The sequence below is a fragment of the Gracilibacillus saliphilus genome (assembly GCF_010994085.1).
In the GTDB taxonomy this organism is placed as follows: domain Bacteria; phylum Bacillota; class Bacilli; order Bacillales; family Amphibacillaceae; genus Gracilibacillus; species Gracilibacillus lacisalsi.
In genome coordinates this window covers 1-55,884 of record NZ_WJEB01000022.1, presented here as the reverse complement: position 1 = coordinate 55,884, position 55,884 = coordinate 1, and the positions used below count along the sequence as shown (strand labels likewise).

Here is a 55,884-nt window from a genome sequence, read left to right as displayed (position 1 = left end):
TAGGTTCGAGTCCTACTCCCTCCACCATTTTATTAATTTTATATTTTATGATAATCGTAGGGGTATAGTTTAACGGTAGAACAGAGGTCTCCAAAACCTCCAGTGTGGGTTCGATTCCTACTACCCCTGTTTTTCTTATCATGGCGATCATGGCGAAGTGGTTAACGCACCGGATTGTGGTTCCGGCACGCGTGGGTTCGATCCCCACTGGTCGCCCCATTTAAAATATTGGGCTATAGCCAAGCGGTAAGGCAACGGTTTTTGGTACCGTCATGCGCTGGTTCGAATCCAGCTAGCCCAGCCATTTATGCGGAAGTAGTTCAGTGGTAGAACACCACCTTGCCAAGGTGGGGGTCGCGGGTTCGAATCCCGTCTTCCGCTCCATTTGTATTTAACATTTTCATTTAAATATCATATACTATTTATATCGAGGCGGCATAGCCAAGTGGTAAGGCAGAGGTCTGCAAAACCTTTATCACCGGTTCAAATCCGGTTGCCGCCTCCATTTCTATTTATGCCGGTGTGGCGGAATTGGCAGACGCGCACGACTCAAAATCGTGTTCCTCACGGAGTGTCGGTTCGAACCCGACCACCGGTATTTGTTAAAACTATTATAACGGCGTTTTAGCGGTTTAATCAATCGTTGAAACGTCGTTTCTTGCGTTCTATCTTCGTTGAACGTTCCTTCTTTCATATGATAGTATTGGCCAGGTAATTTACTGCTCAGATACAATTTCTTGGTAAACCTACCTCCGTAATCCAGTGTAAATCTTTAGTTTCAACGTTATGTGCCCCCTGTTGAGGGGTTAACAAATACCATTATTAATTCTACATATTTTTAACCTATAAAACTTAGCTGAATCAATTGATGTTGCATAATTTTGGGACTCCTATCTGTAACTATCCTTCTATCATGCTTGTTTACTGGCACACTTTCCTCACCTTCATCTATGAAAAAGTTAGCAGACATTTCCCTATCCTTTAAACAAATAGATCGTCCAAAATCTATACAGAACAACTTGTTGGGTTTAAGATAAAGTTTCGCCGTTTGTAATAAATTTCGACTGTTTATAAAAAAGTTGCACCGTTTTACCCCTCTGTATATGCTCGTTTAAAGAGCTGTTTATTACGACCACGTATGGTATTGGTTCGGTCATTCTTGCTATAAGATAAGTAACATGTTAATATTTATAATGAACGTTCTATATGGAGGTAGTTACATGAAAAAATCACAGAAAAAAGAAAATATAATTAACACAGCTGAGACATTATTTTATCAGCATGGTTTTCATGCAATTGGTGTAAAAAATATATTGGAGCAAGCAGGAGTAGCAACAATGACCATGTATTATCATTTCAAGTCGAAGGAAGATGTTATCAAAGAAATATTAATTCAAAGGGAAAAACAATATTTCCAATTGTTAGAAGCTAGAATCGACAGAGAGAATGATATTAATCAGTATGTTGAGTCGCTAATTAATGCGCACTTAGAATGGATAGAAACTGAAGGTTTCAATGGTTGTTTATTCTTAAGAGCGAAACAGGAATACGAAGGTATCAACGAAGAAATTGCTTCAATAAGTAGAGACCATAAGAAAAGACTTTTAAACAAAATTGAAAATGATCTGAAGCTCCTTAATGCTCCCAACTCTCTTAGTATGCAAATATCTATTATACTAGAGGGAATAACATCAATGGTTCAAATACTAGAGTTAGATAAGGTGAAAAAGACGGCACTTGATTTAGCGAAAAGTATTCTGGATTCCGAAAAATGAATATAACAGAAAATAGGTAGAGAATAGTGTCTTAAATTTACATTGTTCTCTCTATTTTTCACTTAATTATTATAATGAACGTTATATATATAAAAGGAGAGAACTATTATGAATCCAAAAAAATTAATAGCAGTGGGCTTACCAATGATTGCCGTGACGTATGGTTTGTCTCGGTTTAGTTATGGTCTAATGCTTCCATATATTAACGAAACAATTAATATGGATCAATCCACTAGTGGCGTCATCTCGTCTTTATCATACATCGCTTACTGTATAGCAATACTATTTGCAATGGTGTTTTCTAATAAAGTTACTCCAAAATCCTTTCTTGTGGTAGCTGGATTATCATCGATTGTTGGTTTGGGTATAATATCTATTTCCTTTAATCCGGTAGTACTAGGTTTAGGGATATTTTTAGCAGGGTTGAGTACAGGGGTATCATCGCCGCCATACGCTAATATTGTTAGCACTAATGTAGAAACAAGGTTTCAGAATCAGACGAATTCATGGATTAATTCCGGTACAAGTATCGGAACAGCTAGTACTGGGGCAATTGCAATCCTTATGACTAATAGCTGGAGAGAGACATATTTGATATTTATGATCATTGCTATTTTTGTGCTTATTGTTAATTATAAAGTACTTCCAAAACATCAGAGTTCAGAAAGGAAGGGAACGGTTGGCTACTCTAAAAAAGAATGGGGACGTTCTTTTCAACTAATTATTGCATCTTTCTTTATAGGAATATCCTGTTCGGCATATTGGACATTCTCAAGAGACTTTATATTAAATTTGGATAGCGTTCCTACATACCTAGGAGAGTGGTTTTGGGTCATTATAGGAGTAGCAGGCTTATTGGGAGGAACTGCTGGTGCATTTATACAAGAGTTTGGGTTAGTGAGTGCGTATAGGCTTTCTGTATTAACAATTTCAACTTCTTCCCTTATCCTTGGAATTCATCCAGGTAACAATATAACAGGATTCCTGTCACCAGTACTGTTTGGAAGCTCTTATATTTTCATAACAGGGGTCTTCATCGTCTGGGGGATTTCCGTGTTTAAAACTAATCCATCATTCGGACTAGGAATACCGTTCTTAATACTTGCACTGGGGCAGGCCATAGGGTCCATTATATCAGGAGTAGTAGCCGATATATCAGGATATTATATACTTTTTATCGGTGCTTCTATAATTGGTTACGTAACCTTAGTATTTAAACCTAAAGTAAATTAGATATTTTGCTTATACAACAAAAAATGATCAATCTTTTTTTCTCTTTGGGGTAAAACCAGCAACTGGTTCTACCCCTTGTTGTCTAATGACCCTTCTTGAAATAGTTAACCCTATAACCCGGCCCCTCCAGTTGAACGAACGTAACAACCATTTTAGAGCAATATGAGAATGATATTGCACTGTTGGGAACAGTAGATTTCAGACGAATTGTTGAAGTATTTAATCAGAAGGTTGAGCAATTTCAGTCAAATGAAGAGCAATAAGATTTAAACATTGCATCTTTAAAATTGATACTATTTTAATAAGCAATAAAGAAAGCGTATACAGTAACGGTAACAGTAACTGCAATTTCAATGTTTAAAAATTTGTGGGGTTTTTCAGGAGCCTCGATAGAGCCACTAGGGATAACAATCGTTATCGAACCATTAAACAAAAAAGAAAGCAATATTATTACTAGTGTGCCAGAAACAGTTGCTCTCGTAGAAAAAGTGAACCGTCCATCTATTCAAGTTCTAGCAGATTTATATCATATGATGGAAGAAAATGAATCCCTTGAAAATATCAAAACAGCAAGGTCTTATTTACAGTATGTGCATGTAGCTGATAGCGGAAGAATGGTGCCAGAAACAGGTACTTACCCGAATGTGCTTTAAAAATCAGCTAGATAAAAGTGGCTACCATAAAAGGAATCTCTATTGAATGCCAGTGGAATGATTTTCTGAATGAGTTAGCACGAACAAATACATGTTTAGATCATATTTTTCGTGATCTATAAGCACGTATAAAACAAGGGGGATTAGGTCATGGAAAACATATATGAGTCAATTGAAAAGTTTAATATTGTTTACCGAATGGTTGATGTTGATTTTCAAAAACAAGATTTTTTTGTCCACTCTCATAATTTTTATGAAATTTATTTTTATCACAATGGGGATTGTAAATTATTGATTAATGATGACATTATTGATTTGCAGAAAAATGACATATTTATTATGAATGGCTCGAGTTTACATGGACCTTCACCAGAGCCTAATAGTCCATATGAACGAAGTGTGATTGAATTTTCTGATGAGTGGATTCGACCGATTCTCGATAAAATGAATGCACCAGAACTCTTATCACCTTTCGATGAATTATCGAATTCATTATTACGAAATGTGGATAAGGGGGTATATGAAAAAATAATGCAACTGGTTAAAAAAATGCAAATTAAACAAATCCAGCAAAGAGATCATCATAAAACGGAGATTCAAAAGCGTTTATTGGAAGCGGAAATTTCGACATTATTGATTGAATTATTATTTATAATATATGAATTAAGCAAAGGAAAATTAAATAGTGTTCCGTCAGACAATAATGAAAAGAGTTGTCATGTTAATCGTATTATTTCATGGATTGACCAGCATTTTCAAGACGATATTTCATTGGATGACATCGCTAGTTCCCTTCATATAAGTAAATACTATATGTCAAGAATATTCAAAGACATCACGGGGATGACCATTATGCAGCATTTAGTGCATCGTCGCTTAGCACGAGCAAAATATTTATTAGAAATGCAATCAAATAAATCGATATTAGAGATAGCAATAGAGGCTGGATTTGATAGCTCATCACATTTTAGTCGAAAGTTTCGAGAATGCTATTTAATTTCACCCTCTGATTATCGTAATAAAATGAGAGAAAGGTCAATGCCGAAAACACGACTGGTTAAGGGAGCAATTTTATGCAACCGCTTTAATAAATAGTGCAACTAGTGACAAGTAATACATTCTCAATCACGATATCCTTGTATTATATAAAATCAGAATATTCAGTAGGACAATAAAAAAGCTGATTTAGAATGGGAGGGAAAGTCTTGAATAAAGACAGAGCAGAAATGGGAACAAATGTATCCGTGTTGTCTAACGAAAATGTAGAATCTATTAAAAAGAAAAAGAGAAAATCCGCTTTTTCATGGTATCTATTTTTGTTGCCAAGTTTTGTAGGTATCTTATTATTTATGGTGTATCCAATATTAGAATCATTTCGATTAAGCTTTTTCCAATCGAATGGTACGATTGAAAATTTCATAGGATTAAAAAACTTTCAACTCGTTTTAACATCTAAAACATTTTGGAATACTGTTTGGAATACTTTCTTTATTGCATTCTTCCAAATTGTAATAACTATTCCATTAGGATTCATTTTTGCTTCTATGATTAATTCGGTTCGAAGAGGTCAGAACTTTTTTAAAGTTGTTTATTTCTTACCGAATGTAACATCAATTGTAGCAGCTGCGATGATATTTCAATTTGTATTACACCCTGAGATGGGAGTTGCAAACTATGCTTTAGATGCTATCGGTTTGCCAACATCTTCATGGTTCTCAGATCCGTCTAGCTCTAAATGGGGTGTAATTCTATTAGCAGTATGGCATTGGATTGGTTTTGTCATCATTATTTGTTTAGCTAATTTGCAAGCGATCTCACCTGAAATGTATGAAGCTGCAAGAATTGATGGTGCTACTCGGATACAACAATGGCTATTTATCACGATTCCTAATATGTCAGGTACTTTCGCTTTCTTATTGATCACAGGTTGGATCGGTGGTTTGCAACGATTTAATGAAGTGTATGTGCTTGGTGGACCGAACGGTAGTCCTGCTCGGTCAATTCAAACCATGGGGGCCTTCATTTATGAACGAGGTTTCACAGGATTTGAATTTGGTATCGCCTCGGCAGCAACTTATATTATGTTTATCATTATTTTAATCTTTACTTTTATTAATTTAAAAGTATCTAAAATGAACCTGTAGAGGTAAGGGAGGTAAGAAAATGTATCAAAAGTCGATGGACAAACTAACTGGAACAGTAAAGTTCGTAATCCTGTTAATATTCGGTGTGCTGTTAATGATGCCTTTTATATGGATGGTGAGTGTAGGATTTGATCGAACTGCAAATATTACGATGCCTTTTCCACCACGACTGATTCCAGAGGAAATCTCATCATTTAACTTCGGAATTGTATTCGAAAATGGTCGTTTGATTCAATCATATATTAATTCTGGAATAGTAACGACAAGTTCTGTTGCCCTTCAGGTAGGTGCTTCCTTATTAGCAGGTTATGCCTTTTCGAAAGGAAGATTTAAATACAAGAGATTACTTTTCATTTTAGTATTGTGTACCTTGATGATTCCTATGGAACCAAGATTGATTCCATTATATACATTATTCAACTCTTTTGGTTTATTAAACTCTTTTTGGCCATTAATCTTGCCAACGGTAATCAATGGGATGCTTATCTTTTTATGTAAGCAATTCTTTGATCAATTGCCGACCACACTTAGAGAGGCCGCACAAATAGATGGAGCTGGTGAATTTCGTATTTTCTTTGCTGTTTATTTACCGTTAGCTGGACCGATTGCGGCAACAATGGTTATTCTTTCTTTTATTTGGAGTTGGAATGATTTTATGTGGCCATTAGTAGTTCTTAACGATCAAGAGCTTCACACTGTACCACTATATCTCGCAAGTTTTTCACTCGAGAATGGTACTAGTTTAGGTGGTTTAACGATGGCATTAGCCACTGTTAGTATAATACCAATCGTAGTATTGTATCTTTTCTTGCAAAGATACATTATTCAAAGTATCGCTTTAAGCGGAGTAAAGGGGGAATAGATAACTCTGCTTTCAGTCATTATTGAACCTACAAATTAACAGGGGGTAAAAAAGTGAAAAAAATCAAATGGTCATTATGGTTAGTGATTGCGTTGTTATTTTCAATGGTTATTATGACAGCTTGTAGTTCTGATGATGAAACAGGTGGAGAGTCTGATGCAGGTTCTGATACGAATGAAGAAGAAGCAAGTTCTGAAGGTGGAGAGAATTGGGAAGGCCAATCGATCAATGTTCAATTGATCGGGGACTTTGATCTGGAAGATTCAACAGATCCAACTACTGGTGAAAACAGAAAAGGTTTACAGGATATTAAAGATCAATTCGAATCTGAGCATCCTGGTGCTACTGTCGAATTTACACTGATGCCGTGGGAAGGGTATACGGAAAAAACACAAGCAATGTTAACTTCTGGTGACGCAGATGTGTATCAAATGCCTGGTATCGCAGATTTTGCAGCACAAGGACTGCTTGAACCGCTACAGCCTTGGATAGATGAAGATGATGAGTTCACAACCGATATTTTCATTGATAATCAGATGGAAGGTTGGATGGCATTAGGACCGGATAGTGATGAATTGGAGGTATATGGTTTACCATTTTTAGGTGATGCTCGTTTTATTGCTTATGATAAACAGTTATTTGATGAGTGGGGAGTAGAATATTTGTCGGATTATCCTACCATGGATGAAGTTGCCGAAAAGACAAAGCAATTGACGGGTACAAATCCTGAAACTGGTGAGGAAAACCACGGAATCTGGTTCCGAGGTGACTGGTCTTCTGCTTTTACATTAGTTAACCTTGCTGAAGGACAAAATGGACGATGGGGAACAGGCTTTGCATGGGATGAAGTTGAGTTTGAATTCGATAGTCCTGAAATGGTCTCTGGTCTTGAGTGGTTACTTGAAATGCAAGAATATGCACCAGAAGGTCTAGTGAGTAATCAAGGTTCAGAAAAATGGTTAACACATGACAATGATATTGGCATTATGTTAAATCAAGGCCCCGGATTAATTATTCAAGCCAAAGCACAAGGATTAACTGACAGAATTGGGATTGTTCAGGAATTCAAGAATGATGACGGCATAGGTGGTATGTTTGCTGGATCTCCTATCACTATGGCTGCCGACAGTGAAAACAAGGAATTAGCTTGGGAATGGATGAAGTTTGCAACAAGTGAGACTGTACAGAAATATATATTTGAAGAATCTGATGCAAATCCTTCCATAAAAGCTGTTGAAAACTGGGATAGCTATGCTGAAGTTGAACATCTAATGGCTCCAACAATTGAGGCAATGAGTACACCATATACGACTCCTCGATATCATTGGGCATCTTCTCAACCTCGTTTCATCCTAACGTCTGAAGTGGAAGCTGCTCTAACAGGTGAAAGGTCGGCACAAGAAGCATTAGAAAAGGCGCAAAAAGAAAGTGTGGAATGGTTAGAAAATCGCTAATGAGTAAAGTAAAACTATACTCTTTAAGGTTTGGGAATTATTGATCCAATGGATTGTTAACAAAACTAATCAATGGGTTAGTTGTTCCAACCATCTTAGTTTAACTTAAAGTATGTAATAGGCTTACAAACGCTTAGCACCATGATAAATGGAGGCAAACAAAAAGGGAGGTAATTCCTCCCTTTTTGTACTATAATTAACTCTCTTTGAAAAAAGGAATGATCGCTGTGCATCCAGATGGTTTTATTTATCGGTCAATGGTATGGCTAACAAGACTAGCTTACTTAAATTTATTATGGATCTTTTTTAGCCTACTGGGGTTAGTTATTGGTGGATTCTTTCCTGCATTAACGGCTATGTTTGCGGTGGAGAGAAAATGGATTACAGGCAATACGTCATTTGCTATATTGCCGTACTTTTGGAATGTGTATAAAAGTAATTTTAAGTCATCAAATATATTGGGTATTCCATTAATTTTATTATTTTTGTTAATTTATCTCAATCTGCAATTCACACAAATATTAGGTCAATTTTTTGGGAGTATTTTGTTATTATTTTTATTTGCAGTATCTTTTTTGGTTATTATTATTTTTTTGTACGTATTCCCAACGTATATTCATTATGATGTACGATTGATCGAATCGTTAATATTCTCTTTTATAATTGCTTTATCTGCACCAATGCAAACTTTCCTAATAATGATAAATTTGATAGGATTTTTAATTATTACACTTTATTTACCCGGCGTTTTCTTTTTATTTGTTGGAAGTGCCTCAAGCTTAATTATTATGTGGTTTGCCTACAGAGCGATGATACAAATTGAAAATCGAAAAGAGTTAATTGTCCGATATGAAAAATAATGTCAAAAGGAGTCAGAAAAATGGATACTCGAAAATATTGGATAAGAACGATGCAACAGATAGTAAAACCAGTCATAGACGCCGCAAGTGTTGGGGAATTGAAAAAGCGAATGCCTGTCGAGGAAGTCGAAGGGGCAGGTCGTGAGCATTATTCGCAATTAGAAGCGTTTGCCCGTACCATTAATGGAATCAGTCTGTGGCTGGAACATGAGTGTGGTGATTCGGAAGAGGCAAAATTACAAGCAAGTTTTGCTGAGAAAGTTCGCCAAGGGATTGCTCATGCGGTAGATCCGATTTCCCCTGATTATATGAATTTTTCGGATCAAGGCCAGCCGTTAGTTGATACCGCCTTCTTTGCGCAAGCAATACTGCGTGCTCCAACTCAACTATGGGAGAAATTAGATCCCTCGACCCAAAAAAAGGTTATTACTGCCCTAAAGCAGACACGTGCTTACAAACCACACTTTTCAAATTGGTTATTGTTTTCAGCAATGATTGAAGCATGCTTATACCGAATAGGGGAAAAAGATTGGGATCCAATGCGGATTGATTATGCCTTAAAACAATTTGAACAATGGTATGTAGGTGATGGGCATTACAGTGATGGACCTGTTTACCATGCTGATTATTATAATAGTTATGTGATTCAGCCGTTTCTGGTTGATATTGTCGATGTGGTTGGTGAAGAATATTCTGAATGGCAGGAGAAACAAGAAATTTTGATTGAAAGAGCAAAGCAATATGCGTTGTATCAGGAACGATTGATTTCTCCAGAAGGAACGTTCCCACCAATTGGACGGTCACTTGCCTATCGTTTTGGAGTCTTTCATCATTTAGCCAACCAGGCTCTTCTCTGTAAATTACCACCTTCTCTTCATGAGGCTCAGGTGAGAGAAGGGTTAACAGCTGTCATTAGGCGTACGTTTCAGTCACACCATATGTTTGATGAAAACGGCTGGTTGACAATCGGTTTGACTGGACATCAGAGGACAATCGGAGAGCATTACATATCGACAGGAAGTCTGTATTTAGCTACTTTTATATATTTGCCATTAGGTCTTGATGTAAAGGCATCATTTTGGAAAGCGCCTGCAGAAGACTGGACAGGCAAAAAAGCTTGGAATGATCAAGACTTTCCAATTTATCAATCTATTAAATAAAAAAGGCGGGGATGGTTTGAAAGGTATCTATATTATGAATAAAGAATCTTTTCCACTTGTTTATTATGATTCGATCAGAAGTGAAATTCGTCAGCTTGTTGACATAGATCGTGACGTAATTAGGGCTGAGGAGGAGTCAGATCATCATGTTTTAAAACACGTAGATGTTATGGTATATGAAATCTGGGCTAATGATTCAAGGTGTAACCCTAGTTGTCTACAAGGGAAGGAAACTTACGAATATAGAGAAAGATTATTCCCTATTGACTAAAAAACACGAGTAAAAATCGTGTTCCTTCTGTAATGTCGGTTCGAACCCGATTACCGGTATTTTTAGTACTTTTCGAGTTAATTTTAATATTAGCATTTTGCGTTAGAATGTTGATATATCAATGTTCTAACGCTTCTTGTGTTTTTAAAGTTTACGATAGAAAACGATAGATTTTAGCTCCTTTTCAGACATTTTTTTCACAACCATATTGTTTAATTTGGTTAGAATCATTTAAGAGCTTATTTGCAACCTATTGAAATAAGCTCTTAAATGATTCTTAGTCAGCATATCAATCTTGATCACACAATTAGTCTTTCCTTTCTTAGATTGTTGAGTAGAGAAACTTTTTTAGCAATTGAGAAGAAACCCTCAGCAGTCATGTGTGATAAATTTATAAAAAGATACGATTGTTATGAGGTTGTGTGAAAAAAAACTCTATTTATAGAGTCGTGTAACAAAGCAAATAGATTTGTATGGTTATGTAGAGATAGATTTGTGAAGGGAGTTTTGACCAAATGAAAGATATTTTTAATCAATTACACACAGAGGAAACTTTAAATCGTATTGACAAATTAAGCGCAAATTCAAAACCGCAATGGGGTGAAATGGATGTTGCCCAAATGTTAGCACATTGCTCATCTTTTCAAGACATTGCAATGGGAAATGCTTTCCCTGAGAGAGGTTGGTTAGGGATATTAATAGGTAAGTTTGTGAAACCAATTTTTTATAACGACAAGCCATTATCTCAAAGTATGTCCACAATCCCCACCATTTTGATTGTAGAGGAAAAAGAATTTGAAACAGAAAAGGAAAAACTTAAACAAAAAATTGTAACTTTCCAACATAATGGTCCACAGAAGTGTACATCTCACCCACATCCTTTTTTTGGTAAACTTACTCCTGATCAATGGGGAAGAGGAATTTATAAGCACCTTGACCATCATTTAAAACAGTTCGGTGTTTAGTTAATCTGAAAAGATATATGAGAAGAAAGTAATTTTGGATGTTTCACTTCCATTATTATCATATATACTTTGAAAAGTTTACTAATATTCTTTTTACCAATTAGGCAATTATATTAGCTGGTTCATATCAAGTTAGATTGATTGACCGTTCAGAATTAATGGACTGGATGATTGAATATTATAAAAGTGCATAATGATTTTTAGTGCATAATAATTTTTATTGAAGTATATAGCTGATGTTTAAAAAAACATTATATTAGAAAAGATCGAGTTATTTGTGAATGTTCAAGCACCTATTTTACTATCACTTACTTCGGCATATTGTTTAACATTCTCTCAGACAGGTTATATTTTAAGTAAGATAAAAAAATTATTATTGCTAGGAGGTATTCATTATTCTATATAAAGCAAGTTCAATAGAGTCATGTAATGTAAGGGCGTCAGATGATGAATTAGGGAAAGTAAAAGACTTATATTTTGATAGTGAAAAATGGACGGTACGTTATTTAGTTATCGATACGATGAAGTGGTTACCAGGATTAAGGGTGCTACTATCTCCCGTTTCTTTTGATACTGTGGACCCATCAAATGATCAAATCTCTGTATTGGCATCTAAGCAACAAATAAAAGATGGCCCATCAGTTGATGAACATAGACCTGTTTCAAGAAAGAAGGAAATGGACCTACATGCGTACTATGGCTGGCATCCATATTGGATTGGAAATGGATTATGGGGTACCGCAGATATGCCAATTGCCTATCAGCCAAATGAGGTAACTAGTGAGGTAATGGAGAAAAATGAATCCATTGATGACGGTGATCCTTATTTAAGAAGTGTAAATGAGCTTAAAGGACATGTTACTGGTTATACAGTCAAAGCCATCGATGAAGATATTGGTAATGTTATTGATTTCGTGATAGATGATCAGTCATGGGCGATTCATTATTTAATTATCGATACCGGTGATTGGTTACCAGGGAAAAAGATAGCCTTATTACCAGAACTAATTGATTCCATCGATTGGAACAAGAAGGAGTTAACTATTAACCTCAATTCAGGCGAAGTAGAGAAAGAATCAGTTGAAGATGAGTCTATTTTAAATTTAGATGAGGTTACAGCGGAAACACTTAGAAAGAGAAGCCTTGTAAAATAAAACCTTCATAGCTAGAATCGTCGTTGGTTATAATATGAATGAAACCCTTCTTAATAATAGAAGGGTTTTACTTTATCCGATTATTCACATACAATTACCTGTCTCGAGAAAAGCGCTTTTTTACCCTTATTAGCAACACATCGATCGACTATCGTAAATCCAGCCATCACTATCATCTCATCCATGTCTTCGATAGTAATAATGACAACTCTATCTGCAATCCTTTTCGCATGCTTGATTATCGAGTACTGCTCTTCTGGAGTCACTTTCGAATAAAGGTTGTAAGGCATATCAATGATCGCCACATCATAATGGCCTTCTTCATCGACAATATCTTTGACTTCCACTATTCCCACATAGTTAAAATAATTGATATTTTTTCGTGCCCCTTTTACTACTAGTGGATTGCGGTCAGAGCCGACAATCTGTATCCCCATCGAGAGTGCTTCGACAAGTACGGTACCTATTCCGCAACATGGATCGATTACGCGGACACCTGATGGATCTGGAACTGCTATATTTACAATAGCCCTGGCCAAACGTGTGCTTATTGCTGTCGAGTATTCTTCAGGTTTTTTCAGATGATGAAGCCATACGGGTTCGCTTTCCTTATAAATGCCGAAGTACCAGCGCCCTTTATACGGTACAATACCAAAAAGGATATCAGGGTTTTTCATCTTCGCCTTTCCAATGATATTCCAGCCAATCTCACTTTCAATCATTCGTTGTTCTGCGAATTCTATTTTCTGTTCAGTGAACAGATCGTTTATTTTTACGAAAAGCACCTTAAATGTTTGGTCTCTAAGCTCGATTTGATCAACTTTTTCAACAATTGCCTGAATAGATTTGCCAGAGAAAAGAATGGAGAGTTTCCCCTTTATAAATGGGCTCCTGCTTGGTTCGATGTTTAATGCACTTTTTACAAGGTTATCTGATTCTTCTCCGAAGAGCACTCTTTGCTCTAATGCACAGAGAGAGCTTTCTTCGAGAGCATGTGTGTAGGTGTATAGGTATTCTGATGCTTGCAAATTAAGTTTTGTCATGTTTTGTGTACTAGCCCTTCTTCGATTATTAACCAAATAGTATTAATCTTATTATAACTTATAAAACCCTATGATAAGGAGGAATTTCTCGGTCCTTGTATAGGAGGGTATCGTCCAAGTCCTCTATATCCCGATCAAAAGACTTTAACTCATGGGTCAGACCCTAGATATGGACAAATGTTCAGGAGGAGGGTTAGACCCATTTTTATAATTTCGATTTTATTCCATGTGAATGAACACTATTGTGGTAATTTTATATCTAATGAGTATAGTATAAGCCATAAACATTACTTGGTTTAGAGAACGTATTGAAAAGAATATGAAGTGTGTATAACGTAGAGTACGGTCCACCGGTATTAGCATTATACACAAATTAAACAAAATATTACTATCATACAAGTATGGAATTCCTTTTGACAACCTTTAAATGGATGGAAATATATTGGTAGAAAAAAATCCTTGCCATAAGTGTCAATATGGTTGTCATTTGAATAATATTTTAAGTTGCTTTAAAACCAAACTTGGCCTATTTGAATATACATGTATGTTTTTCTTTGGTCAGGAAATAACTAAGTCTAACCAAATCTATAATAAGGGCTGATGATATGTGGAAGCGAGGTATAATAATCGCTGGGGTTTTCTTCTTCTTCTTTAGTGGGGAGATCACAAACGCAAAAGTTGATGACCGAACAATATACTCAGTTGAAGAAAAGGAACACAATTGGCAGGTACAGGATACATATGAAGAACAGGTAGATGGAGGCACACATGAATTTACCTATTGGAAAAATTTTATGCGTTATACACGTACGTGTCAGGTTATCCATCATATCAAAGTTGTCGTCTACTATTGTGATGTTCATGATGAAACAAAAACGGAAAGCACGTTAATTAAGACAGAGCACAGTGAAAGGCATAACTAAAAATCTAAGCAAGAGAGGCAGAGGCAACTGCCTCCTTTTTGCATGTTACATAGGAAATTGGTTAAAAAAATATGTGTTCGTAAGTAAATGCGATAATCATCGTTGAAAATGAAATCATGAAAAAATTATTACTCCTATCTTAATGTGGAGTCACATCGGGGCAGATTGACGGTGATATCTAGCCAACAGCACCAACTATCTCGTCATAAGAGAGTATATCTTGCGAACAGCATCAGATATCTCTTATATAACTAATATTTTTGATAATAAGAGAAATGGGAATTTAAAAACCTCTATGATAACATCGATAATCTTGTTATAATATGGAAAAAGTGCGTTGCTATTGTTGAAACAAAAACTGAAAGAACTAGGTTGGAAGAGATTATTAATGTATATGGTTATAAGTTTTATTTTATTTGCCATTATAGGGTTCACTATTATATTTGGCGGTTTGGTGTCATTGGATAAATTGGACGATCGTTACCAACAGCCTGAAGCATATGAAAACGCTACTTATGGTAAAGGCTAACGCACATAGTAAGAGGAGGTAATTTTATGGAGTATCATATCAACCCGCTGAGATGGGGTAACATTAGTACTTTCGCCATTGTATTAACATGGCTTGCCATATCCGATTACTATGGGCGATCTTGGACTCTCTTTCTCTTGTATTTATTATTTGTAGTGGTATTCGCAGTTTCTATCCACTTCAGATTTACAATACACGAGGACCATTTAGTATACCGCGTATTAGTATTTAAAAAAGCTATTATAAAAAAGGTGATTTATCCTATCCAAATAGATAAAATAGAATTCATACGAGCTGGATGGAATAGGAAAGCTGCCATTCTAAAAACTAATGAAGGAGAGAATATTAGATTAGTTGTATTACAACCAGAAGAAGCGTATGACCATTTAATAGAATTTGCAGAAAAACAGGATATATCCATAACTAAAACAGATGATTATTATACCTTGGAAAGGAAAGGGGAAAGGAGAAAAATGGCAAACAAGTAATTGAATATGGAGGATGCATGTATCCGTTCTTGTGAATTTTACCTCAATATCATTAATCTTTTAACGCAATTACTCCATTTAAATAGCTAGTAAAGGAGATTCTTTTACAAAAGCAAGTTCCCCTAATATCAACCTCTGTCTGTACCAAGCCTAATCTGACTCAGCATCAACTTATTCCGGTCACATTCTCAATCCTAAAACGAATCATGATATAATAAAGTTAACAATCTTGGAAGGAGTACTGAAATGACCCTAAGTTGTCGAATGAGTACTTAGCAACTATTATACCATATATTTGCTTTTACTTCTTTTGTTTTTTTACTAAAAAATGCTGTGATAGCAAGGGTTTCGAGCAATTCGCAGAAATAAAAAAAAGAAGCTAATATAACAATCAGCTACTCTTGATTAACATTCAATTAAATCCTTCCATAATTTCCTATCATCATCTAACCACCCATTACATTCAGTAAGTAAAGCCAATTCATGTTCGTTACCACCACATTTAGAATATATAAGTGGTGTAATCATGTAGAAATCATACTGAAAGGACTTTTTATTTTTAAAGGAAGGTAAATCAATATTATGTGCCTTTTCAATTAACCTCCAACCTTCTAGTCCCCAACACCTTTCTTCCCCTCACTTAATATAGTATAATAGCACCATCTTACATGTTAAAAAATGGGTGGTAAATAATGAAGGATAAATTGCAGACATTAAGTGATCGGTTAAATGATATAAGCAGAAGTAATCGTTCGATACGTTTGCTGAAATTGTATAATAAATGGACGTTTGATTTAAGTGAACTAACCAAAGTAGAGAAAGACCCAATGGAAATATTGAAGGCACTTACGGATAACAAATCAAAGCTCTTTAATAAAGAAAAAGCGGATAATCCAGTAGAATTGTCGCTCTCACGAAAATTAACGACTCTTTATCGTAATATCCGTTCGATTGAAGAGGAAACAGGTCTTTATGATCTTTACCTAGGCTATCCGATGATGGAAGGCGCCATGTCAGATGGTACATATGTCAGAGCTCCATTGTTTTTATATCCTGTTCGATTAGAAAGAAAAAAGCGAAATGGTGTGGAATGGCATGTGGAGCCAATAAGTGATCAAGCTCTACAACTGAATCGTACGTTATTCTTAGCGTTACAAAAATTAAGTAATATTCACGTACCTGAGTCTTTGTTTGAGGAAGCAGAAACCAAAGCAACATCAATTAATATCGAAGAGTGGAGCAGGTGGTTAGCTGATCATGATTTTACAATAACAGCAAATACGTCTGACCAATTAGCTACAGTCGAAGAGTATACGAAAGATACGATACCAACATTTCATAAAGGATCATTCCGTCTTAATGAGCAAGCAGTCATTGGGCATTTTCCACAAGGAAATTCTGCTATTTTAAGTGACTATGAGAAGTTTGTCGAGATGCTCGCACAAGGACAAGAAGATTTAGGAGTGGTCTCCGAATTTCTAGATATCAAAGTCCAAGAAACAGGTGAAGAAGTAGATAATCTACCCTCTAATAAAGATCAATCCTTTCAAGAAAAACTAGCACAAGAGAAAAATAAGTATTATGTACTTGATACGGATGCCTCTCAAGAAAAAATACTGGATGGACTTGATCACGAAAAAGGTATGGTTGTCCATGGCCCACCAGGTACAGGGAAATCACAAGTGATCGTTAATATGATTTCCAATGCGATAGCAAAAGGGCAGCGAGTGATGCTTGTTACCCAAAAGCGGGCGGCATTAGATGTCGTTTATCAACGGTTAGATGCACTTAATCTGTCATTCAATGTAGCATTACTCCATGATGAAAAGAATGATCGTAAAACCTTTTATCAAAAATTAAATGTACAACTAAATCGTGATCATTCATACCAAGATCTCCAGCAAGCATTTGATCAATTATCTCAGAAAATTATTAGTACGGAAGATAAACTAGATAATATTGCAAAAGCGTTATTTGAAGTACAGCCACATGGCTTTAGAGCGTATGATTTGTATGGACTGAGTAAAACAGCGAAAGAACAAGATAAAATGATCCCGCTAGAAGGTATTTTGGAAGAGCTGAACAAACAAAATCTAGCAGACATTTTAAGAAAAGTGAGTACCTATGGCAGTTATTATGCGACGTTTGGAAAAGATAATCCTGTCCAGGACCGGACATCTTTTACTGATATGGAATTAAAGGATCGTATTCAACTTATCGAAATATTGGATGGTGCTATTAATGAGGCAGAACAGAGTATCAACCATTTAGAACATTTTGATGATGAAGATATTACCCCGGCTTATAGTCGCCAAATCGATAAAAAGCTTGAAAAAATCTATGATGACTTACATACAGAGGACAAAAAGACACTGCAGAAACTACGATTATGGTTATGGACAAGTTTCACCGGTAAAACGATTATTGAAGAATTGCTGGACGGTGAAAAGTTCAGTGGCTTATCCTCAAAAGAATGGCCGAAATTAAAAGAAAGTTTAACCATCCTATATGACTTATCCCAAGCAACAGAAGGGTTATTCCAACAATTAGAGAAATTAGATCCGTATTTTTCAGCAGACTCTATTAAAAGTCTAAAGACACGGGTATCGAAAGGCGACATTCCGTTAGAAGTATTAAAAAAGAAACAAACATATATAAAAGAATTCTTTGATGAATTACGTGAAATGGATCGTTTGTATGACCATAGTGCTAAGGAAGTGCAACAGTTAATTGATCGATTAAAAGAACGCAATTTAACAGACAGTGGAAACATGGCAGAAGAATGGGTAGAAGTAGCGAAACAATCAGCATACATTCACTGGATCGATCAAATAGAAAGAAAGTATCCGGAGATTGCCATGATCGGGACAGGTAACTTTCAGCATTTAACAGAGGAATTAAAAGAGTTATTACAGAAAAAACAGAGTCTGACGATTGATTTGCTGCAAAATCAAATGCATCAAATGATTGCAGAAGTAAAAGAAAAAAATCCGAAAGCTGTAAAAGACATGATCTATCAAACAGGGAAAAAGCGCCAGTTATGGCCAGTTCGTCGTCTAGTAAACGAATTTGCCTTAAAAGGATTACTAGATGTCATTCCCGTCTGGTTAGTATCACCAGAGATCGCTTCTGCAATTTTTCCATTAGAAGAAAAAATATTTGATCTTGTCATTTTTGACGAAGCATCCCAGTGTACAGTGGAAAATGGCATGCCATCCATTTACAGAGGTAATAAAGTGGTCGTAGCGGGAGATGAACAACAGCTTCCACCTTCCTCCCTTTTTAAAGGGTCAGTTGATTCAGATGAAGATGAGGAACAAGAAGAATTTGAAGAATCACAGAGCCTGCTGAATTTAGCAAAACGGATCTTGCCAAGCAGTTTATTGGAATGGCATTACCGCTCGAAATCAGAAGAGTTGATTAATTTCTCTAATCACGCTTTCTATCATGGCCATATGCAGATTGCTCCAAACGTCAATCACTTGCAAGACCCAGCAGTAATTCAATGGCACGTATCGAATGGACGATGGATCAATCAGCAAAATACCGTGGAAGCAGAAGACGTAGTAAAGCTGCTGAAGCAGAAATTAATGGAAGATGCATCGAAAACGATTGGCATCATTACCTTTAATGCCAAACAACAAGCGGCCATTGAAGATGCCATCGATCGCTTTAGTGAAGAAGATGCCGAGTTTGCAGTGATCTATGACCAGGTCATGAGTCGTGACTTAGATGAAAGAATCTTTGTAAAGAATATTGAAAATGTCCAAGGTGATGAACGAGATATCATTATTTTCTCGATCGCCTATGCCAAAAATAAAGAAGGAAAAGTCTATAACCGCTTTGGTACACTTGGACAAGATGGTGGCGAAAACCGTTTAAATGTTGCGGTAACACGCGCCAAACAAGAAATTCATTTAGTATCCAGTATTGAACCGCATGAATTGAATGTCACCAACGCCAAAAATATTGGGCCGAAACTATTAAAAGCATATATGGAATACGCACAAGCTGTTTCAAATCTGAAAAAGGATTCTATTGAAGCTACGTTGACGAATATAAGTGGCGAAGTCAATACGCAAACACAAGAAGGCAGCCTGCAATTTGATTCACCTTTTGAAGAAGAAGTGTATGAAAAGTTAACGGAAATTGGCTATACCGTTGATACACAAGTCGGGATGTCAGGTTACCGGATTGATTTAGCCGTAGTCGATCCAAATGATCCGAGTAAGTATGTGTTAGGTATTGAATGTGATGGGGCGATGTATCATAGTTCGCCAGCAGCTAGAGAGCGTGATATTTACAGGCAGCGGTTTTTAGAGTCAAAAGGATGGAAGATTGAGAGGATTTGGAGTCGGAATTGGTGGAAGGATGCGTTTGGGGAGGTGGAGCGGGTTGATCGGGTGGTTAAGGGGTTAGGCTAATATTAATAAAATCAAAAAAAGTGATTTTTCAATATTTGCATAATCAACGTAAAGGAAAAGTAGTACGCATAGATTTTTTCTTTATAGTACAACTAAATGGATGAGGAGGCTATTTATGACTTCAGTAACGAATAGGATGAAGCAAGTGAAGCAGCCAAGAGGTGGTTATATTAAACCAAAGGAATTTAATGTTATCAAAAAAGGGTAGATGGCAAAGAACTATATGGTAATGAAAATATACATAGCATTTTGATGGGCATAACTGTCGATTATCTTGCTAGGTTTACAATGGGTACTTCAAAAGAAATAGCTTTTAAAATTGCTATTTCAGGATCCCGATTGGTGAATGAATACGATTATGCAATGGAATTATTAGAAGGCGTTGTTGGTATTGATAACAAATCTATTAATAATGCTTGTAAGTTAGCTGGATTTGATTCTGCTTTTAGAGCGGGCATAAGAGCGTATAAACCAGTTCAATCTATTAATGCTGATGACGACACCATCTCGAATATTAAAACTATGGTGGAGCGTAGTGTTTCGTTTTGGAAGGATTATGGTCCTGTTGTAAAAGACGGTTTCACGTTTGAAGGGGGATACACTGAAATCGTTTCTACTGGAGATGGTGACTTTTTAACCGAATCAACCTTATGGGATTTTAAAGTTTCAAAAAATGAGCCTACCAACAAACACACACTGCAACTCTTAATGTATTATTTAATGGGCAAACATTCTGTTCATGAAGAGTTCCAAAAAATTGAACAATTAGGAATTTTTAATCCTAGGTTGAACAAAGTTTACTTGTTGGAAATTAATGAGATTTCTGATGAAGTAATGTCTCGAGTTTCTACTGAAGTGGTTGGTTATTAAGGTAGTAAGATCACATGAAGTCTGCTTACGTATTCTGGAAATCACTTAATAAACGAGTTAGCTAACCTTTAGGCTTTATCTAAGCGATCATCAATTTTTTTAGTTATAACTAGTAGACATAGGAGGAGCCTCCTCTTAGAGTCGCTTTCGAAGACAACTTATTTATAGGCAGCGGTTTTTAGAGTCAAAAGGATGGAAGATTGAGAGGATTTGGAGTAGGAAATAATGGAAGAATCCGTTTGGGAGATTGAGCGGATAGATCGGGAGGTTAAGGAATTGAGTTGATGATATAGGGATTTTTTGTCGGTAAATGATATTGTCGACTTATTTCAATTGTTAAAATGCTAGAGAGAAAGTTATAAGTCTATATTTTGAAGAATTTTACTATTGCGTAGTAGACGCTTAATGCGCAATTAAAGGAGATTCGACTTCATTTGTATAATATTATCAACATAAAACCAAAACGTACTGGGGGAATTTTATGTTCAAGAGTTTGAAAAAGATATTCAATAATGAACCAGCCAAACCAAAAACAATGAGTCCAGTGGACAGAAATTTGAAAGGAAAGGAACTTGAAAAAGAGGGAAAAGTTGAGGAAGCAATGTCTTTATACTGGGAGAACGTCAATGAACGTTTTGACGGTAACTTTCCTTATGATAGGCTAACAGTAATATATCGTAAACAAAAAGACTATGACAAGGAAATAGAAGTTTTAGAGAGAGCTGTTCATGTATTTAAAACAAAGGTGAATAAGGAACGAGCTGACAGAACTCCAAAACTAGAAAAGTTTGAGGAAAGATTGGCAAAAGCAAAAGAGTTAAAGGGTTAGGGGGGATTTTTTGTGTTGAACAAACGAACTCTATATACATTTTATGACTTACTCTCTACTCACAGTACACTCACAAGAATAGAGGACTTATTTGAATGTGAGGAAGTATCTCAAGACCCATTTTATGAGTCAACTTTGAATGGTGATAGAAGGTCATTAGCTGACAACTATGTTTCTTCATTAGAATTATCAGACTCTGGTGACTTACGAAAAATGTTGAATGTGATTGAAATGTTCTTTTTAGAAAATGAGGACAACGAGTTTATTCAAGAGGATAGTAGGTGGAAACAACTTTTAAAGTTATTAGAACGTGACGGATTTACTCTCGTTAATGGAAAACTTCAATCAGTAAATACTGGATATATTCTAAAGGAAATTGAACAAATAACAAGTGAATTTAATATAGAACATGTTCAGAAAGACTGGGAAAGGGCATTAGACCAAGCCGAAACAGACCCGGAGGACGCTATAACAGCAACTAGAGCAATGCTTGAGAGTACATCGAAATGGGTACTTGATGACATCAAGGAAGAATACGACAAGAAAGAAAATTTAAGTCAGTTATATCGTAGAGTTGCAAAACAATTAAATCTCTCACCAGACCAGCATGGAGAGGAAATCTTTAAACAAATACTTGGTTCAATCAATGGAGTCGTTATTGGTCTAGGTTCTTTGAGAAATGAATATGGAGACTCGCATGGAAAAGGGAAAGTATATTATAAACCAAGTGAACGCCATGCAAAGTTTGCTATCAATTTAAGTGGAACTGTTTGTATGTATCTTTTAGAAACTTATTTTGCTAACAAGAAAGTTGTTCCCAAAGTAAGTAATTGAAGGTGGAATAGTTATGACAATTAAAGACGAACATTTAGCTTTAAATTCTGGTATAAGGAAAATTATGTTAAAACATAGCTAGAATTTTCATATAATGGGAGTGTGATTGAGATGTTACAAGAAAGAGTCAATCAATTAAAAAGTGCTATATTGGAAATCGATGATAAAAAGGTTCACGTCTGGGGATTTCTTAGAGAAGATATGTTGTTATTACATTTAGATAAAGGTTTAAAATGTTGGAGCTCCCAAGGTTTATATGAGTATCAAGATTTAGAGTTTCACAACTGCAAAAACAATGCTTTATTCATAATAAAAAAAGAGGGAAAAGAAATTAGCAGGCATCAATACAAATCTGTATATAAAGATACTGTCAAAATGAAGAATGAACATGGGAAAACCACTTCGCTTACATTTACGATTAGAAAAAGCAGCTATAGTGCTCATTATCACTTCAATTCGGAGAAGGACTCAATACTTTTTGAAAATAAGGAGAAGCTAGATCAATACCTTTTAGACAAGTACAGTTATAGATGGGAGAGTTAAGTATGAAAAATATGATTCTGATTGATATTGAAACACTTGACTTTAGTGTCGATTCAGGAATTTATGAGGTAGCTTTATTTGTTATAGAAGATGGCAACATCATTGCCAGTGCGCATATTGCAGAAGTGGAAGATGAATCGTTAATCCATTTGGGTATGGGCGAAGGATATGCTAATATCTCTCAGGATACATCCAAAATAAGAGAGTTCAGAAATATCATCGATACTTATAACTATCCAATTGTTGCGCATAATGTTCCTTTTGATCGTAAGTTCTTGGTACACTATGGCTGGTTAGACGAAAATTATGAGTGCTACGATTCGATACGAGCCATAAAATATGAAAATCCACATTTGTTTTCGTATTCGTTAAAATATCTCGTTAATTTTTATAATGTCGATTCCTCCTTAACGCATACAGCATTGGATGATGTTAGAGTACTCTATGAAGTTATTATGAAAGCGAATCCAAACACTTGGATTCCTTTGTACAAGGTTTCGCCTAAAAAATTCAAAAAGTTTGTAGAAGCGTCAGCAAAAGTTGAAGGGGAAAGTGATCTTTTTAAGGATAAACGAATTGTGTTTACCGGTGCAAGTCCATTTCCAAGGGTGTTAATGAAAGAAATTGCATCTAAATGTTGTGCGAAAGTAACGGGAAGTGTGTCACCGAAAACAGATCTTTTAATTTGTGGAGAAAATCCAGGTAGTAAATTAGATAAAGCGAGAGAATTAGGAGTTGAGATCCAAACAGATGAATGGTTTATTGATGCTGTATCGGTAGATATGAATTTAGAAACAGCTACGGTTACATATCACAATCATGCCGTCAAAAGAGAAATAAACCCTCAATTTACCAAAATACCTGCACTTCAAGGGAAAGTAGTAAACATAGCGTTACTGCCTTTTAACATCCAAAGTAAAGTGGAGAGTATCTTAACAGAACAATTGGGTGTCTCCGGAATCAACAAAGGGTCAAATGGCTATAAGGTGGATGTGATTATCTATTCTGATCATGGTAACTATCAATTATTAAAGAAAGTAGAAGAATTACAAATTGAAACCATTCCTCTTTCAAAATTTAATCAAATGTTATTAAACTAAGAAAAGGAGAGGTACAATGGGCTGTTTAGTATTTATCAAAAAATATATATGTTGAGGAATGGTTATCAGCAGATTCAAAAAAATTACAAGGTGCATCGACGTTTCTACTTTATTCACTCTATAATACTATCAATTATGAACAGTGAAACGCTTTACAACTAGTTATATTAATTGCATTAGCGAAAAGAAGGGGCTAAGGGCCAGGCACTCCGTATGGACAATTGTCCATACGGAGTGCCTGGCCCCAATGTATCAATTTTTAAATTGCCTATGATTTTTAATACAATTATGTTTAACTATATTAAATGTGCGTGAGTATCCTCTCTTGATTGTGAGATTCTATTTTCTCTTTTCTAATTTTCTCGCTTTTTCTCCATTCTTCTGCTTCTGCTAGTTTAGTAAATTCTACAACTTTATCATGTTTAGCCTTAACTACTTCACTTATTTCAGAAAGAGAAACACTGAAAAATTCTTTTCTAAGGTTTACTAGATTTAATCTTTTATCTTCAAACTCTCGGTGTAAAGTGGCTTCAAGTGCTGGAGCATCGTTTGAAAATATCATGGCATGAATATCATAAAGGAACGGAACTGAAGCATCACCAAGCTCTTTAACACGCTCATTTGGTTCAAGTCTTCTGGTCATTCCTATTTTGTATACATCTTCGCCAAAGGAACCAATGTTTGAAATGATATAAACGTATCCTGCTTTAGCATTTTGCTCTCTGTAATCAACTTGCTGTTGTTCTTGTTTTAATTCTTCCATACGTTCCGTTACTTCCTGAATTTTTGATTCAATCTCTAATTTTAATTCTTCGTTAGCATTCTCTAATTGTTTATTGTATTGTTCTAAGGCTTGTTTGTGATGTTGTTCATCTTTTTCCAATTTTTTTCGTTGTTTTTCAATCTCTTGCTGAACTTTCTTCTCTTCTCGAATTTGTTCTCTTAGTTGTCGTTGTTCTTCTTTTTCATCTTCTTTCTTTTGGGCATATTCATAGGCTAAATATAGCTCATCCAGCTTTAATGCTACATATGAATCTTTAATTTCAATACGGTTATGTTTATTAGTTTTATTTAACTGTTCAGCCGATTTTTTGATCCGTTTTTCCATTGCATTAATATTATTAAATTTTACATTAGCAATGGCTGCATCACATTCATTATTGAAAGAACGAATAGTAAGCTTAATATTATTATTGTTCATTACCTTCCCTTTTTGTTTGCTTCCTTCTAATGTCCATTCATCAAAATGATTTGTAGCTTGTTTATTTTTCACCATTTCTTTTTGTCTAGATCTTATATCAGAGAGCTTTTCTTTATATTGTTCGGAGTTTTCCAACTCAAATTTCGGGTCATAAAAACCAAATGATTGATATAATAATTCGTCCTCTAAAATAATTAATTCCTGCTGTTTTTGATCTTTATTATTCTCAAGCGTTGAGATTTGTTTCTCCAACATTTCTATTTGTTTTTGTTTTTTTGCCATATCTTTTTCTGCATTATCTTGTGCTTTCCTAATTTCTTTATCAATTTCTTCTTTTTTAAATTGAGCATCTATTATTTGATCAAATCCGTGTTCTTCCCAAGTGTGTTTAATTTTATTGTCTAATTTAATTCTAAGGATAAGTAAAATGATTCCGACAATAAATGGGATAATTAAAAGTGAAAAAACAAAGCATAAAGAAATAAACCATGTTGATAAGTACCACTTAACTTGATTCATAAAAAAACTCCTTTTTATAAATATATTTGTTAGTATTTTAGATGCTAGACGATTCTCCTGTTACTAGGTGATAAAATCATCCTTTTTAGTAGGATTTATCTCTAATATATTGTAATGTAATTCAAGTTAAACTATATTTCCTCGTGCTTCCTATATTAATGATGTCTTGTAATATTTTCAGCATAATTGTTAAATGAGAAAAGAACTATCCTCCTATTTTTTTGATTCTAATCAAGATAACTTTCTTGTATTTCGATGTTCTATTAGATTTTTTCTAAGATTGTACTGAATAAAACTTATCTAAATTTTACCATATTCGTATGAATTAATATATAGAAAAAGTGAGTAGCTTTAATAATAACCCTTTGGGAAAATCTTGGATTTGGTGAATAATAGATTGTATAAAAGAGAATAATTTCCTAAAACAGGTAGAAGCCATACTTTAAAAATGATATATTAGACTTAGGTTATTAGTTATATCTTTATCTGGACTCACAAAAGAAGGCAGATAATAGAAGGAGAAAACTAAGATTAATATATTCGAGGGTTTCAAAATAGGAATTGATTTATTGTGGTCTATACTCGCCGCGGAGCCTTTACTTACATTAGGTATCATTTTATTCATTGCTCTTTTTGTGATTTATGAAATCATTATAAAAATTATAAAGGAGTATAGACTCAAAAGATCAGGTATTAAAGATATTGACGAAATGTCAGGTAACAAATTTGAAGAATACTTGCTTATATTATTAAAAGGTAGAGGATCTAAAGTTAAATTAACACCAAAAACCGGCGATTATGGGGCAGATCTGATTTTGGATACAAAGAATAATAAAATTGTTGTACAAGCTAAACGATATAAGAAAAATGTCGGAGTTCGAGCTGTACAGGAAATAGTTTCGGCTCAAAAGTATTATAAAGCGGATGAATGCTGGGTTATTACTAATAGTCTTTTTACCAAACAGGCAATTAATTTAGCTAGTTCCAGCAACGTAAGATTGATTAACCGTTCAGAACTTATGGATTGGATGATTAAATATAATAAGAGTGCGTAATGATTTTTATATTTTAAATATCAATTAGAAAACTGCACAAAGGAGAATAATCTATCATGAGTACTTCTCAAAAAACAAAATACTTATCAACTACAGCGCTCTCAAAAGAGTTGAAAATGAATGTAAAGCAGGTCTTTCAAATCCTTCTTGATAATGATTTGGTTAAAAGAGTTGATGACAACTGGGTTTTGACTGAAAAAGGGGAGAAGGTAGGAACGAAAAAGAAACATCCTAAAATAGGGGAATACATAGCATGGAATGAAAATATTAAAAATAATAGCATATTTAAAACGACAAATGAAAAGGATGTATTTATAAATGCAACAGCTTTAAGTAATCACTTCGGGGTATCTAAATTTAAAATAAATCCGATTTTGTCAGAGCTTGGATTTGTGGAGAAATCTATTAAGGGATGGAAGATGACAACGCTTGGAAAAAGTATAGGCGGGAAACAATGTGAATATGAAAGAACAGGAATTCCGTATGTAAATTGGCCCAAAAGTATTTTACAGAATAAGAGACTAGTAGAAACGATGAATGAAATTGCTGGAAAAGATACAGAACCAAAAGAAGAGGAAGAAACAAAGAGTTCTGTTGATTTCAGACAAAAGTATGAAGCGAAACATAGAGCTGCTGATGGTCATTATGTACGATCTAGAGCTGAAATGTTAATTGATAATTGGTTATACATGTCAGGAATTGTACATGCTTATGAGCGAAAATTACCAATTGAAGAGGACGTCTATACTGATTTTTATTTACCAGTGGGTAGAGTGTATATAGAGTATTGGGGATTAGAAGATAATCCGAAATATCAGGCAAGAAAACAAGAAAAGTTAAAAATTTATGAAAAGTATGATTTTAATCTGATTCAGTTAAAAGACGCTGACATTCAGAACTTAGATGATATTTTACCGAAGAAGTTATTGAAGTTTGGTATACAGGCTTATTGACATTAAATAATTATGGAAATTCAATTTTGTGTCTGATAATTGATTTATCAGACTTTATACAGTTATTTTAATTATTCTTAGGGAGGTAATTTTATGAACAAAGTTTCAGCAGAGTTAATTGAATGGTTTCAAGACCGTCCAGTGTGGTTACAAGAAGCAGTTAATAAAATAATCACAACCGGATCAATTCAAGAGAGCGATATAAGTTATTTAATAGACTTATGTAAATCTGAAGTAGGGATTGGAGAAGAAATAAATTGTATCAATCCAATACAGGGAGGGTTTAAAGAAGTAGAAGATGATACTACTGTGTTTATAAAGTCAATAGAGAATATAAAGAATATTAATGCACTTTCTCCTAGAAAAGCGTTAGATTTTAATGGGGCAAATCTATCAATAATTTACGGACAAAATGGAACCGGTAAATCGGGGTATACCAGAATTTTGAAACATATTTGTGGTGCTAAAAATCAAGGAGTATTACATAAAAATGCTTTTAATAATTCCGAGGATTCACAGGAATGTACAATTAAATATAGTTTAGAGGATGAGGAACAAGAAGTTAACTGGAAAAGTGAGCATGGTACTCATAATACCTTAAGTCATGTAGCGATTTACGATTCGGATTGTGCTTTTGAATATGTCAACAATGAAAATGAAATTTCCTATGAACCTTGGGTATTATCAATTTTTAGTAGGTTAATTGAAGTATCTACTGCTGTTCAGCAAGCTATAGTTACTGAAGATGAAAATTTGCTTACTACATTACCCTCTCTTCCACAACCTTTTAATAATACTTCAATTGGTGACTGGTATAAAAAATTAAGTTATGAAACAACAATTGAAGAGATTAACGAATATTGCGAGTGGAATGAAGGCTTTGAAGGGGAATTAAATGATTTAAGAGTTAGATTAGCCGAAACTAATCCTCTAGAGAAGGCAAAGAGTTTACGTAACCAAAAGAGTAATTTGTTACAATTAGAAACAAAAATAACAACTTTGTATAAACAACTTTCTTCAGAAAATTGTAATGTTTTAATGGAATTAAAGAAAGAATCACTAATAAAAAGACAAACTGCTATTGAGACTGCAACGAAAGTTTTTAATGACTTTCCAATTGAGGGAGTTGACTCTGAAACTTGGAAGATATTATGGGGAAAGGCGAGGGAGTTTTCGGAAAAACATGCTTATCCAGATAAAGCTTTCCCAAATACGGATGAAGATGCCTTATGCATCCTGTGCCATCAACCCTTGGAAGACGGTGCTAAAAAGAGATTTATGTCTTTTGAAGAATATATAAAAGGTAGCATAGAGAGAGAAGCTACCCTGGCCGAAAAACGAGTTGAAGAAACCTTAGAAAAATTTAGTGAAATACCCACAGAGGAGTATGTGAGTTCACAACTTAATTCCTCAGACATAATTGCTGAGGGCGAGAGAAAATTACTAAATGATTTTGTAAATATGTTATCTGATCGAAGAGAAATACTTTTTTCAGATAGTATAAAACTCGATGAGATTCCCGATCTACCAAATGAAGAAAGTTTAGTATTGTTAAAGAGCAAAATCAGTTCGCTTGAGGAAAGAGCTCGTTCTTTTGAGGAGGATGCTAAAGGAGAAAATAGAGCTGAAATAGAAAAAAGATTACTAGATTTAGATTTAACTAGATGGCTTAATAACCAAAAAGATGCAATTAAAAGAGAAGTAGCTAATTTAAATTACAAGGAAAAATTGAAGTTAGCAAAAAGATCTACAAGCACTCATTCTTTATCAATGAAGAAATCAGCACTTTCAGAATCATTAATTACAGAAGCTTTTATTCAAAGGTTTAATAATGAGATAAAAGCTTTGGGAGCTTCCCATTTAAATATAGAACTAGTTAAAACTAGAACTCGGAGAGGGCAAGTGCTTCATGAAATAAAACTAATAAATCCTTCTTTTAATGTCTCAACTTCTGAAATTCTGAGCGAAGGGGAACAAAGAGTAGTTTCTTTAGCTGCTTTCTTGGCTGATGTAGAAGGAAGAGATTCTAATAATCCTTTTATATTTGATGATCCAATATCTTCTCTAGATTTAATATATGAAGAAGCCACTGTCAGACGTTTAGTGGAACTAAGTAAAGATAGACAAGTTATTGTTTTTTCTCATAGGATTTCACTAATAAATATGTTAGAGGAATTGTCTAAACGTAATAGTATTACATCAAATGTTATTGGATTAAGTAGAAGATCGTGGGGGACTGGGGAACCAGGTGATACATCTTTATTCGCAAAAAGACCTGATAAGGCACTTAATAAACTTATAAATGAGAATATCGCTAAAGCCAAAAAAGATAGAGACACTATCGACGAAGAAACCCATCAACTAATAGTAAAAGGGATTTGTAGTGAGTTTAGAATCATTTTAGAAAGGTTAGTTGAATCAGTATTGTTAAGCGATATTGTGAAAAGATTCAGTAGAGAAATTAATACTCGTAATAAGATTCACAAATTAATAAATATCAAAGAAACAGACTGTGATATGTTTGATGAATACATGACCAAATATTCAAAACATGAACACTCACAATCAATTGAAGCGCCTGTAACGTTACCAACACTTGATGAATTAGAAACTGATATGAACATTGTTAAGAACTGGGTAGATGATTTTAATAAAAGGTAACATCTGAAATATGGTCAGTATTATAACTGCTATATATTTAACAAAATAGTGAAGACATAGGGGTATGGGATCAGGCCCTCTATATGGACAATTGTCTGCGGAGAGCTGACACCTTAAAAGCGGTAAATCCGGATGCTAAACAGTTGAAATACGGACCAGAAATGAAGCGTCAGTGGAGGATTGTTTTGGATCAGGTGATTGTACCATTGGATGATGAATTGAGATAGAAGTGTTTAATGGTTCACTTAATAACTTAGTGTAGGGGCCAGGGGTGAGGGTCACTGCCCTCATTATATTTATGAAGACACATTGGGTATACCAGAGTGCGGAGGACAGACCGTAAATATATTTATGGAATATGTTTATGCCTCAACACTGAAGATTCTTTTAATCTAGTAGAAATATATCTTAACACTTAATAATCCGCAACTAGAGGCATAACATCAGTAGAAGGTGTTATGCCTTTATTGTAATAGGTTATAATGCAAATGGTCTCTACTCTTGAATGAAACAATGGATATATCGCTTATTACGAATACTGTGTTTACGAGAATATGACAATACAGAAATATTCAGCATATATGTTGAACGTCATAGAAGGAGGGTGGATTGTGAATAAAAATTATAAAAGCATATTATTATGGTTAGCTTATATTTCTTTGGGCTTGATTTGTGGCACAATAATATTTATACCTATCTTCGAAGACACATTTATGGGACTTTTTATGGGATTCGTGATAGGAGTGGGATTATGGCTTTCTATAGCAGACAAAAAGAGTAACTAACAATTTTTTCTAATAAAAATAAATGTGTTAAATAGGGCTAGACCTATTAATCTATCTTAATTCAGCCATTTACATATTGAAGCATATTTAATAGAAATTATTCAGTGTCGTCAGTTAATCTAATCTCTATGCTTTTTTCGTCTGTTGTAGGGGGTGAATTAAGAGATTTAAGTTTTTCCCCTTACATTCTGTTGGTTTTCTTTTTTGAAATATTTATCCTTTGTTTCAACATTGGTTTTAAATACATTAATCTGGTAGTTTGTATTTGTATTTAAACTTACGAATTTCTCTTTACTTTTATTAATAATCAACATTTCTGTTTGTGGTAGTACTGCTTTATTGCCAATTTGTTTTCCTCTCGTTGTTAATTCCACTAGGTAGTTTTAATTTTTTTGATCATCCATGATTTCAATATTAAAGTCTTTCACTTTAACGGACTTCCTTTTCTCTTCTTTATATTTTATATAGTTTGAACTGGAACAGCTAACTAAAAATGAGTATTGCGGACAATAAAGCCAGTGACTGCGGGTGAGTGAGCCACTTGTGTAGATTATAAATGAGGTTTGTTCATAAGCACCTCCCAAACCTACATGTTACAATAAGTAACAAATAAGAACCCAATTTGCCAAAAGATTGATCAAAATGGGTTCTTCTCGAGCAGATATAAGATTGTTTTTTCAAAAAAAGATTGATTGTTTCGGAAAACAAATATACTATAGCATCCAATATAGTAAGCAAAGAAATAAAAAAAATTAATACTTCTGTTATTTTAGTTAACGTCCATTTTTGTCCCAGTCTTCATACGAATCAAAATTATGATTAGGATCTACAAAGTCTCTTCCAGCACCCCTTAAGCTGCTAGCACATCCTTTGCAGAGAGACTCACCATCTACCAGTAATTCTGAATCGAGTTGATTTTTGGAGAATTCTCCTCCACACTCATTACAAATATACTTTTTCATAAGTTTCCTCCTTTTCCATTTTAAATAGCGCATCAAAATATTGATTATCCAGCAATAGTAATGTAGCTTTTAATAAGTTACAATTATAATACAATACGTAGCTTATTCAGACAACTATGAATTTAACTACTATAAATTTTGTTCAATTATTTATTTGAATTCAGTTTACACTGAACTGCTTAAATATGTAAGTCATTTACAACGAAAAACCCCTCTAGATAAAAAAACCAAGGGGGTAATGATTCGTAATTCTTATTATAAAAGAGGTTGTTCTTATTTATATTGCTGGCTCTCCCATCCGCAAACATTGGCTCAAAACTCCGCACAAGTGCCTCTCTTCATCCGCTTTATTCACTAAAAAGAATATAAAGAAAGAGCAAAACAACAATCTTTTTGCTAATAGTAACACTTCCTTTCACAGAAATTTTTAATATTTATTTGTAATTATTATATAAGACTTACTGAATAATGACATTTTTTGTTGCATTCCTGTTGCTCCTTCAAGATGAGTGTCATTCATTTTAGTAAACAATAGGTACCTAAATGTCCCCTAATAAGAAAAACGCCTGTATAAATACAGGCGTTTCCTACGTATATTTGCGGCGAGAAATTATGCGACCACATTCACATGTATTACCATTCCTCGTCTTACACAAATTAGCTCATCGCACAATCATTATAACATTTATAGGCGGGTGAAGCCACTAGTAAGAACTGGATACAAAATTAATAAGTACCTGCCTTTAAGCTTTGTGTATATGTGGTTTGATACTGCCGGCTAGTATTTTTAATTACTATATAATAGCGATTTAACGAGTGAAAACTTGTTGAAACGCTTTTTAGTGGTTTCTATTTTAAATAACATTTTATATCAAGCTTAGTTAAACTTAACTAGACTTGACTTAATTAGGCGTTCATGAATTTATTTTATTAGCTAGAAAAGGCGAATTCGGTCCGGCAACAAACCTATACATAACAAAACCCGGAGTATAAAAATACTCCGGGTTTGTATATTAACAGCTTATTCCCCTACTTCAAGCGGAAGGCTTTCATCGGATGACCATTCCACCATGGAACCGTCATAGATAGCAACATCTGCACGACCAAGTGTGAATAGTGCTAACGCATTCCATGTTGCAGCAATTCCACCACCGCAATAAGTAATTACTTTTTTGGAGGTATCTAAAGCTCCGACTGGTTCAAAAAGTTCGTGTAATTTATCTTTGTCTGGCACTCCTTTTGTTTCCGGATCGGTAACATCCCCAAAGAACACATTTTTACTGTTTGGAATATGCCCATTACGTGGATAAGCATCTGTCTCACCTTTGAATTCAGCAGGAGATAGGCAATTAATGATGACAGTGGAGGTGTCATGCATAGCGTTCTTTATATCCTCTTTTGATGCAAGTAGTTCAGGTCTTCGTTGCCCTGTAAAAGTTGCTTTTGGATAAGATCCTGGTTTATCCGTCAATGGGCGACCTTCTTCTTTCCATTTTGGTAAGCCACCAGCTAATACATATACCTCATCGAAACCTTCGAGGCGAAGTTGCCACCATAAACGAGAAGCCCAATCTGAAGCTGAGAATGGTGCTCCTACAACAGCTCCACGATCATATACAACAACATAGGTACCTTCCCCAACACCTAAATCAGAAATTGTTTGTGCAAATTCTTCATGTGACGGTGCTGTTAATGGAAGAGGTGCCTTCATATCGCTTAGTTCATGTATAAGATCTACAAAAACTGCACCTGGAATATGTTCTTTATCATATTCTTCTTTTCCTGATGATATAACCACTCCATTCTCATCTTGTTTCATAATAACAGTTGCATCAAGCAATCGAAGTTTCGGGTCATTCAAGTGAGCTTCAAGCCAATCCGTATCAATCATTACATGTTTGCTATTCATAGTTTCCTCCAATTTGTATTTACTGAATTTTGTTTTCGTGTAAGATTTTATACTTTTACTTTAACATATTTTTTCACTAGTAATGCAATGAAAGAGCTTTAACAGCGTATTGTAGCAATGATAATGTATAATTCAAACTATATTCGGATCAATACACTTTAAAATAAAGTGATATAGTTTTGTGAAGACCGAGGGAGCTACGAAGGAATCAGTTGTAACAAAGGGATGTATGAAAGTTATACCTGAGATAACTACCGATGAAATCATTTTCTCACCTTCAACACTTTTATTTTTGCCTGGAGCAGATACACTTGGATGACCCAAGGCACAAACCGATTATAAAGTAGACAAATGAATTGTTAGAATGTGGTGTAACTGTTGCTGGAATTTGCGGTGCTACAATTGCACTTGTCGAATCTGACGTGTTTGAAGAGTATATACACACTAGCTATGGATACAGTTAGTGAGGAACTACAGAAAAAATGTTTAAAAAAAATGATGTATAATTCTTTCATGATGCGGAAGAGATGTCTAGAATTAGTAATTATTCCTATTATAGGGGTGCCTATGAGTATGTATGAAAGTTTCATGGTACTATTTGGTTTCGGTACCTTCCTGATTGCATTACTCGCTTTGATCGTGTCATTGATCAACAGAAAATAGACCTCCCTATTAACCCTGAAACGTAGTAGGTGAGGTCTATCACACTTGATAGCCGATCCCTCTGGGGGGACCGCTTATCCATAACCCGTAGTGTCCGCTCCGGGTTATATTATATTCATTTCTTACTGTAATTATAACATAAGGGGTAGAATTGTCACAATCTTCAAAGTTAATAATTAGAAATAGGAGTAGAACTTGAATGATTCGAACTATTTCACGAATTAGCTTTAACTTACAAAAAAGGACTTTCATGATAAGATAAATGAGGTCGACAGTTATTATTCTGATAGCTAAATTTACATATACATAAGAATAGGGAAATAGCAGGAGGATATATGAAACGTTTAATTTGGATTGGGTCTTTTACATACTTACTTATTGGATTTACACACATTATACTTGGATCAATTTTGACGGAGATTTTGAATTATTATGATCGAAGCTACACAGAAGGTGGCATTCTCATTGCGAGTCAATCTGTAGGTTTTTTGGCAGGGGTAATTTCAGCGTCTTATTTATCTAGATTAATAGGTAGAAGAAGGACTCTTATATTCTCATTTATATCCATAACACTTGCTCAAATCATGTTTATGTCACTTGTGCCATGGGAATTTTGGTTTTTTATTGCAATTTTTGCTGGATTTGGCTTTGGTATCATTGAACCATTGGTAGGTGCCTTAATTATTGATGCGATCAATGATAAACCAGCGATTGCTTTTAGTAGATTAGAAGTGTTTTTTGGTCTAGGTTCTTTAATCATGCCGATTATTTCCGGCTGGCTCGCATCCACGGATTTATGGCGCTATTCGTTTCTAGTGTTAGGCGTATACGCAGTAGTGATATGCGTCTTCTGGATGAAAACTTCATTTGGTTCTTTAGAAGCGTATATGGGAAAAGTTAGCCAAGCTAAAACAAAAGATCAAGTGCGGTTTTCAACAAAACATCGTATCATTTTAGCTATGTTTATGATCTTTTTCATCGTTTATGTTGGATTAGAAATCAGTGTGATGAATTTCTTGCCTGCTATTCTAGTGAACCAGGTGGAAGCAGCTACCTTTCTAGCAACATTGTCTGTAACAATTTTTTGGGGAGCGATGGTCGCTGGTCGTTTAGCTGCGGGACATTTAGCTGAATGGATGCAATATGCTCGCTATCTGATCATCTGTTGTACAGGAACGGTTGTTTTTATTGCTATATTAGGAATGGCAACTAGTCTGTGGCTCAGCTATGTGTTAATAGTACTGATTGGCTTAATGATGGCTGGTGTATTTGGAATTGCAATTGTCTATGCGACAACCTTGTTACCTGGAAGTACGGATAAAATCACGAGTATTTTAATTGCCTCAGGTGGAGCTGGTGGCATATTCTTTCCTTTGATCACGGGGAGTTTGATGGATCATGCAACGACAACAATGGTTGCGTTTGTGCTGGCAGGGTTATCAATTTTGATGATTGTTATTATCCTTTTTGCGAGGAATTATCAAAAACAACTAGTTTGATATTAACCCTTTACCATTCTTGCTTTTAAAGGTATCCATTATTGACCTCCTCTTATTAATAGAATAACAGGGGTACCCATCTTATGCTCTTTTTTTTAGTAAGGGTTTAATTTATTGGATAATGGGAATTTAACCAGTAACTTATCTTATAAAAAAGGATAACATAGAAGGGAGTTTTTGAATTGGGTATGACAATGGAACAACAAAAAAAGGTGAAAAAAGGAGCAATGGTGGCCGGAGCCATCGCTGGAGCTTCGTCATTGATTCTTCTGAATAGCAATGCACGTGAGAAAGTAAAAGATACATCAAGAAACATGAAAGATTCTGTCAACAACTATACTACAGCAATAAAAGAAGATCCACGTGGAGCGAAAGATGCCATTATCGCTCGTCTTCAAAATGCGACAGAGATATCCAAAGAGACCCTCAATAAAATCCAGAACATTCTGGATACACAAGCGAAAGATATTAAAGAAACAACTCAGAATGTAGTAGAGGAATCAAAAGAAATAAAGTCATCCGTGAAAGAAACGCAAAATGAATTAGGGGAAATAAAAGATAAAGCAACGGATGCGAAGGATGAGTTAGTATCTGCGAAAGATGATGTGAAATCCAACGGTTCCGGACAGGAGCAACAGCCACACCAGCTGTAAATGAGATTTCTAAGAAAATAGAATATGTAAAGGCACGAATGTTGTTTTCGTGCCTTTTTCTATGTGATGATAATAAAGAAGCATTCACTGTATTTAATTGGATATGAGGAAGTGTAATATTAACTGTGTGAAATGCATCACCGAGACATAAATCATCTTCATTGATGCTTTTAACAGCTAAGTTTTCGCCAAATGCACCGACGGAAAAATCTGGCCTTTGTAATCCAATAATCATAATGAGAAACGGTATAGACAAAAATTGCTTTTTCCGGTCCGCCATGTCGCTTAAAATCTGCTTGTCCATCCCCTTCAAGATGTGTTTTCCCCACCCAAATATCTCCTTCAACAGAATTCTTTACAATTCCCGTTGTCCACTCACGACCCATTGGATGTTTTGTATCTTTATTTCCGAATGTTTGTGGCTTTCCTACCATTATTTTATCTATCACAGGTTTACTCACTGATATCAAACTCCTTTGTTAAAATTAGTTTTGAATTTAAATTTCAGCTTCTCGTAATTTTGAGATGGAAATGTATAAACTCGAATATTTAAACCCTTTTCCTCTTATAATTTCATCTTTTTATAAAATAATTAGTATATAATGGTAGTTAATACCATTGATTATAATGTGAATAATTGGGAGAAAATTCGATGGAACTAAAACAACTGGAATATTTTATCGTGTTATGTTAAGAGCTGCATTTTACACGTGCCGCTGAGAAACTAGGCATTGCCCAACCTTCTCTTAGTCAACAAATGGCTTTGTTAGAGCATGAAGTAGGAATGCCTTTGTTTGATCGTACATATCCTCGAGATCAGTCATGGAAAAGTCACTCATATCCATCATTTCATAGACCCCAATTTATTTGATCGATTTGGATTACCGGCAGATTTGGATGTGAAAAAGAATTTTACGAAAAACCGATGATTTTACAGTAGCAGGAACGTCTATACTTATGAATGATCAATTTCCATTCAATCCAAACTCGAGGAGGAACAATTTATGATGGTAAAACTAACTCCCTATATTACTTTGGAGGGACGTGTAAAGGAAGCCATTCAGTTTTATGAAGAAACCCTTGGTGCAGAAATTATCTCCCTTTTTACTTACGGAGAAATGCCAGACATACCTAATACGTTCACGGACGAGCTGAAAAGTCTTGTGGCACATGCCAAATTAAAAGTTGGTGGAACGGAACTGATGTTATCTGATGCCCCAGGTGATTCGATTATTGAAAACGGGAAAAAGGTAACTATTTGCATTACAACAAATGAGGTAGAAAAATCAAAACAAATCTATGAAGCCCTGAGGCAAGACGGTCAAGTTAATATGCCGTTTAAAGAAGAACCCTTCAGTCCTGGATTTGGCGATGTAACCGACAAGTTTGGCGTGACTTTTCAAATTTATACAGAGATTGAAGTGTAAAAGACGATTAAAGAGTTGGGTGATTGCTCAACTCTTTTTTTATCATAAAATTAGGGAGAGATATTGATGAAAAAGAAAAAAAGAATAAGTTGTCGAGAAGAGATGTTGCAAGTAACAAGACAACTTATGAAGGAAAAAGGGAAGAATGAATTTTCTGTTCAAGAGGTATTGGATGAGATGAAGAAGGCAGGTACAACTTATAAGGATTCCACTGTCCGTACACATCTAACAAGTAAATGCTGTGTCGGTACCAAACCCCATCATCAAACAGTCTATGATGATTACCAACGGATCGAACGTGGATTATATAGTTTAACAAAATCCTTATAGGAGGAAGAGTGATTCTGACTAATCGCCAAAACTTTTCATTATATTCGGCAACTTAAATGTGCTAATTCATACACGATGATATAATCAATTACTCATATGGGAGCCATTAGATAATACCATTGTAATAGGAAAGACTTGTTCACGAGATATGTGTCCCTGTTTAGGAGATAATACCCCTTCTAGGCGAGATTCATTGCTCTGTTGACGAGATAAACTGTGATATCTCGCCACCAGCACCAACTATCTCGCCAACAGAAGAGTAAATCTTGTGAACAGCATCTATTATCTCGCCAATAGGAGTGTATATCTCGTGAAGTCAGATCTCTCTTTCGGATAGTGACAGGCACCATTGATCATGGGAAAGTGACTACTTTGAATCAACCAATTCCCCTTTAAATAGGCTTTTCTTTGAAACAGTCAAATCTAACTGACGACTAAACTTCTGCAATTGTCGTTCCTCACTCTCGGTGACAATCGCTATAACGGTTCCTGAATCAGATCCTAAACGACCTGTTCTTCCGGAGCGATGAACAAATTGTGTTGTTTCTTTAGGCAAGTCCATATGAATAACATGGGTGATATCAGGGATATCTAATCCTCTCGCAGCAACGTCTGAAGCGAGTAGTAATTCAGATTTTCCTTCGCGGAATTCTTTAATTGCTTTCGCGCGCTCTTGTTTTTTGGAATCACTATGCAAAACTCCTGCCTGGATTCTCATATAATCTAATTTTTCTACCAGTACCGAAAGCGTTGAAATGTCTTTGACGAATACCAGTGCTTTCATTTTATGATTTCGTACGAGCTTTCGAAGTAGTTCAATTTTATCTCTCGCCTCACAAACAAGATAGATATACTCGACATTTGGTCGATCATCCTCTTCTTTACCTACTCGAATTACTTCAGGACTGTTCATTAGTTCTTCTGTTTTTGATTGAACTGTCTCAGGTAGCGTTGCCGAAAAGATGAGCACTTGCCGCTCACTTAAGGTGCTTTTTACAATTTTTTCGATAGTTGTTGTGTGTTCTGGTATTAACAATTGATCTGCTTCATCCAATACAATTGTTTTTACCTGATGCATCTTTAATTTTTTCTGGTTAATGAGTTCGTTCATTCTTCCTGGTGTTCCTATTACAATTTGCGGTTTCTTTTTCAACTTCTCAATTTGGCGTTTTACATTTGCTCCACCAATAAGTGTAGCACTTCCAATTCCACTGTCCTTTGACCAATCCTGCACTTCCTGATTTATTTGCATCACTAGTTCATGGGAGGATGCTAAGATAACAACTTGCGTATTTTTTTGAGTTGGGTCAATTTGTTGCATAAGTGGTAAAAGGTAAGCAAGCGTTTTACCACTGCCTGTTGGTGACTCAGCAATGATATCTTTTCCTTCGATTATAAAGCGGGCCGTATGCAGTTGAATGGATGTTAGCTTTTCGAACCCGGATTTATCCCAAGCTGTTTGAAGAAACGGTTTAAGGTCAGGTAATACTTCATTTAATGCTTGCGTTTTATTCATTATTAATGCTCCTTTTATTGCTTCAATTCGTACGTCTTTATTCAGAGTAATCTTGATTACTATATACGTCAACTTGTACCATTATTTTGTGATAAATTAAATCGATTATGTGCCTCGATAAACTGGGGAGCGATCACACATAAAAATTTCGCCTTCGTTACAAACTACATGTATGTTTAGGAGGTATAGAATATGGACAATCAAGATTTTGAGAAAATATACCAAGATTATAAACAACAGGGTGAGGAACAAGCTCAGCAGGAGGTCTCAGTATCTGGAGAGCATGGAAAAGAACAAATTGTTGCTGTTCGAAAAAATGATGAGGGCGATATTATTGCATTTAAAACGAATAGCGGCAGAGAGTTAGACTACGTCACCGCAATTGATGAAGCAAAAGCAGGAAAATTGGAGCACGTCGATGTTTTTCATAAGTATGGTCGAGACATTATCCGTAGTGAACCTGATGGTATTAAAGCAAATAATCTAGATCAATTAGATACTTTTTAAGGGTATTGATGAAAAACAGACTTCTCTAGATTTAAAAACTATGGGGTTAGACACCTTTTTCTGACCAAGTTTAAAAAGCTATACAATTAACTTAAACATTGGGTTGTATTTTATCAAGATCATTCACTGATCAAACGAAAATAGACCTCCCTTTGCCCAACAAGTAACTAGGAGAGGTCTATCACCATTGATAGCCGATTCCTCTGTGGGAACCGCTTATCCATAACGCGTAGTGACTGCTACGGGTTATTTAGTATATGCATTGCTCATCTTTAATATAACATAACTTGTAATCATTGAATTGATCTGTATTCAACCACTAACGGCTGCCTAGGCTTTCTGGTTAAGGTGCAAGGTCCCCGTATGGACAATTGTCCACATAGAGGGTCTGGCACCTTTATCCCATCCAATAATTGGTGGCAGTTTTTTTGCATTCGTTAGTTTTACTACGGTCTTTGGATAGTATATAATGAGGAACCAAAGAAAAATAGATAGGAAGTGCCTATGAATAAAAGCAAAAAGAATGGATATAAACCGGGAAAAACACGCAATCAATCGAAAAAAACAAATGGAAAAAAGCGCTCCGCACTAACTAATCAAAAGGGCGACAAATTCCAAGGTAAGCCCTCGACAACCAATAAGCGTCGAAGTAACAAGAAAACGCTAACTGCAGAAGTGACTTGTACAGGCCTGACTAATGAGGGAAAAGGCATCATTCAGTGGAAAGGAAAGCAACTAGAGGTAGAGCATCTATTACCAGGTGAAACGGCTGAGATTACTTTGTCCACTAATGGGCGATATGTTAATACGGAATTGAAGCGGATAATCACCTCGTCAAAAGACCGAGTCCAACCACCATGCTCCTACTACTATGAGTGCGGTGGATGCCAATTGCAGCATATGAACAAGCAGGCGCAAATGCGCTTCAAGCAGCAAACCATAGATGATTTGATGAAGCCGTTCGGTAAACCAGAGTCGATTTTAACGATGGACCATCCGTATGATTACCGAAATAAGAGCCATACAACATTTGGTCTGAATCAGGACCGGCAGATTATTGGTGGGCTATACGCTCAGAATAGTCATCAGCTTATTTCGATGGATCGGTGTCTCATTCACGATCCGAAAGCGGATGAAATCTGGCAAACGATTAAGGACATGATGAAGTCGTTTAAAATGCAGCCATATAATGAAGACACTGGACGAGGTTTCCTGCGTCACGTATTAGTGAAGGTTGGCAAGATCAGTGGTGAGATCATGGTGGTGTTGGTTGTAGCTTCACCTATTTTTAAAGGTAAGAATAATTTTGTGAAAGCTCTTAGGAAGGCTCACCCAGAGATTACGACCATCCTCATGAACGTGAATAACCGAGATACGAGCATGGTTCTAGGTGATCAGGAGAAAGTGTTGTTCGGTAAAGGGACTATAACTGACACTCTTTGTGGATTGAAGTTTGATATTTCCGCGAAATCCTTCTATCAGATTAACCCTGTCCAGACGGAAAAGTTATATGCAAAAGCCATTGAAATGGCCCAGTTGACTGGAAGTGAAACCGTAATTGATGCGTACTGTGGGATCGGTACAATCGGTCTGATTGCTAGTCAAAAGGCTGGAAAAGTCATTGGTGTAGAGCTAAATAAGGATGCTGTTCGAGACGCAATCCGCAATTCAAAGCGCAATGGCGTGAAAAATGCCCGTTTCTATCAAGGTGATTCCGGGGAATTCATGATGGAGATGGCAGCACGTGGTGAGAAAGCAGATGTAGTAATTATGGATCCACCACGAAGCGGAAGTGATGAAGCATTCTTGTCTAGTGTCGTTAAGCTTAAGCCAGAGCGTATCGTTTATGTGTCCTGCAATCCAGTGACACAGGTGCGAGATATGGAATATTTAGTAAAGAACGGATATGAGGTAAAAGGGATTCAGCCAGTGGATATGTTTCCGCAGACGACACACGTCGAGAGTGTAGTGTCGCTAGAGTTAAAATAGCTTCAGTAGTTTTTAACTAAAAATTAAAGTGTGTTTTATCTTCCCTCGGACTAATGGTTCGGGGGATTATTTGTCCCCTAGTGTCTTACGTTTACACAAAAAAGCAAATGCTAGAGGTCTTTCTTATGGAAATAAGAGTCATTATATAACTTTTTAAAATTAACATACAGACCATGATTTCTTTCATATTGATCCATCCCACTTTACCTATCCAAAAATTTAGATTGTAAAATTTGGATTGCCTCTTCCATTGCTTCTAGTTCGGAATCTGTTAAATTGTTAATTCGTTCTTGAAACTTTAATTCAAGCTGTTGAAACACTTTATTCATTAGAACCGTTCCTTTCTCTGTAAGACGAATGTCAAACTTGCGACGATCATTCGGATCAATAATTTTTTCGCATAGTTGGCTTTGAATTAATTTTTTTAACTCACGGCTAGAATTAGGTAAAGATAAATGCAAGCATTCACTGATTTCACTAAGAGTTACTGGTTGGCTAACTGTAATGAACTCTAATATTTTGTATTGAACGGTAGTTATGTTTTCAATTTTGATTTCTTTTGTCATATCGTTTGTCACTTGATGTACAGATGCAGTAAATCGAACAAACTGCTGGAAAAGCTTACCCTTGTCCATATAAATCACCTCATTTACAAAGTATCAAATATATTATCAAAAAACAATTATCAATTGACAACTAAAATGATTGGGTGTTAGTATTTAGTTATCAAATGATAACTAATGAGGTGTTTAATAGTGAATGTTCTGATTGTTTTTACCCATCCAAATCATCAAAGCTTGAGCTACGCTTTTTTACAAGAGGTACTTCGCGGGTGTGAGGAAAACCATGTTATACAAAATGTTCAAGTTTTAGATTTATATGAAGAAAAATTTAATCCGGTCCTTGAATTTGGGGAGAACAAGAAGAGAAGAGATATGTATAAAGATCCCGAATTAGCAAAATATCGGGATCAACTATCGTGGGCTGAAAAGATTATTTTTATCTACCCTATATGGTGGGGAAGACCTCCCGCGATGTTAATGGGTTATATCGATAAAATGTTTGCATCAGGATTTGCCTACAAAGATAACGGTAAGTTGTTGCCAGACGGTTTGTTGAAGGGTAAATCAGTCGTATGTATTTCTGTAATGAAAGGTCCACCCTTTTATCCAATGTTTTGGTTAAATAATGCTCATAAAGTTTTAATGCGTAAAGCATTATTTCAATACGTAGGCATTAAAAAGGTAAAGTTTTTTGAGTTTGGGAATATGGAAAATCCAAAGGGTAAACATCAGAAAAAAATAAACAAAGTATATAGGTATTTTCAAAAATTGAATAAACAGATCTCCAGATCATAAATATATCGATGCAGATCATAAGAAGCTGAAATATTGGTCCAAACATTTATACGATCTCACTTGTTAGATGTATGATGTATTTTCTTTTGCTTTTGAAGATTTGAACGGATTTTCATTCTCTATTTTTCAAGTTTGTATTTGGAGTTAAATAAAAGTTGAAAAATGAGTAATCGGTATCTTAATTGACAGGATATTGTCATGCACTACACCTTAATTCCCCCAAAAAAGTCGGTAAATATGAAGTAAAAAAAACAAGAGAAATTTTATATTGCATAGTAGACGAAGTAAACGTATACTGCGCAGCAACAATTATCATTTGTTTTCTTCATTAGGATTGGGCAGGCCCTATTAAAATGAATTTGGCAGAGCCTGCTTCAGTATTTTCAAATCCGCGTATAAATTAATTTAAACATTTTAGTTGCTCTTTTGTATGATAAGGGAAAATCTCTTGATTTGCTTTCAGACGAATAACCAAATCAGGATTGGCTATAAATAATTGTCCAAATGCAACTAGGTCCGCTTGATTTTCTTCAATGATAACTGCCCCTTCATTAGGAGCTATATTACCAACAGCTATAAGGGTTTCCCTCCAGTATTTCCTAAATAACTCATGAAGCGATCTTTGATCATTTTTAAGGGCAACACCGTAGTTTTCTACAGAGGGATGGATAATTTTTATTCGATGTTTGGAAAGAATCTCTGTGATAGCGTGTACCATTTCTTCAGGTTGCTCCCATACATAATCCCTATCGTCATCTTTCTTTTCAGAAACCCTGATACTAATTCTATTTTTAGGCACAACTTTCTTTACTTCTTTAATAATCAAATCTAAAAATCGCAGTCTATTTTGTAAGGACCCTCCAAACATGTCTTGACGATGGTTTGATTTCTCACTGATAAATTGATCAATAAGATAACCATGTGCGGCATGTATTTCAACACCGTCAAATCCAGCCTCCATTGCATTTCTTGCTGCCTGTCTATAGTCATCGATAATTTGATATATTTCCGCCTGACTTAAAGGTTTAGGTGGTTGGAACGGTTTCCTTAATCTATGCACGTTCCCGCTAGCACTTATGGCAGATGGAGCGACAGGAGTATGCCCTTTTAAAATTTCCTGATGACTTAATCTGCCTACATGCCAAAGCTGGGCAAAAATTTTCGTATTATATCGATGAACTTCTCTTGTGACTTTTTTCCAACTGAGGGTTTGACGATGTGTGAATATTCCCGGAATCCCATAGGTTCCTTTGGCTGATTCATTGATGACAATTCCTTCTGTGATGATTAAGCCGGCACCGTATCTCGCTCTTTTTCCATAATAGTCGGCAATCAAGTGATTGACTTCACCGGTTTCATTATCAGCAAATCCTCTTGTCATAGGAGCCATCACAATTCTATTATCTAATGTTAAGTTCCCGATTTTGTAATCAGAGAAAATGGAACAAGTCATATTTATCACCTCATATAGAATTTTAATTCTACGCCGATTTGTTTACAATGGAATTATTAAGCTATATACTATGAAAAACTTTAAATTTTAAAGTAATGGGAGAGTGGGTGAAAGCAATGTTAGATGATATCGATCATCAAATTTTAGATTTATTAAAAAGAAATTCAAGGCTTACTTATACGGAAATCGGTAAACAAATAAACATGTCATCTCCTGCTGTGAAAACGAGGATAGAAAGATTAGAAGATTATGTGATAAATCGTTATACAGTAGAGGTCAATCATAAAGAACTCAATAAAGGAATCCATGGTTTTGTTTTGTTTAAAACAAAGACCTGTGAAAAGTTAACGAATTATTGTAAAGAGAACCATAATATTATCGATTTATGGAGAATTAGCGGAGAGTATAATTATATGGCTGAAGTAGTTTGTTCAAAGGTGGAGGAGTTGGAGCAAATCTCTAAAGATACAACACAATATGCCTTTTCCAATATACTATCTGTTCTAGGGAATTACAATGTTAGTGATGGTTAAAAATGATAGTTCACACGAAACAAACCCGATGATTGAATCATTTAGAATAACTTTATCATCCACATTTCTTAACTCCACACTTACTGTTTTAGACGAGATCAAGGGTTAACTCATTAAAGCGTATGATCACATTTAGGAGTTATAGCCCTGACTCCTCTTTTCTACAAAAATTAAAGAAAAAGCAGCTAAGAAAGCTGCTTTATGATGATCTGTCATTTCAAGTTAGGGTTTTCCTTTTTAGCTTCATTCACTTTAGGTTTTCGGTATCCACCAGCAATATCTGCTTGTTTAAATTCTTTAGCGTAAATAACTTCCTGAGTGTCTGATGGTTCATCCCCATTTCCTCCTATAGGTTGATACTGTGTTTTTCTGGACATAGTGTTCATCCTTTCTATTGGAATTGGGTTATATAAATTATTTACCCTCTATAGTAAATTGCTAAACATAGGCTTTTTGGAAGTGGATGGAGTATCAATAAAAGTCACTAGTATTTTCGTTGTTATGTGTTTTGCAAAAGGAGCCAGCGAGCACACAAGTGTGCTGCTCGCTATTTCTTTAAATTTTTCATTGATTTTGTACCATCAGAAGTAAGCGCTTCTTCTCTTCGTCTGTCTTTTTTAGTACCATATTCTTCATTCGTTAATTTTCCTGTATCTTTCGGCTGAAATGCTTTACCCATTTGTCTAACCTCCTACTTTAATTAAGGGAAGAGTAAACTTATTATTTCTCTAAAAAGCATAATTATGCTATTAATAGTAAAATTTTCGGACAAATTAATGAAACAACCTTAAATTACTATTATGGATGTGTTTACATACTAGCAGAATCCTCATTTAATCTTCCAACGAATAAACATTTCTTCTTCAAGGTTAAGTAATGATTTAATTATAATTAGTCTTTGCGATAATGCTATATTTGAAACGTTTCCAAGAATAAAGCCGTATAAAATAGTATTGAAATAATTGGGGACTTTAGGAGGGGAACTAGTGGAGAGTGAAAGAGTAAATAAACTTATTACATTGCTTGAAGAACTGGGCAATACGGTTGATCAGCAAATTGCATCAAAGCTCGAAATAAATAAATGTAAGCGAATAGTCCAAAGGCTAAGCTCCTTCTCGGCTGATTGCAAGGAATGTTATCAGTATCTTGTTGAATTCGAAGAACATTTACTACAACTTAAAGATAAGAAAGATGATTTTGTAGAAACGGATGTTAAGTATCATAAACAAAAAATAGCTAGCATCAGTTCTCACCTGCAGAAGCAACACAAGTTAGTAACAAGTGGGTATTATTTAAGTATATATATGTCGATTGGTACTAGTTTAGGTGTAGTGTTTGGACTACTTATATTTGATAATATTGGACTAGGATTACCACTTGGAATTGCTATGGGTGTAGCAATTGGGGCAGGATTAGATGCAGATGCTAAGAAGAAGGGGATGGTCTTGTAATACATGTGCACAAGTATTAAGCCAACAAAAAGCTAATGCCCTTCTCATTTGGTTACTTTTTGAACAGCAATAGGAGGAAAATCAAATGAATGTTACGATAAGCATAAAAAGTTTGAGCTTGCTACTGCTTAACATTTTTTTAACTAGTTGTTCCAATAATGCGAAAGATTTTACACCTGAACAAGCGGCTCATGAGGTGATAGAGTTATTGCGAACTGGAGATTATCAAACGGTTCATGACCAATGGTTTGGGGTAGAATTACAAGCATACCTATGGATCAGCTAGAAAGTGAATGGGAGAAACGCTCAGCAGATGGTGGAGAATTTGTTGACGTTCCATTCCTTAAATGTAGAGAAACGGGGCAATTAATTTAGAGGTTATTGAAGGAAAAGAGGAATATACAGGCAGTGGCCGGCCAAAAATCAAAACCACCAGTTCACACTGGTGGTTTTGATTTGGTTTTATAATCGAATGTGATACTGGAAAATCCCTTATATTCTGCTAATGATTTACACTAAAATAAATGGAGAAGCTTGCTCCCGTTTTGATTGCTAGCCTTAAAGGTTTGGACAGATAGAGGAAGGTGTCCTCAAGCAGTGGAATGACTTTGCCTGGTGTTTTTTAATCGCTTATTATAGTGAACTATTTAGAAGAAATGGCGATTAAATTCCTGTTTAAAATAAAACAAAGGCGTATGAATGATAAAATAGGGGTCTAGTCTTAATGCTCCATTTTATTTTATAAAATAATTATTAAATTTTAAATCGCAACTGAAAATTCTTTTATAATCAATAGTGTGAGAGGGGTAGTAACCATGGTTTCTATTTTGCTTGTAGAAGATGATAAAGAGATTGCTAGAATTTGCAGAGATCATCTCCTTCGACAAGGTATGGATGTCACCTGGGCATCGACTGGAAAAGAAGGTTGGGAGGATTTCAATCAAGGAAAGTACGATTTAGTACTTGTCGATCTTATGCTCCCAGAAATGGATGGCTTTCAACTTTGTGAAAATATTCGCCTAAGTAGTGACATTCCACTATTAATCATTAGTGCTAAGTTAGAAGAAGAAGCAAAGATAAAGGGACTTGATTTAGGTGCGGATGATTATATTACGAAACCTTTTAGTCTAATAGAATTGATGGCAAGAATAAAATCTCATTTGCGCAGATATCACCGTTATCAGGGAATCGAATCGCAATCTAGCCAGCTGACGTTTAATAATGGGCTTGTACTTAACCTGGAACAACGACATGTAAGCATTAGTGGAAAGGAAATTTCGTTAACATCGAAAGAATTTGCTTTGCTGCAATTATTTATACAGCACCCCAACAGGACCTTTACGAAACCTGAATTATACCAACAAGTCTGGGGCGAAGTGGAAGGGGTAGGAAACAACACCATTAATGTACATATAAAAAGCTTAAGAAATAAACTGGGAGAGCGAATGAAAGAACCCAAATGGATTGAAACCATATGGGGGACTGGCTATCGGTTTATCGGAGAACAAATCCTATGAAAATTCGCACATGGCTAATTATTTCTTATTTAATTGTACTGCTACTACCGTTAGCTGCCGCATATGGCTTTTTTATCTTGGTTCAAGAATGGAATCAGTCAAAAGAACTGACAGATTCATTTGAATTATATGAGCGAATCGAATCAATGGAGGAAGAGTTACAGTCACCTACTCTTTACCAAAACGGTCCTGGTGAAGTAGGAAACCAACTATCAGCAGAATTGAAAGCAAGTGATATTAACATAAAACTCTATCGTAATGACGGGTTGATTATCTTTCGATCGGATGCAGAAAAACAAACTCTCAAACAAGTTGATCGCCAAAATTTATTTAAAAACCTCTATCAGTACGATTTGTCTTATGATTCATTAACAATCAAAAAGCCAGTTTATCAAGATGATCAAATCCTGGGTATTTATGAAGTGAGTGTAGACCGATCGGAATGGGTGGATGGTGTACAAAATAGACGAAATATGATGATCATCGTATCATTTTCCCTTTTTCTAATGGTTTATGTAGTAGTGATAGTTATGCTAAATCGAAAGTTAAATCGCCCACTAAACAAATTAATGAGAGGTATGTCTATCTTTTCTTCGACACAGAAACCAATTTATTTTCAAGATAAGAAAAAGGATGAGATCGGCCAGCTGATGGAGCATTTTGAACAAATGCAAGAGGAAATTAAGGCGGCTCAGCTTCAAACGAAACAAGAGCAAGAGGAGAAGCAATTAATGATGGCTTCCTTTTCACATGATATAAAAACGCCATTAACCTCTCTTCAGGCATATGCCGAAGCTCTGCAAGATGAACACAGCTTAACAGACAAAGAGCGTAAAGAATATCTCCAAATTATGAAGAATAAGTCCACTCATATCAAAGGGATGATTGAAGATCTAACCTTATATGCGAAACTTCAGTCAGCTCAATATGATATAGAACTTCCGAATGTTGATGCCGAGGAATTTTTCGACATGCTATTTGAAGGGTATGATGAACTAGCTAGAAAGCATCAAGTTTATTTGCGAAAAACGAATATAGTTGATGGAACATGTTATATGAATGATCAACAGATGGTGCGGTATTTGGATAATTTGATGAGTAATGCCTTAAGATTTACACCTCAAGGCGGGACAATAGGACTTGCAGCTGTAGATCCCATTCAAGCTTTACCAGATTGGGTCTTTTCAGAAGCGAAAGAAGACATCAACCAAATTCGGGAAGGCAAAGGGATTCTTCTCGTACAAAATGAGGGACCGGAAATACAGGATAAAGAATCGATTTTTATGCCATTTTTCCAAGGAGAAGAGGCAAGAACATCTGATAAGACTAAAAATACAGGGCTAGGATTGAATATCGCCAAACGAATTGCGGAGAAGCATCAAGGAGAAATGAAGCTGTGGTCATTAGAATATCGAGGGACTGTTATTGTAATGACATTTCAAATAGAGAAAGGAAACGAATGAGATGAAAAATAAATGGATCATGATACTTATAGTAAGTTTCGGATTGCTTTTAGCAGCATGTTCAGCGGAAGATATTGGACAATATTCACCTGACCAAGTTGTAGCTAAAGCTGTAGAAGTTAGTGAGGATATCAATGGATTGTATGTGAAAAGTGATTTAACTGTGTACAAAGGGGATGAAAAAATAGAAGATTCGGTTATGGAGCAATGGACAGACAAAGAGAATAGTCGAATAAAAGTAATCTCAGAAACTGCAAATGGCGAAATCACAATGAATTTAAACGATGGAGAAAAGATAACCATCTATTCCAGTTTACAGGAAGAAGCTTTCGCAATGGATGTACTTGATTCAAATGATACCTTAATCGGTCAATCCCAGCGTGAAGAAGTGGAAAATGCATTGAAGGAGATAAGAGAAACACATAACGTTGAGGTGGTTGGCAATGAAGAGGTAAATGGTTTTGACACGTATCACATTAAAGCAACTCCAAAAGAAGAAGGCAGGCTAAGAGGTGAAGAAGAGTATTGGATTGCCGAAGATAATTGGTTTGTTATCAAAACTTTCTCCAAGTCTGAAGATGTGACCTTTGAGTACACAGTAACTGAATTAGAGGTTAATCCTTCGTTTGATGAGGAAACTTTCACCATAGATATTCCTGATAGAGTAAACATAGAGTCTATTGATGATATGAATTCATCAGAAGAAACAACATTAGCAGCATTGGCGGAAATTTATGGTCAACCTGTTTTGACAAGTGAAGATTATGATTTAATTCAAATCGATAAATTTGATATGGAAAGCTTCGATAGAACAGAAGCAAATCAAGAATTTATGAAAGATGATTATTTACAATTTACCTTAAATTCTTTTGAAGCACCTGACGAAGAATTATCTGTTGATATAGCTGCGGAAAAAGAGCTAGAGGTCCGAGGTTTAGAGGCTATTTATATGGACGATGTTATGCAAAACCTTACTTGGGATGAAGAAGGTATTCGTTATTCTATATTAGCTAATAACTCCGAATTAACGGAGGAAGATTTAATTGAAATCGCTGAGAACTTAGTATTTGTGGAGGAGTAAAAATATTGAAGAAGTCATTACGCTTTTCTTTTACAGATATATTTATTTTCAAGCCCTTCTTAAAAAAACATCAAACAACTGTTTATCGATTTTGCTATCTACTTGTCAATGATCCATCTATAGCAGAGGAAATAACAGGAAAAGTTTTTGTGACCATATATCAGAAAGGTAATATTCGAAAAATAGATTCCTTTTTGCTCTATCAACAGTTAATTGGTTGCCTGGAAGAATTCTTTCTTACTAAAAGAGGAAAAATAAGAAGCAGGATGCAGGCTGTGCAAGGAGATTCTTCTTTAATGAATAATGCAGTTTGTCTTCTATCCACTGAAGACAGAATTATTCTAGGCTTGGCACATGTCTGTTCATTACCAATAGAAGTCATTAGCTCATTATTAGATGTTCCTAAACAGGAAGTAAAAAAGAGCTTATATCAAAGCAGGGAATTCCTAACTGATTTTTTGAATGAAAAAAGGATAAGAGAACAATTACCACTGTTGAGTTAGTCAGCTAAAGCATGAAAAACGGACTGGATAGCAAGGAATGGAAGGAGGATACAAATGAGTAGTACTTTTCTATTTATTATTGCGCTGGCAGCTATAGTGATATGGATCGCTCAGTCACAAGAGCTTATGAAGCCTTCAAAAGAACAGAACGGGCGAAAAATAGTAACATTAACAGCTGGAGGTTCCTTATTAACATTAGTTCTAACAATCTCACTTTTTCAAGATATCCTGTTTTAATATGTTTTAAATAAAAAGACCTAACGGGGTGGTAAAGCCCCTCGTTAGGTCTTTTTTACTGCAATCAAAATCGCTTTTCAATTCTTCAAAACGTAGAAAAAATAAAGTAAAGTTTGCTATCAGCATAAGTGACAGGCAATATACCAGTATGGATTAGTCTTTGCAACTAATCTAACCTATTCATTCGCAACATTCGAAGAGATTTTCGGATGAAACGCCTCGTGTAAAATGCTCCAATAATAAGTAAGAGAGACACGCCTAATGCGAAAGGGATACTAAGAGCAACAGGAAGCTCTATCCCAGGCCATATGCCCATTTGGATTTGGTCGAAACCAAGTGTTCGCAATACCCCACCTGAAATAGAGAGGAATACAGCCACTATTAATCCAGCATAGAATATAGATAAAACAGGAATGGTTAATAATAAGAAGAAACGTAGAAGAATGCTAGTAAGTGTCATGAAGCTACCCTCCTAATCACTCGGGTGACAGTTGCTTTGGGAGAGATAGTATAACTTTCTAAATAATATAATGTATTAATCTTGCAATGTTTTCCAATATTAACGGTCTCTCCTTCTACAACATCTGCTTGGGTATAAGAAAGATGCAATTTTTTCCCTATAATGTATCTGCATAGAAGTCTTTTTTTGAATAGAGAGAATGACATTCCGTGTTTATCAATTTGTACCTCTTCTGTAACTAACCTCTCCACGTTACTTTCACTAGATAATCTCAAATGTAATTGCTTTGCATTTATTTCCGTACCTTGAATCATTCCAATAGCTTCTAGCTTATCAGTTCGAAGCTCATTTACAGACAATTTACCGGAACTGTTAATATAAGCAATTTGAGCAGAATATAATGTTACATTACCGACATTATGAAGTTTCATTGCGCTACACTTACCTCTTATTGCGCACGAACCTGCGTTATGTAAAGAATTCACAAGAACATCGGAATGAAAAACACTGTATCCATGAGTAGAAATTTCCTTAAGATGAATATCTTGATGTAATGTTACAGATCCGCGTAATTTTAAAACATCATATTCTTGTGGCAGTTCTTTGATTGCCCCACTTGTAAAGGTTATACTGTGTCGCAACTGGCCTTTTTCATTTTCCACCTTTCTCACCACCTAATTTTAATTAATATATATTTCAATTATTAAAATATACATTAATTAAAATACATAAAGGGATTGTTGTCAAGAATAATTACTAAAACTCAATAAAAAAAGGACTTCATCACTGAAATCCTTAAAAAACGGTGCTCATTAATTTATTTACTTCTGATAAAACCCTCTCAATTTCTTTGAGTTGCTCTTGTGGGAGTTTAAGAAAGAGCTCCTGTACCTTCGATTCTCCGGATTCTGTCAATATCATTTTCACAACTCGGCGATCTTCTGACTCCCTAACCCTTTGGATCAATCCAAGTTTTTCTAACTTATCGCAGATTGATGTAACTGCTCCAGGAGTTACGCTTAAAAATTCAGCAATTTGAGAGGCTTTCATTCCATCGTTTAGATTCATTTGGATCAGAAGAATAAGCTGAGTTTGAGATAGTGATTCACCTTCACATAACATATCTGCAAACCTTCGAGATTTTTGTTGTATTTCTAGCATTCCTCGCATAATATTTTCTATATTGTTTTCTAGCATTTCATCACAACCTATAATGTTTTGTAATTTTACTATATAATTAAAGTATATATCTAATTTTGGGCACTGCCAATATACAATCTGAAAAAGTAAATGGATACCATTGTACTGCTTTTGGTTTGAAGGAGATTATAGACGATAAGCACAGCGATAGATTCACCTCTTGTAAAGTTGGAGAATAAAAAATTCACTAAATTTCCTTACTAACATATAATTGATTGTCTGAATTCAAATACGGACAATTTATTTGAATTAATAAGTTCATCTCCATCTATGTTTTCTAATTTGGAAAATATAGATGAATGATAGTTTTCCATGAAATATTTATGATAACGGCAAGGACTTTAATGGTACTACCACCACCTATATTAGTTACCCGAATAAATTAAAGAAAATGGTTCGTTTATCTGTAAGAGAGTTTATAAATCTAACAGAATATCAGCAGAACAACAACTAAGCATATGGGCAATTTGTTTTAGATTCGAGACAATAAGTGATATGATTTGCGTTAGCAAGGCTAAGGCTCTTGGACATAAATATCCCTATTATTAAAATAAAGGAAAATATCATGAAAAAATACTACGTAGATGTCATTCAATATAGAGGCGATTATAGATCGTTCGGTTTTCAGCAAGGTGAATGGTTAAAACAATCACCATTACATCCAATTTATACGAATCCAGATATGGCGAAGAAGCTACGTTTTTCTGTAGATCGTGAAGAAGCGATTCAATGGATTAATACGTTGTTTCCACAATTTTTAGAAGAACTCAAAGGATTAGCAGAGTCCTTGAAATTGTCGTTAGATCAAGCCATTATGCATTTCAGTGGTTATCAGCAGGAATGGGTTCGATCTGGTTGTTCTATTTTAACCGGAGATCATTTTTTGGTACGCAATTATGATTATCATCCGAAAACATATGAAGGAAGATTCGTGTTATATCAGCCTAAACAAGGATTTGCAACGATCGGTCCCTCTCAACGAATTGTTGGTAGAGCGGACGGGATGAACGAAAAAGGACTGATGACTGGATATAATTTTGTGAATCGCCGAGGTTCCGGTGATGGCTTTATTCCAACTATTATTACACGAATGATTTTAGAACAATGCCAAAACAATGAAGAAGCGATTGCCTTGTTAAAAGATGTTCCGCATCGTGTAGCGTTTAATTATGTGTTGGCAGATCGATTTGGTAATAGACATGTGGTGGAGGCGACTTCGCAAGCTGTACGTGTCAAAGAAGATATCGTAAGCACGAACCATTTTGATCTACTTCCTGAAGCAAATCGTTATCATCTAGCAGATTCTCAACGTCGATTAGCTATTTTACGCAAGCAAAAAGAATCACTTTCCAAAGCAGAAGCTTATCAAGTATTAAATAATACGGAAAATGAAGTGTTCTCGGAAAAATATTTGCAGTCAGCGGGAACATTGCACACGACAATATATGATGTGGATTCGATGGATGTAGGAATTGGATTGGGTTCTAATCGAGTACCCACTATCTTCTCGTTTGGCGAATGGCTAAAAGGACGTAACACCTGGATTAAGCGAGTAAGAGGAGAAATCAGTACAGAGGCGCGTATGCCATATATGGATGGATTGTAAATTTCTACGATCAATAAAAAAGACATGATAACGTCTGTTATCGTGTCTTTCTTTTTTATAATATAGGAGAGTATATAATCCGCGGTATCAACGCAATTGTAAGCAGAGTAGCCATTTTGAAATAGCTTGTACAGAAAACCATCGCTGCAGCTGTCCACTTCCCTTTCCACGGGATTTTCGCCTAAGCTAACTTTGGTAAGCAAAGAGCGCATACCAAAGTGGATCTTAGTCGAAAATCATCCCGTAGGAGTGGAAGTGGACAAGCCGCAGCGGTTGTTG

Annotated in this window: 56 protein-coding genes, 6 tRNA genes and 1 pseudogene; 50 read left to right on the top strand and 13 right to left on the bottom strand. The window is 35.3% G+C overall.

What is annotated here, in order from left to right:
- Positions 1-58: 58 nt before the first annotated feature.
- The 18 genes from GHT08_RS14545 (at position 59) to GHT08_RS14460 (ending at position 12,531) form a co-directional block, all read left to right on the top strand.
- Positions 59-129, top strand: a tRNA-Trp gene (locus tag GHT08_RS14545).
- A 14-nt stretch (positions 130-143) separates the two neighbouring features.
- Positions 144-219: transfer RNA gene (locus GHT08_RS14540), tRNA-His, on the top strand.
- 10 nt (positions 220-229) lie between these two features.
- Positions 230-304 (top strand) — tRNA-Gln (locus tag GHT08_RS14535).
- Between the two features lie 5 nt (positions 305-309).
- A tRNA-Gly gene (locus GHT08_RS14530) sits at positions 310-384 on the top strand.
- 47 nt (positions 385-431) lie between these two features.
- A tRNA-Cys gene (locus GHT08_RS14525) sits at positions 432-505 on the top strand.
- Positions 506-516: 11 nt separating this feature from the next.
- Positions 517-598: transfer RNA gene (locus GHT08_RS14520), tRNA-Leu, on the top strand.
- Between the two features lie 622 nt (positions 599-1,220).
- Complete coding sequence (locus GHT08_RS14515; protein ID WP_163582117.1) at positions 1,221-1,775, top strand: TetR/AcrR family transcriptional regulator; 555 nt, start codon at positions 1,221-1,223, stop codon at positions 1,773-1,775.
- 108 nt (positions 1,776-1,883) lie between these two features.
- The gene (locus GHT08_RS14510) at positions 1,884-3,008 is read left to right on the top strand and encodes an MFS transporter (protein WP_163582116.1); all 1,125 of its coding nucleotides are present in this window, start codon (positions 1,884-1,886) and stop codon (positions 3,006-3,008) included.
- A gap of 353 nt (positions 3,009-3,361) precedes the next feature.
- Positions 3,362-3,661 carry a TIM barrel protein gene (locus tag GHT08_RS14505; protein ID WP_163582115.1) on the top strand — a complete coding sequence of 100 codons (300 nt, stop codon included), beginning with the start codon at positions 3,362-3,364 and terminating at the stop codon, positions 3,659-3,661.
- A gap of 150 nt (positions 3,662-3,811) precedes the next feature.
- Entirely contained in the window at positions 3,812-4,756 is a 945-nt protein-coding gene (locus GHT08_RS14500) for an AraC family transcriptional regulator (RefSeq protein WP_163582113.1), read from the top strand.
- A 110-nt stretch (positions 4,757-4,866) separates the two neighbouring features.
- Entirely contained in the window at positions 4,867-5,805 is a 939-nt protein-coding gene (locus GHT08_RS14495; RefSeq protein ID WP_238343588.1) for a carbohydrate ABC transporter permease, read from the top strand.
- A gap of 19 nt (positions 5,806-5,824) precedes the next feature.
- Entirely contained in the window at positions 5,825-6,667 is an 843-nt protein-coding gene (locus tag GHT08_RS14490; RefSeq protein WP_163582111.1) for a carbohydrate ABC transporter permease, read from the top strand.
- 53 nt (positions 6,668-6,720) lie between these two features.
- Complete coding sequence (locus GHT08_RS14485) at positions 6,721-8,121, top strand: extracellular solute-binding protein (RefSeq protein ID WP_163582110.1); 1,401 nt, start codon at positions 6,721-6,723, stop codon at positions 8,119-8,121.
- A gap of 227 nt (positions 8,122-8,348) precedes the next feature.
- The gene (locus GHT08_RS14480) at positions 8,349-8,981 is read left to right on the top strand and encodes a YesL family protein (protein ID WP_163582109.1); all 633 of its coding nucleotides are present in this window, start codon (positions 8,349-8,351) and stop codon (positions 8,979-8,981) included.
- Between the two features lie 20 nt (positions 8,982-9,001).
- Positions 9,002-10,141: a DUF2264 domain-containing protein gene (locus GHT08_RS14475; RefSeq protein WP_163582107.1), complete on the top strand. Its 1,140-nt coding sequence runs from the start codon at positions 9,002-9,004 to the stop codon at positions 10,139-10,141.
- A 16-nt stretch (positions 10,142-10,157) separates the two neighbouring features.
- The gene (locus tag GHT08_RS14470; RefSeq protein WP_163582105.1) at positions 10,158-10,412 is read left to right on the top strand and encodes a hypothetical protein; all 255 of its coding nucleotides are present in this window, start codon (positions 10,158-10,160) and stop codon (positions 10,410-10,412) included.
- A gap of 515 nt (positions 10,413-10,927) precedes the next feature.
- A complete protein-coding gene (locus GHT08_RS14465; protein WP_163582104.1) occupies positions 10,928-11,377 on the top strand; it encodes a DUF1569 domain-containing protein in 450 nt (149 codons plus the stop codon).
- A gap of 392 nt (positions 11,378-11,769) precedes the next feature.
- Positions 11,770-12,531, top strand: a complete 762-nt coding sequence (locus GHT08_RS14460; protein ID WP_163582122.1) for a PRC-barrel domain-containing protein — start codon at positions 11,770-11,772, stop codon at positions 12,529-12,531.
- Between the two features lie 80 nt (positions 12,532-12,611).
- Here the strand turns inward: GHT08_RS14460 and GHT08_RS14455 are convergent, their stop codons facing one another.
- The gene (locus GHT08_RS14455) at positions 12,612-13,574 is read right to left on the bottom strand and encodes a TRM11 family SAM-dependent methyltransferase (RefSeq protein ID WP_163582121.1); all 963 of its coding nucleotides are present in this window, start codon (positions 13,572-13,574) and stop codon (positions 12,612-12,614) included.
- A gap of 605 nt (positions 13,575-14,179) precedes the next feature.
- Here GHT08_RS14455 and GHT08_RS14450 point away from each other — a divergent pair.
- The 9 genes from GHT08_RS14450 (at position 14,180) to GHT08_RS14410 (ending at position 24,114) form a co-directional block, all read left to right on the top strand.
- A complete protein-coding gene (locus tag GHT08_RS14450; protein WP_163582103.1) occupies positions 14,180-14,497 on the top strand; it encodes a hypothetical protein in 318 nt (105 codons plus the stop codon).
- 343 nt (positions 14,498-14,840) lie between these two features.
- Positions 14,841-15,026, top strand: a complete 186-nt coding sequence (locus GHT08_RS14445; RefSeq protein WP_163582101.1) for a hypothetical protein — start codon at positions 14,841-14,843, stop codon at positions 15,024-15,026.
- A 26-nt stretch (positions 15,027-15,052) separates the two neighbouring features.
- Positions 15,053-15,514: a hypothetical protein gene (locus GHT08_RS14440; RefSeq protein WP_163582099.1), complete on the top strand. Its 462-nt coding sequence runs from the start codon at positions 15,053-15,055 to the stop codon at positions 15,512-15,514.
- 692 nt (positions 15,515-16,206) lie between these two features.
- On the top strand, positions 16,207-19,938 hold the full coding sequence (locus tag GHT08_RS14435) for an AAA domain-containing protein (protein WP_163582098.1): 3,732 nt from the start codon (positions 16,207-16,209) through the stop codon (positions 19,936-19,938).
- Between the two features lie 342 nt (positions 19,939-20,280).
- Positions 20,281-20,808 carry a hypothetical protein gene (locus GHT08_RS14430; RefSeq protein ID WP_238343587.1) on the top strand — a complete coding sequence of 176 codons (528 nt, stop codon included), beginning with the start codon at positions 20,281-20,283 and terminating at the stop codon, positions 20,806-20,808.
- 481 nt (positions 20,809-21,289) lie between these two features.
- The gene (locus GHT08_RS14425; RefSeq protein ID WP_202882531.1) at positions 21,290-21,637 is read left to right on the top strand and encodes a tetratricopeptide repeat protein; all 348 of its coding nucleotides are present in this window, start codon (positions 21,290-21,292) and stop codon (positions 21,635-21,637) included.
- Between the two features lie 12 nt (positions 21,638-21,649).
- Entirely contained in the window at positions 21,650-22,471 is an 822-nt protein-coding gene (locus GHT08_RS14420; protein WP_163582096.1) for an abortive infection family protein, read from the top strand.
- A 111-nt stretch (positions 22,472-22,582) separates the two neighbouring features.
- Positions 22,583-23,014 (top strand): hypothetical protein, encoded by a 432-nt coding sequence (locus tag GHT08_RS14415; RefSeq protein WP_163582095.1) that lies wholly within the window; start codon positions 22,583-22,585, stop codon positions 23,012-23,014.
- Between the two features lie 2 nt (positions 23,015-23,016).
- Positions 23,017-24,114, top strand: a complete 1,098-nt coding sequence (locus GHT08_RS14410; RefSeq protein ID WP_238343586.1) for a BRCT domain-containing protein — start codon at positions 23,017-23,019, stop codon at positions 24,112-24,114.
- A 301-nt stretch (positions 24,115-24,415) separates the two neighbouring features.
- Here GHT08_RS14410 and GHT08_RS14405 read toward each other — a convergent pair whose 3' ends face one another.
- Positions 24,416-25,834 carry an SNIPE associated domain-containing protein gene (locus tag GHT08_RS14405; RefSeq protein WP_163582092.1) on the bottom strand — a complete coding sequence of 473 codons (1,419 nt, stop codon included), beginning with the start codon at positions 25,832-25,834 and terminating at the stop codon, positions 24,416-24,418.
- Positions 25,835-26,403: 569 nt separating this feature from the next.
- On the opposite strand from GHT08_RS14405, the gene GHT08_RS14400 reads away from it, so the two are divergent.
- The 5 genes from GHT08_RS14400 to GHT08_RS14380 all read left to right on the top strand — a co-directional run bounded on the left by GHT08_RS14400 (position 26,404) and on the right by GHT08_RS14380 (position 31,288).
- On the top strand, positions 26,404-26,889 hold the full coding sequence (locus GHT08_RS14400) for a restriction endonuclease (RefSeq protein WP_238343585.1): 486 nt from the start codon (positions 26,404-26,406) through the stop codon (positions 26,887-26,889).
- 56 nt (positions 26,890-26,945) lie between these two features.
- Entirely contained in the window at positions 26,946-27,842 is an 897-nt protein-coding gene (locus GHT08_RS14395; RefSeq protein WP_163582090.1) for a glycerol kinase, read from the top strand.
- Between the two features lie 93 nt (positions 27,843-27,935).
- Positions 27,936-30,503 (top strand): AAA family ATPase, encoded by a 2,568-nt coding sequence (locus GHT08_RS14390; RefSeq protein ID WP_163582089.1) that lies wholly within the window; start codon positions 27,936-27,938, stop codon positions 30,501-30,503.
- 83 nt (positions 30,504-30,586) lie between these two features.
- Positions 30,587-30,730 (top strand): hypothetical protein, encoded by a 144-nt coding sequence (locus GHT08_RS14385; RefSeq protein ID WP_163582056.1) that lies wholly within the window; start codon positions 30,587-30,589, stop codon positions 30,728-30,730.
- 384 nt (positions 30,731-31,114) lie between these two features.
- Positions 31,115-31,288 (top strand): hypothetical protein, encoded by a 174-nt coding sequence (locus GHT08_RS14380; protein ID WP_163582087.1) that lies wholly within the window; start codon positions 31,115-31,117, stop codon positions 31,286-31,288.
- A gap of 773 nt (positions 31,289-32,061) precedes the next feature.
- Here GHT08_RS14380 and GHT08_RS14375 read toward each other — a convergent pair.
- Together GHT08_RS14375 and GHT08_RS14370 are read right to left on the bottom strand one after the other, a co-directional pair.
- Complete coding sequence (locus tag GHT08_RS14375) at positions 32,062-32,250, bottom strand: hypothetical protein (RefSeq protein ID WP_163582086.1); 189 nt, start codon at positions 32,248-32,250, stop codon at positions 32,062-32,064.
- Between the two features lie 1,021 nt (positions 32,251-33,271).
- A complete protein-coding gene (locus GHT08_RS14370) occupies positions 33,272-34,159 on the bottom strand; it encodes a sulfurtransferase (protein ID WP_163582085.1) in 888 nt (295 codons plus the stop codon).
- A gap of 450 nt (positions 34,160-34,609) precedes the next feature.
- Here GHT08_RS14370 and GHT08_RS22485 point away from each other — a divergent pair, with 450 nt between their 5' ends.
- The 3 genes from GHT08_RS22485 (at position 34,610) to GHT08_RS14355 (ending at position 36,974) form a co-directional block, all read left to right on the top strand.
- Positions 34,610-34,822, top strand: a complete 213-nt coding sequence (locus GHT08_RS22485) for a putative holin-like toxin (RefSeq protein ID WP_337747611.1) — start codon at positions 34,610-34,612, stop codon at positions 34,820-34,822.
- Between the two features lie 335 nt (positions 34,823-35,157).
- Entirely contained in the window at positions 35,158-36,321 is a 1,164-nt protein-coding gene (locus GHT08_RS14360; protein WP_163582084.1) for an MFS transporter, read from the top strand.
- Positions 36,322-36,503: 182 nt separating this feature from the next.
- A complete protein-coding gene (locus tag GHT08_RS14355; RefSeq protein ID WP_163582083.1) occupies positions 36,504-36,974 on the top strand; it encodes a hypothetical protein in 471 nt (156 codons plus the stop codon).
- Between the two features lie 170 nt (positions 36,975-37,144).
- Here GHT08_RS14355 and GHT08_RS14350 read toward each other — a convergent pair whose 3' ends face one another.
- Entirely contained in the window at positions 37,145-37,435 is a 291-nt protein-coding gene (locus GHT08_RS14350; RefSeq protein WP_163582082.1) for an MOSC domain-containing protein, read from the bottom strand.
- Between the two features lie 236 nt (positions 37,436-37,671).
- Here GHT08_RS14350 and GHT08_RS14345 point away from each other — a divergent pair.
- The 3 genes and pseudogenes from GHT08_RS14345 to GHT08_RS14335 form a co-directional block, all read left to right on the top strand.
- Positions 37,672-37,827: pseudogene (locus GHT08_RS14345) on the top strand (helix-turn-helix domain-containing protein); the annotation flags it as partial.
- A 151-nt stretch (positions 37,828-37,978) separates the two neighbouring features.
- Complete coding sequence (locus GHT08_RS14340) at positions 37,979-38,401, top strand: VOC family protein (RefSeq protein WP_163582080.1); 423 nt, start codon at positions 37,979-37,981, stop codon at positions 38,399-38,401.
- Positions 38,402-38,467: 66 nt separating this feature from the next.
- Positions 38,468-38,731 carry a DUF7669 domain-containing protein gene (locus GHT08_RS14335; protein WP_163582079.1) on the top strand — a complete coding sequence of 88 codons (264 nt, stop codon included), beginning with the start codon at positions 38,468-38,470 and terminating at the stop codon, positions 38,729-38,731.
- 367 nt (positions 38,732-39,098) lie between these two features.
- On the opposite strand, the gene GHT08_RS14330 is transcribed toward GHT08_RS14335, so the two are convergent.
- On the bottom strand, positions 39,099-40,247 hold the full coding sequence (locus GHT08_RS14330; protein ID WP_163582078.1) for a DEAD/DEAH box helicase: 1,149 nt from the start codon (positions 40,245-40,247) through the stop codon (positions 39,099-39,101).
- Between the two features lie 192 nt (positions 40,248-40,439).
- Between GHT08_RS14330 and GHT08_RS14325 the strand changes: the two genes are divergently transcribed.
- Positions 40,440-40,754, top strand: coding sequence for a DUF3892 domain-containing protein (locus tag GHT08_RS14325; protein WP_163582077.1), 315 nt, complete (start codon positions 40,440-40,442; stop codon positions 40,752-40,754).
- Between the two features lie 504 nt (positions 40,755-41,258).
- Entirely contained in the window at positions 41,259-42,743 is a 1,485-nt protein-coding gene (rlmD, locus tag GHT08_RS14320; protein WP_163582075.1) for a 23S rRNA (uracil(1939)-C(5))-methyltransferase RlmD, read from the top strand.
- Between the two features lie 203 nt (positions 42,744-42,946).
- On the opposite strand, the gene GHT08_RS14315 is transcribed toward rlmD, so the two are convergent.
- Complete coding sequence (locus GHT08_RS14315) at positions 42,947-43,378, bottom strand: MarR family winged helix-turn-helix transcriptional regulator (RefSeq protein WP_163582073.1); 432 nt, start codon at positions 43,376-43,378, stop codon at positions 42,947-42,949.
- A 120-nt stretch (positions 43,379-43,498) separates the two neighbouring features.
- Between GHT08_RS14315 and GHT08_RS14310 the strand changes: the two genes are divergently transcribed.
- Positions 43,499-44,101, top strand: a complete 603-nt coding sequence (locus GHT08_RS14310; protein ID WP_163582070.1) for an NAD(P)H-dependent oxidoreductase — start codon at positions 43,499-43,501, stop codon at positions 44,099-44,101.
- A gap of 400 nt (positions 44,102-44,501) precedes the next feature.
- Here the strand turns inward: GHT08_RS14310 and GHT08_RS14305 are convergent, their stop codons facing one another.
- On the bottom strand, positions 44,502-45,554 hold the full coding sequence (locus GHT08_RS14305) for an oxidoreductase (protein WP_163582069.1): 1,053 nt from the start codon (positions 45,552-45,554) through the stop codon (positions 44,502-44,504).
- A gap of 116 nt (positions 45,555-45,670) precedes the next feature.
- On the opposite strand from GHT08_RS14305, the gene GHT08_RS14300 reads away from it, so the two are divergent.
- Entirely contained in the window at positions 45,671-46,087 is a 417-nt protein-coding gene (locus GHT08_RS14300) for an Lrp/AsnC family transcriptional regulator (RefSeq protein WP_238343589.1), read from the top strand.
- Positions 46,088-46,299: 212 nt separating this feature from the next.
- Here GHT08_RS14300 and GHT08_RS14295 read toward each other — a convergent pair whose 3' ends face one another.
- A complete protein-coding gene (locus GHT08_RS14295; protein WP_018933218.1) occupies positions 46,300-46,464 on the bottom strand; it encodes a YfhE family protein in 165 nt (54 codons plus the stop codon).
- Between the two features lie 170 nt (positions 46,465-46,634).
- Positions 46,635-46,766, bottom strand: a complete 132-nt coding sequence (locus GHT08_RS22405) for a hypothetical protein (protein ID WP_018933217.1) — start codon at positions 46,764-46,766, stop codon at positions 46,635-46,637.
- A gap of 307 nt (positions 46,767-47,073) precedes the next feature.
- Here GHT08_RS22405 and GHT08_RS22235 point away from each other — a divergent pair, with 307 nt between their 5' ends.
- The 7 genes from GHT08_RS22235 (at position 47,074) to GHT08_RS14260 (ending at position 52,339) form a co-directional block, all read left to right on the top strand.
- On the top strand, positions 47,074-47,538 hold the full coding sequence (locus tag GHT08_RS22235) for a glycine zipper domain-containing protein (protein WP_238343583.1): 465 nt from the start codon (positions 47,074-47,076) through the stop codon (positions 47,536-47,538).
- Positions 47,539-47,623: 85 nt separating this feature from the next.
- A complete protein-coding gene (locus GHT08_RS14285; RefSeq protein WP_163582067.1) occupies positions 47,624-47,824 on the top strand; it encodes a hypothetical protein in 201 nt (66 codons plus the stop codon).
- 529 nt (positions 47,825-48,353) lie between these two features.
- Positions 48,354-49,055, top strand: coding sequence for a response regulator transcription factor (locus GHT08_RS14280; RefSeq protein WP_163582065.1), 702 nt, complete (start codon positions 48,354-48,356; stop codon positions 49,053-49,055).
- The gene (locus GHT08_RS14275) at positions 49,052-50,518 is read left to right on the top strand and encodes a sensor histidine kinase (RefSeq protein WP_163582064.1); all 1,467 of its coding nucleotides are present in this window, start codon (positions 49,052-49,054) and stop codon (positions 50,516-50,518) included. Before GHT08_RS14280 ends, GHT08_RS14275 begins: the two co-directional genes overlap by 4 nt.
- A gap of 1 nt (position 50,519) precedes the next feature.
- Complete coding sequence (locus tag GHT08_RS14270) at positions 50,520-51,599, top strand: LolA family protein (RefSeq protein ID WP_163582063.1); 1,080 nt, start codon at positions 50,520-50,522, stop codon at positions 51,597-51,599.
- A 5-nt stretch (positions 51,600-51,604) separates the two neighbouring features.
- Entirely contained in the window at positions 51,605-52,102 is a 498-nt protein-coding gene (locus tag GHT08_RS14265; protein ID WP_163582062.1) for an RNA polymerase sigma factor, read from the top strand.
- Positions 52,103-52,156: 54 nt separating this feature from the next.
- Positions 52,157-52,339, top strand: coding sequence for a hypothetical protein (locus GHT08_RS14260; protein ID WP_163582061.1), 183 nt, complete (start codon positions 52,157-52,159; stop codon positions 52,337-52,339).
- Between the two features lie 166 nt (positions 52,340-52,505).
- Here GHT08_RS14260 and GHT08_RS14255 read toward each other — a convergent pair whose 3' ends face one another.
- The 3 genes from GHT08_RS14255 to GHT08_RS14245 all read right to left on the bottom strand — a co-directional run bounded on the left by GHT08_RS14255 (position 52,506) and on the right by GHT08_RS14245 (position 53,996).
- Positions 52,506-52,799, bottom strand: coding sequence for a hypothetical protein (locus GHT08_RS14255; RefSeq protein ID WP_163582060.1), 294 nt, complete (start codon positions 52,797-52,799; stop codon positions 52,506-52,508).
- The gene (locus GHT08_RS14250) at positions 52,796-53,461 is read right to left on the bottom strand and encodes a hypothetical protein (protein WP_163582059.1); all 666 of its coding nucleotides are present in this window, start codon (positions 53,459-53,461) and stop codon (positions 52,796-52,798) included. Before GHT08_RS14250 ends, GHT08_RS14255 begins: the two co-directional genes overlap by 4 nt.
- A gap of 133 nt (positions 53,462-53,594) precedes the next feature.
- On the bottom strand, positions 53,595-53,996 hold the full coding sequence (locus GHT08_RS14245) for a MarR family winged helix-turn-helix transcriptional regulator (RefSeq protein ID WP_163582058.1): 402 nt from the start codon (positions 53,994-53,996) through the stop codon (positions 53,595-53,597).
- 568 nt (positions 53,997-54,564) lie between these two features.
- Here GHT08_RS14245 and GHT08_RS14240 point away from each other — a divergent pair.
- A complete protein-coding gene (locus GHT08_RS14240; RefSeq protein WP_163582057.1) occupies positions 54,565-55,605 on the top strand; it encodes a C45 family autoproteolytic acyltransferase/hydrolase in 1,041 nt (346 codons plus the stop codon).
- Positions 55,606-55,884 lie beyond the last annotated feature (279 nt).

What these genes read in the sequence shown, in the direction of transcription:
- GHT08_RS14515 (WP_163582117.1), top strand. Translation starts at nt 1,221, where the DNA reads ATGAAAAAATCACAGAAAAAAGAAAATATAATTAACACAGCTGAGACA.
- GHT08_RS14510 (WP_163582116.1), top strand. Translation starts at nt 1,884, where the DNA reads ATGAATCCAAAAAAATTAATAGCAGTGGGCTTACCAATGATTGCCGTG.
- GHT08_RS14505 (WP_163582115.1), top strand. Translation starts at nt 3,362, where the DNA reads ATGTTTAAAAATTTGTGGGGTTTTTCAGGAGCCTCGATAGAGCCACTA.
- GHT08_RS14500 (WP_163582113.1), top strand. Translation starts at nt 3,812, where the DNA reads ATGGAAAACATATATGAGTCAATTGAAAAGTTTAATATTGTTTACCGA.
- GHT08_RS14490 (WP_163582111.1), top strand. Translation starts at nt 5,825, where the DNA reads ATGTATCAAAAGTCGATGGACAAACTAACTGGAACAGTAAAGTTCGTA.
- GHT08_RS14475 (WP_163582107.1), top strand. Translation starts at nt 9,002, where the DNA reads ATGGATACTCGAAAATATTGGATAAGAACGATGCAACAGATAGTAAAA.
- GHT08_RS14465 (WP_163582104.1), top strand. Translation starts at nt 10,928, where the DNA reads ATGAAAGATATTTTTAATCAATTACACACAGAGGAAACTTTAAATCGT.
- GHT08_RS14455 (WP_163582121.1), bottom strand. Translation starts at nt 13,574, where the DNA reads ATGACAAAACTTAATTTGCAAGCATCAGAATACCTATACACCTACACA.
- GHT08_RS14450 (WP_163582103.1), top strand. Translation starts at nt 14,180, where the DNA reads ATGTGGAAGCGAGGTATAATAATCGCTGGGGTTTTCTTCTTCTTCTTT.
- GHT08_RS14440 (WP_163582099.1), top strand. Translation starts at nt 15,053, where the DNA reads ATGGAGTATCATATCAACCCGCTGAGATGGGGTAACATTAGTACTTTC.
- GHT08_RS14435 (WP_163582098.1), top strand. Translation starts at nt 16,207, where the DNA reads ATGAAGGATAAATTGCAGACATTAAGTGATCGGTTAAATGATATAAGC.
- GHT08_RS14425 (WP_202882531.1), top strand. Translation starts at nt 21,290, where the DNA reads ATGTTCAAGAGTTTGAAAAAGATATTCAATAATGAACCAGCCAAACCA.
- GHT08_RS14415 (WP_163582095.1), top strand. Translation starts at nt 22,583, where the DNA reads ATGTTACAAGAAAGAGTCAATCAATTAAAAAGTGCTATATTGGAAATC.
- GHT08_RS14410 (WP_238343586.1), top strand. Translation starts at nt 23,017, where the DNA reads ATGAAAAATATGATTCTGATTGATATTGAAACACTTGACTTTAGTGTC.
- GHT08_RS14405 (WP_163582092.1), bottom strand. Translation starts at nt 25,834, where the DNA reads ATGAATCAAGTTAAGTGGTACTTATCAACATGGTTTATTTCTTTATGC.
- GHT08_RS14395 (WP_163582090.1), top strand. Translation starts at nt 26,946, where the DNA reads ATGAGTACTTCTCAAAAAACAAAATACTTATCAACTACAGCGCTCTCA.
- GHT08_RS14390 (WP_163582089.1), top strand. Translation starts at nt 27,936, where the DNA reads ATGAACAAAGTTTCAGCAGAGTTAATTGAATGGTTTCAAGACCGTCCA.
- GHT08_RS14385 (WP_163582056.1), top strand. Translation starts at nt 30,587, where the DNA reads ATGGACAATTGTCTGCGGAGAGCTGACACCTTAAAAGCGGTAAATCCG.
- GHT08_RS14375 (WP_163582086.1), bottom strand. Translation starts at nt 32,250, where the DNA reads ATGAAAAAGTATATTTGTAATGAGTGTGGAGGAGAATTCTCCAAAAAT.
- GHT08_RS14370 (WP_163582085.1), bottom strand. Translation starts at nt 34,159, where the DNA reads ATGAATAGCAAACATGTAATGATTGATACGGATTGGCTTGAAGCTCAC.
- GHT08_RS22485 (WP_337747611.1), top strand. Translation starts at nt 34,610, where the DNA reads ATGGATACAGTTAGTGAGGAACTACAGAAAAAATGTTTAAAAAAAATG.
- GHT08_RS14360 (WP_163582084.1), top strand. Translation starts at nt 35,158, where the DNA reads ATGAAACGTTTAATTTGGATTGGGTCTTTTACATACTTACTTATTGGA.
- GHT08_RS14340 (WP_163582080.1), top strand. Translation starts at nt 37,979, where the DNA reads ATGATGGTAAAACTAACTCCCTATATTACTTTGGAGGGACGTGTAAAG.
- GHT08_RS14335 (WP_163582079.1), top strand. Translation starts at nt 38,468, where the DNA reads ATGAAAAAGAAAAAAAGAATAAGTTGTCGAGAAGAGATGTTGCAAGTA.
- GHT08_RS14330 (WP_163582078.1), bottom strand. Translation starts at nt 40,247, where the DNA reads ATGAATAAAACGCAAGCATTAAATGAAGTATTACCTGACCTTAAACCG.
- GHT08_RS14325 (WP_163582077.1), top strand. Translation starts at nt 40,440, where the DNA reads ATGGACAATCAAGATTTTGAGAAAATATACCAAGATTATAAACAACAG.
- rlmD (WP_163582075.1), top strand. Translation starts at nt 41,259, where the DNA reads ATGAATAAAAGCAAAAAGAATGGATATAAACCGGGAAAAACACGCAAT.
- GHT08_RS14315 (WP_163582073.1), bottom strand. Translation starts at nt 43,378, where the DNA reads ATGGACAAGGGTAAGCTTTTCCAGCAGTTTGTTCGATTTACTGCATCT.
- GHT08_RS14305 (WP_163582069.1), bottom strand. Translation starts at nt 45,554, where the DNA reads ATGACTTGTTCCATTTTCTCTGATTACAAAATCGGGAACTTAACATTA.
- GHT08_RS14300 (WP_238343589.1), top strand. Translation starts at nt 45,671, where the DNA reads ATGTTAGATGATATCGATCATCAAATTTTAGATTTATTAAAAAGAAAT.
- GHT08_RS14295 (WP_018933218.1), bottom strand. Translation starts at nt 46,464, where the DNA reads ATGTCCAGAAAAACACAGTATCAACCTATAGGAGGAAATGGGGATGAA.
- GHT08_RS22405 (WP_018933217.1), bottom strand. Translation starts at nt 46,766, where the DNA reads ATGGGTAAAGCATTTCAGCCGAAAGATACAGGAAAATTAACGAATGAA.
- GHT08_RS14285 (WP_163582067.1), top strand. Translation starts at nt 47,624, where the DNA reads ATGAATGTTACGATAAGCATAAAAAGTTTGAGCTTGCTACTGCTTAAC.
- GHT08_RS14280 (WP_163582065.1), top strand. Translation starts at nt 48,354, where the DNA reads ATGGTTTCTATTTTGCTTGTAGAAGATGATAAAGAGATTGCTAGAATT.
- GHT08_RS14275 (WP_163582064.1), top strand. Translation starts at nt 49,052, where the DNA reads ATGAAAATTCGCACATGGCTAATTATTTCTTATTTAATTGTACTGCTA.
- GHT08_RS14270 (WP_163582063.1), top strand. Translation starts at nt 50,520, where the DNA reads ATGAAAAATAAATGGATCATGATACTTATAGTAAGTTTCGGATTGCTT.
- GHT08_RS14260 (WP_163582061.1), top strand. Translation starts at nt 52,157, where the DNA reads ATGAGTAGTACTTTTCTATTTATTATTGCGCTGGCAGCTATAGTGATA.
- GHT08_RS14255 (WP_163582060.1), bottom strand. Translation starts at nt 52,799, where the DNA reads ATGACACTTACTAGCATTCTTCTACGTTTCTTCTTATTATTAACCATT.
- GHT08_RS14245 (WP_163582058.1), bottom strand. Translation starts at nt 53,996, where the DNA reads ATGCTAGAAAACAATATAGAAAATATTATGCGAGGAATGCTAGAAATA.
- GHT08_RS14240 (WP_163582057.1), top strand. Translation starts at nt 54,565, where the DNA reads ATGAAAAAATACTACGTAGATGTCATTCAATATAGAGGCGATTATAGA.